The sequence below is a fragment of the Acidovorax sp. sif1233 genome (genome assembly GCF_019218755.1).
Lineage (GTDB): Bacteria > Pseudomonadota > Gammaproteobacteria > Burkholderiales > Burkholderiaceae_C > Acidovorax.
The window spans coordinates 617179-674315 of the sequence record NZ_JAHUWZ010000002.1 but is presented as its reverse complement, the minus strand read 5'-3'; the positions used below and the strand labels follow the sequence as shown (position 1 = coordinate 674315).

The following is a 57137-nucleotide window of genomic DNA, read 5'->3' as shown; positions in this document are numbered from 1 at the left end:
CGACCTGCGCGTGGAGGTCGGCACCCCCCAGGAAGTGGGCCACACCGTGCACGGGCTGCGCCGGCTGATTCCCATCCTGGGCGGCAGCGCCTCTGGCGACGGCTGGCGCGCACGGGTGCTGCCCGGCGGTGCGGACTTCCAGCTCATCGTGAACGACCGGCTGTCCGAGCTGGACGCCCGCTACGTGCTCGAAACCGATGGTGGCGATCTCATCTACGTACAAAACCGGGCCGTGCGCTCCGGACCCGCCGAGCTGATCGCCCGCCTGGTGCGCGGCGAGGCGGTGGACCCGGCGCAAGTCTATTTCCGCTGCAGCCCGAGCTTCGAGACGGCGTCCCCGGCGCTGGCCTGGATCGCCGAGCGCATGTTCGTCGGCACCGGCGCGCGCTACCCGGATGCGGTGGCCATGCGCTTTTTTGAGCTGCGCTAGCGTCCGGCACCCCGGGCAATTTCTGAATTTTTGAATCTTCCCAACGTACAAGAAACCTGGAGACATCCATGAAGACCACTGCCAAGCCCACCTCTTTCATCGCCACGCCACGCCGCGCCCTTCTGGCCGCCGCCATGCTCGCAGGGCTGATGCCCTGGGCCGGCGCCCAGGCGCAGGGGGCAGCCACGTACCCCAGCAAGCCCGTGCGCATCATCGTGGGCTTTCCGGCGGGCACGGGGCCGGACATCGTGGCGCGCCTGCTGGCACAAAAGCTGTCCGAGGGCTGGGGCAACGCGGGCGTGATCGTGGACAACAAGCCCGGCGCGGGCGGGCTGATCGCCGCCAGCGAAGCCGCGCGCGCCGCGCCTGACGGGTACACGCTGATGCTGGGCGAAACGGGCCAGCTCAGCATTGCGCCCAGCAGCTACAACAAGCTGCCCTACGACCCCGCCAAGGACTTCACGGCCGTGAGCCAGGTGGTGACGTCCGACTTCGTGCTGCTGGTCAATCCACAGAAGGTGCCCGCGCGCAACGTCAAGGAGTTCGTGGACTGGACCAAGCAGCAAAAGGGCCTGTTCCTGGCCACCTTCGGGGCCGGCACGCCGGGGCACTTTGGCGCGTTCATGTTCGGCGATGCGGTCAAGCTCAAGCCAGAGCCGGTGCACTACAAGAACACGGCCGATGCGCTGGGCGGGCTGTTCAGCGGCGACGTCCAGGGCGTGTTCGCCAGCGTGGGCCTGGCCGCCCCCAACGTCAAGGCCGGCAAGCTGGCCGCGCTGGGCACCACGGGCGCCACCCGCACCAACACGCTGCCGGACGTGCCCACCATCAAGGAGCAGGGCTACACCAACCTGGAGTTCTCCTCGTGGTTCGGCATCGTGGCACCCGCCAAGACGCCGCCGGAGATCATCGCCAAGCTCAATGCCGACATCGTCAAGGCCGTGCAGTCGCCCGAGGGCCGGGCCAAGATGGAGGAGGCGGGTTTCCGCGTGACGGGCACGAGCCAGCAGGACTTTGCCCGCACCATCGCCGCCGACACGGTCACCTGGGGCAAGGCCGTGGCCGCCACGGGCTTCAAGGCGGATTGATGGGCTGACAGCGCGGCAGAGCGGTTGACGCCGCTCAGGTCCCACCCAGGCCACCTCCAGCACTCCTGCACCTGCGCACGCGGGCGGCCGGCGCCACGGCGCAGCCGCGCCCTGTCAGCGCTGCGCCCTGCATCCCCGGCGCCACACAGCACAAACACCCCACCCACCACCTCAGGAGACATACGCCATGCCTTTTGCCCATGCCTCGCGGGCCCTGCCACCCGCCTCCACGGTCGCGCGCCCATCCCGGCTGCGCCGCCAGGTCGTCCCCGCCGCGCTTGCCATGCCCTTGTTGATGGCGGCCTGCGGCGGCGGCAATGGCAATGCCTCGGCCCAGCCCGCCACCCCGGCGGCGGCCTGCGCTGCGCTACCCAGCCAGGCGGGCCTCGCGGCCACCACGCTCACGGCGAGCTACGTGGCGGCGGACACCAGGCGGCCGGGCGGCGCCAGCACCGGCGCCTTCCTGCCCGGCCACTGCGTGGTCACGGGCAGCATCAACCCCCGCGTGGGAGTCGATGGGAAGAACTACGCCATCGGCTTCCAGCTGAGCCTGCCGGACCAATGGAACGGGCGTTTCCTGTTCATCGGTGGCGGCGGCAATGACGGCATCCTGCGCGACACCTCCCTCAGCTCCAGCATCTCGGGCGGCACGCCGTCGCCGCTGGGGCAGGGCTTCGCGGTGGTCTCCACCGACGCGGGGCACAGCGGCACCTCGGCCAGCTTCGGGGCGGACCCGCAAGCGCGCATCGACCATGCCTACAACTCCTACGACAAGACGGCCGTGGCAGCCAAGTCGCTGATCTCGACCCTGTATGGCCGCAGGCCCGACCATTCGTACTTCTCGGGCTGCTCGGGCGGCGGGCGCCAGGGCATGATGTTCTCGCAGCGGTTCCCGGACTACTTCGACGCCATCACCGCCGGCGCGCCCGCCATGCGCGTGTCGAGCGGCGCCACGGTGGCGGCGATGTGGAACACCATTGAGTTCAACGCCATCGCCCCGCAGGACGCGGCGGGCAAGCGCATCCTGTCGCAGGCCTTCAGCAATGCCGACCTCCAGCTGGTGGCCAACGGCGTGAAGGCGTCGTGCGATGCCGCCGATGGCGTGGCCGACGGCATGGTGAACAACGTCAAGGCCTGCCAGTTCGACCCCGCCGTGCTCCAGTGCCGCGGCGGCAAGCAGGCCGACTGCCTGAGCAGCGCCCAGGTCGGGGCGCTCAAGAGCGTGTTCGCGGGCCCGCGCAACTCGGCCGGCCAGGCGCTGTATGCGGGCCAGCCGTGGGACCCGGGCCTGGCCGCCCCGGGCTGGCGCAGCTGGACGCTGGGCAGCTCCACCACCGCCACGCCGGATGCGCGCTACATCACGCTGATGGTGGACGCTCTGGTCAACGAATTCCTCACCCCGCCGGACCTCACGTTCAACCCGCTGACGTTCAACTTCGACACCGACCCCGCGCGCATGGAGGCCTACTCGGCCATCTACGACACGTACCGCGACGACAAGCTCGCCGCGTTCAAGCAGCGCGGCGGCAAGATGCTGTTCATCCATGGCATGTCCGACCCGATCTTCTCGGCGCTTGACACCCTGGACTACTACGAGCGCCTGGCGTCCCACCACGGAGGTATCGCGGCCACGCAGGGTTTCGCGCGCACGTTCCTGGTGCCCGGCATGAACCACTGCTCGGGCGGCCCGGCCACGGACAATTTCGATTCGATCCAGGCCATGGTGGACTGGGTGGAGAAGGGCGTGGCACCCGAGACCCTTGCCGCCAAGGCACTGCCTGCCAGTACCGACATGCCCAATCGCACACGGCCCTTGTGTGCCTACCCGAAGTTCGCCAAATACAAGGGCTCGGGCAGCGTGGAGGATGCCAGCAGCTTCGTCTGCGCGGCGGAGTAAGCGAGGTCAGGCCACGCTAGGTGCGGGCGGGGGCGGGCAGCTGCAGGCCGACCTCCCGCACCACGCGCACGCAGTCGCGCAGGTGCTGCTCGCCCAGGTAGCGCAGCGTGGCATAGCCGATGCCCGCGGCCACCGCCTGGCCCGCCAGCGGCACGTACTTCGCCGCCTGCTTGGCGGTCAGGCGCACGCCCACGGTCTGAGTGGCCCGGATGACCAGCTCGCGCGTCACCAGCTTGCCGATCAGCACGGAGCCCACGAGGGCCACGGCCTTCTGCACCTGCTCGCGCTTGTGCGGATCGAGCTGGTCGATCTGCTGCGCGGACAGGCCGAACTCGGCGTTGATCTGCGGAAGCAGGCGGGACAGCAGCGCCGCGTCCACGGCCCAGTCGAGCCCTGGCACGGGCAGGGAACTGGCGGCCGCCGCGACCAATGCGCGCCGATGCAGCAATTTGCGGCTGCGCTGCACGGCAGCGGTGAGGGCCGCGTTGCCGGCCGCCATTTGCAAGGAAGTGGGCATGGGCGGGTTGTACCTGATGCGGTGGTGGTTGGCAAAGGGCAACGCCCGTGGCCGCGCAAGGAGATTCTTCAGCGGCCGTTTCAGGTTTTTCCCTTGACGAGGGTGAACGCGGCCAGAAGCAGCATGGCCCCCACGACCGACGCGATCCAGCCAGCGGCTTCCCCTTGTGCATACCAGCCCATCGCCAAACCCAGATAGGTGGCGAGAAACGAGCCCGCCACCCCCAGCAGCGCGGTCAATATCCATCCGAGTTTGTCCTCCCCGGGTTTCAGGGCACGGGCCAGAAGCCCGACCATCAAACCCACCAGCAATGTTCCTAGCAATGTTCCCATGATGTTTCCCCTGCATGCTGCGACGCGATCTGCCCACTCTAAGGAGCGCGCGCGCCGCCAGCTTGTCGGACAACGCGCACTGTGCGCGTCCCATTGCGGGGCGCGCGTTCCCGACACGGGTGAGGGTGGAAAGCGAGGTCCGGCGTCATGAAGGGGTCGGCTGTGGGTCCCGTCCGACACCACGGCGCGGCGGGTACTTGCCGCCTGCGGGACCGGCGGCGCCGTACAGTGAAGCGTCTCCACTGAAAGGAAGACCGATGACAACAAATTTCAAGACCCGTTCCTTCCCCCTGGTGTTTGTGGCGGTGCTCGCGCTGGGGGCGGCATTGGCGGGGCCCACGACCGCCGCGGCCCAAAGTGGCGACGAGGCCTCGCTGTCCCGCGGCGCGGTACCGGACACCACGCCCCAGCAGCGCTACCAGACCGCCATCCGCGAAGCCGGCGGTGGGTTGAAGGTGAGCCTGGAGGAATGCCGGGCCATGCCCTCGGCGGACCGCCGCAGCTGCGAATCCCAGGCACGCGCCACGTACCAGGCAGACATGGCCAAGGCCAAGGCCATGCTGCGCGACCCGTCGATAGGCCCGGTGAATGTGGTGGGGGGACCGATCCGCAGCACCGAGACGGTGTACGAGATCAAACGCTAGCCGCAGGCAGGGCGCCTGCGAGGGGACATCCTGGCCGGGCGAGCGGCGTGGTTGCTATTTGGCCTGCGCGAGGTCGTCGCTGCCCGAGCCCGCGACGCGGCGGGCGCCGTTGAAGCGGCGTGCCCAGTAAGCCACGCCCATGTCTTCCACGCGGATTTCGGCGCCGCTGCGGGGAGCGTGGATGAACTTGTTGTCCCCCACGTAGATGCCCACATGGCTGAAGTTGCGGCGCATGGTGTTGAAGAACACCAGATCCCCGGGCTGAAGTTCCTTCTTGTCAATGACCTGGGTGGCGGCAGCCTGCTGGTCGGCCCGGCGGGGTAGCAGCAGGCCCACGGTCTGCTCGTACATGGCCCGCACGAAGCCGCTGCAGTCGAAGCCGGTTTCCGCGCTGTTTCCGCCCCGCTTGTACGGTACGCCCAGGAATCCCATGGCGTTCACCACGAGCCCGGACGCGCGGTCCGCCACCGTATGGGCCTTGTCGGCCACCCGGTGGCTCACGTCCTCCAGCCGCGTGAGCAGGCCTTTGTCGGTGATGAACCGGTCCATATCGTCGGGGTTTGCCGCTTGCGGCGCAGCCTGGGCAGAGGTTGCGCAGACCAGGAGGAGGGTGCAAAGCCATCGGGACATGGGGGCGAAGGGTACCACGGTATGCTTACTTATCAAAAATAATCACCTGTGCAAGCTGTTGATTTCGTTCAAGTAAATCCCGAGCAGGGATTTGCCGGAGGGAATCCTCGGCTGCGCCGCCGTGGAGGGCCACCATGTCAGGCCTGGCCGGGCGGTGGCTCTGGGGGTATGGTGTTCAACTTTTTCAGGAGCGCCACGAGATGGAATGGACACGGAAAATGCCCCTTTCGCGGGCCGCGCGGGCCTGCCTGGCGGCGCTTTGGGCCGTGGCGGGCGCCCACCATGGCGGTGTTTCCGCCCAGGGCACGCCGCCGGGCGTGTCCGTGGCAACCGTGGCACGGGGGCTGGAACACCCCTGGGCCGTGGCCTTCCTGCCCGAAGGGCAGTTTCTCGTCACCGAGCGGCGGGGCCGGATGCGGGTGGTCAGCGCGGGCGGGCAGGTGGGGCCCGCGCTGGCGGGCGTGCCGGCCGTCGCCGCGGGCGGGCAGGGCGGCTTGCTGGACGTGGTGACCGATGCCGACTTCGCCCGCAACCGCCGTATCTTCTTCTGCTTTTCGGAGCCCGCCCCGGGTGGCGCGTCCGGCAACAGCACGGCGCTGGCACGGGCCACGCTGTCCGCGGATGCGCGCAGCCTGCAGGAGGTCAAGGTCCTCTTCAGCCAGCAGCCCAAGGTGGCCAGCGCCCAGCATTTCGGCTGCCGCATCGTGCAGGCGGCGGACGGCAACCTGTTCCTGGCGCTGGGCGAGCGCTACCAGCGCAAGGACGATGCGCAAAGGCTCGACAACCACCACGGCAAGATCGTGCGCATCACCCCGGACGGTGCGGTGCCGGCCGACAACCCGTTTCGCCAGCGCGCGGGCGCCTTGCCGGAGATCTGGAGCTACGGCCACCGCAATCCCCAGGGCGCCACCCTGGGCCCTGACGGCCAGCTGTGGATGCACGAGCACGGCCCCCAGGGGGGCGATGAGATCAACCTGCCCCGGCCCGGCCGCAACTACGGCTGGCCCGTGATCACCTACGGCGAGAACTACGGGGGCGGCAGGATGGGTGAAGGCACGGCCAAGGCGGGCATGGAGCAGCCGCTGCACTACTGGGTGCCGTCGATTGCGCCCTCGGGCATGGCGTTCCTCACCAGCGCGCGCTACGGCGCGGCGTGGCAGGGCAGCCTGTTCGTGGGGTCTCTCAAGTTCGGCACCCTGCACCGGCTGGAAGTCGCCCCGGGCAAGGTCTTGCGCGAGGAAAAGCTGCTGCAGGGCCAGGGCGAGCGCATCCGCGACGTGCGCCAGGGGCCAGACGGCCTGATCTACCTGCTGACCGACAGCCCGCAGGGCCAGCTGCTGCGCCTGCAGCCCTCCTGATCGGCGGGCGCGCCGGCGGGGCTGCGACAATGCCCCACTTCCAGAGAATCCGGCCGCCCGGAGCGGTCCACACCATGCTGCTTGACGCCACTGAATCCCAACTCGTCCTGGTCGACTACCAGGAGCGCCTGATGCCCGCGATCTTCGAGGGCCCTGCCGTGCTGGCCAATGCCCGCCGCCTGGCCGAGATCGCGCGCATGCTGGAGGTGCCCGTGTGGGGCACGGAGCAGAATCCCTCACGCCTGGGCGCCAATGATGCCGCGCTGCGCGCCCTGTGCCAGAAAACGCTGGCCAAGATGCATTTCAGCGCGGCCGAGGAAGGCCTGGGCGAATGGCTGCGCCCGCCCGCGAAGCCCCAGGGCGGCAACGCGCGCAGCCTGCCCAAGCACCTGCAGAAACCCGCCACCGCACAGGGCGCCGAGCGCGGCACCATCGTCATCGCCGGGTGCGAGGCGCACGTCTGCCTGCTGCAGACCGCGCTGGACCTGATCGACGACGAATTCGAGGTCTGGGTCGTGACCGATGCCTGCGGCTCGCGCACGGAGCGCAACCGCGACGCGGCCTTCGACCGCCTGGCCGGCGCGGGGGCGGAACTGGTGACGACCGAGATGGTGGCGTTTGAATGGCTGGGCAGCTGCGAGCACCCGGCCTTCAAGGATGTGCTCGGTCTGATCAAGTAGCCCGGCATCAGGTCTTTTGGGGCGCTGGCGCTTTCCCTTCATGCGCCGGAAGCTATAAAAAACATAGCAAATCAGCGGCGCCGAAGCCGGGGGCGCGCCAGCCTCCCATGGGCTCAGGTCACAGCCAAGGCTTGAGAAGTGTCACCGCGAGCCCGACCGCCGCGCAGCCACCGAGCAATGGCAGCACGCCGGCCTTGAAGCGGAACAACGCCACCCCCGCTCCCAGGGCAATCACGGCAGAGATCGCATCGAACGCGCCGCCAAAGCCCTGGGGCCACAGCAGGTGGTAGGCAAAGAACAGCGCCAGGTTCAGGATCACGCCCACCACGGCGGCGGTGACGGCGGACAGCGGCGCGGTGAAGCCCAGCCTGCCATGGGTGGCCTCCACCATCGGGCCGCCGGCCAGGATGAAGATGAACGATGGCAGGAAGGTGACGAAGGTCACCACCACGGCCGCAGCCGCCGCGCCCGCGAACAGCGCATCGGGCCCCCACACCTGCTGCAGCCAGCCTCCCACGAAACCGACGAAGGCCACCACCATGATGAGCGGACCCGGAGTGGTCTCGCCCAGCGCCAGGCCATCGATCATCTGCGGGCCATTGAGCCACTGGTAGTGCTCGACCGCGCCTTGGTACACATAGGGCAGCACGGCGTAGGCGCCGCCAAACGTCAGCAGCGCGGCCTTGGTGAAGAACCAGCCCATCTGGGTGAGCGTGCCTTCCCAGCCCTGCGTGGCCACCAGCACCGCCATGGCCGCCAGCCACAGGGCCAGGCCCGCCCCCAGCACCCTGGCCAGGTGGCCGCGCGAGAAGCGGACGTGCGCCGGTGTCGGGGTGTCGTCGTCGATCAGGGCCGGGCCGTAGCCCCTGGCCGCGCCCGCATGCCCGCCCCCCAGGGCGAACACCGCCGGCCAGCGCCGGGCCCCGAAGTGGCCGATGAGGCCCGCCGCCAGGACGATGGCGGGGAAGGGGGCGTGGAACGCAAAAATCGCCACGAAGGACGCAGCCGCGATGCCCCACATCCACCGGTTCCTGAGCGCGCGGGTGCCGATGCGGTGCGCGGCATGCAGCACCAGCGCCGTCACGGCGGGCTTGATGCCATAGAACACGCCCGCCACCGCCGGCACATCGCCAAAACGCAGGTACACCCACGACAGCGCCACCAGAATGAACAGCGAGGGCAGCACGAACAGCGCACCCGCCACGATGCCGCCCCAGGTGCGGTGCATGAGCCAGCCGATGTAGGTCGCCAGCTGCTGGGCCTCGGGGCCGGGCAGCAGCATGCAGTAGTTGAGCGCGTGCAGAAAGCGCTGTTCGCTGATCCAGCGCCGCCGCTCCACCAGTTCGGTGTGCATGATCGCGATCTGTCCGGCGGGCCCGCCAAAGCTGATGAAGCCCAGCTTGAGCCAGAAGCGGAAAGCCTCGGCGAAAGGAACCGGGGCAGGGCTGGTGGCGGCCGTCTCGTCCGGCGGCGGGGCAGGGTGCGCGGAGGTCATGGCATGAAAGTTCTGGGCGGGACGTCTCGATGGGGGTTGCGCGCTGCATGCGCGAATGCATGCAGCGCGCGAGTATCCGCCCAACCCGTGACGGTCCGGGGCCCACCGTTGTTTCCGCGCCGCCATCCGGCGGCGCGCCGTCCCTGCCGCCGAGGGGTTCTTCCTGCGCCCGGACCCCTGCGCACGGTGGATGGGAGGGGGCCTGGAAGGGAGGGCGCGCAGGGCGTGGCGCGGTGTTCCCTGCCGGTTGCGTCAGTTTGCCGCAAGCCCGTCATGAATAATTATGAATTCAAAACCTGCCATCCAGGCGGGCCGGAAGAGATGCCGAGGAGACACCACGATGAGCCGCTACGCCGATTTCTACCGCCAGTCCATTGATCACCGCGACGCCTTCTGGGCCGAGCAGGCCCGGCTGATCGACTGGCAGACCCCGCCCCAGCAGGTGTGCGACTACAGCAACCCGCCGTTTGCCCGGTGGTTCGTGGGCGGCACCACCAACCTGTGCCACAACGCGGTCGACCGCCACCTCGCCACGCGCGCCAGCCAGCCCGCGCTGGTGGCCATCTCCACCGAAACCGGCACAGAGCGCAGCTACAGCTTTGCCGAGCTGCACGCCGAGGTGCAGCGCATGGCGGCCGTGCTGCTGTCGCTGGGCGTGAAGAAGGGCGACCGCGTGCTCATCTACATGCCCATGATCGCCGAGGCGGCGTTCGCCATGCTCGCCTGCGTGCGCATTGGCGCACTGCATTCGGTGGTGTTTGGCGGTTTTGCCTCGGGCTCGCTGGCCTCGCGCATCGAGGACGCCGAACCCGTGGCCGTGGTCAGCGCCGATGCGGGCTCGCGCGGCGGCAAGGTCGTGCCCTACAAGCCGCTGCTGGACGAGGCCATCGCGCTCTCCAGGCACAAGCCCGCCGCCGTGCTCATGGTCAACCGAGGCCTGGCGCCGATGCACCTGCAGCCCGGGCGCGACCACGACTGGGCACCGCTGCGCGAAAAGCACCTGGCCACCGTGGTCCCCTGCGAATGGGTCGAGTCCACGCACCCCAGCTACACGCTCTACACCAGCGGCACCACGGGCAAGCCGAAGGGCGTGCAGCGCGACACCGGTGGCTACACGGTGGCGCTGGCGGCCAGCATGAAGCACATCTTTGACGCGAAGGCGGGGGAGGTGTATTTCGCGACCAGCGACATCGGCTGGGTGGTGGGGCACAGCTACATCATCTACGGCCCGCTCATCGCGGGCATGACCACCATCATGTATGAGGGCCTGCCCACGCGCCCCGACGCGGGCGTGTGGTGGAGCATTGTCGAGAAGTACCAGGTCACCCACATGTTCTCGGCGCCCACGGCGGTGCGGGTGCTCAAGAAGCAGGACCCTGCCTACCTGGCCAGATACAGCGTGAAAAGCCTCAAGGCCCTGTGGCTGGCCGGCGAGCCGCTCGATGAGCCCACGGCCCAGTGGATCAGCGACGCGCTCTCGGTGCCCATCATCGACAACTACTGGCAGACCGAAACCGGCTGGCCCATCCTGACGCTGGCCAATGGCGTGGAACCCCAAACCACGCGCTTCGGCAGCCCGGGCAAGGCGATGTACGGCTATGACGTGAAGCTCATCGACGAAGCCACGGGCCAGGAGTTGGCGGGCGAGAACCAGAAGGGCGTGGTCGCCATCGAGGGCCCGCTGCCCCCCGGCTGCATGCAGACCGTGTGGCGCGACGACGCGCGATTCGTCAACACCTACTGGAAGAGCATCCCTGGCCGGCTGATCTACAGCACCTTCGACTGGGGCATCCGCGATGCCGATGGCTACCACTTCATCCTGGGCCGTACCGACGACGTGATCAACGTCGCGGGCCACCGCCTGGGCACGCGCGAGATCGAGGAGAGCATTGCCGCGCACCCCAACATCGCCGAAGTGGCCGTGGTGGGCGTGGCGGATGCGCTCAAGGGCCAGGTGGCCATGGCCTTTGCCGTGGCCCGCGATGCGAGCGGACTCGACACCGATGCCGCGCGCCTGAAGCTCGAGGGCGAGGTCATGAAGCAGGTGGACAGCCAGTTGGGTGCCGTGGCGAGGCCCTCGCGCGTGTACTTCGTGAGCGTGCTGCCCAAGACGCGCAGCGGCAAGCTGTTGCGGCGGGCATTGCAGGCGGTGGCCGAGCGCAGGGATCCGGGAGACCTGACGACGATGGAGGATCCGGCGGCGCTGCAGCAGGTGCGGGAACTGGTGGGGGAGTGAACGGGCTCGACGGTTCTTCTGGGTTGTTTGGGCTGAGCTTGTCGGAGCCTGCTGGGTTTGTGTGCTGATCTGATCGCGTGCCTGGTTTGAAGGCGGAGGCCGGGGCGACATCCCGGCTTCCGCCCCTGCACCCGAGCCGCCTCCCATCAAGGCGCCGCCCCGCTCCAGCTGGCGCTATGCTCGACCATCGCCACTCCTGCGCTTTCCAAGGACCACCCCATGCGCCTCGCCGTAGAAAACCTCGAAGCCTCCAAGATCCGTGAAGTCGCCAACGCCGGCATGGGCCGGGCCGACGTCCTGGCCTTCTGGTTCGGCGAAAGCGACGAGGTCACGCCCGAGCCCGTGCGCCAGGCGGCCATCGAGTCCCTGCAGCGGGGCGAGACCTTCTACTCCCACAACCTCGGCCTGCCCGAGCTGCGCCAGGCGATAGCCGCCTACGCCAGCGCGCTGCATGGCCCCATCGGTGCGGAACGGATCGCCGTGACCTCGGGGGGCGTGAGCGCGCTGATGGTGGCCATGCAGGCGCTGCTCGATGCGGGGGACGAGGTCGTGGCCGTCACGCCCGTGTGGCCCAACCTCACGGCCCAGCCCGCCGTGCTGGGTGCCCGTGTGCGGTGCGTGCCGCTGCGCGCCGAGGGCGGTGCCTGGACGCTGGACCTGCAGGTGCTGCTCGACGCCATCACGCCGGCCACACGACTGCTCATCGTCAACGCACCCAACAACCCCACGGGCTGGACGCTCACGCGCGCGGAGCAGCAGGCCATCCTGGACCATTGCCGGCGCACCGGCACCTGGGTGCTGGCGGACGAAGTGTACGAACGCCTGTACTACGAGGCGACCCCCCACGGCTGCGCGCCGAGTTTCCTGGACATCGCCGCGCCCGAGGACCGGCTCATCGTGGTGCAGAGCTTTTCCAAGAGCTTCCTGATGACCGGCTGGCGCCTGGGCTGGCTCGTGCTGCCGCCCGCGCTGGTGGACGCCGTGGGCAAGCTGATCGAATTCAACACCTCCTGCGCCAGCGTGTTCACCCAGCGCGCGGGCCTGGCGGCGCTGGAGCATGCGGGCGAGATCACGCCGCCCCCGGTGGCGCGCATGCGCCGCTGCCGCGACACGCTGCTGCCCCGCCTGGCCGCGCTGCCGCAGGTGGAGGTGGCCAGCCCGCTCGGCGGCATGTACGCCTTCTTCCGCCTGCACGGCTTTGACGATTCGCTGGCGGTCGCCCAGCGGCTGGTGAGCGAGGCCGGCCTGGGCCTGGCGCCGGGCAATGCGTTCGCGCCCGAGGCCCAGGGCTGGCTGCGCTGGTGTTTTGCCTCCAGGGACCCCGCGCGGCTGGAGGCGGGCGTGGAGCGCCTGCAGGCCTGGCTGGCGGGGTCCAGCCGGGGTTGATGGGGGGCAGAGTGCACGTGGCAGCAGCGTGCCCGCTGTAGTTTGCTATATTTTTAATAGCTTCATGCGCTTGCCTGAAAAGCGCTTGCGCGGTTTTTACCTGAAACTTCCCTGGGCCTGCCGCTGCCAGCCCGAGGGCAGCTGCCACTGGGCCGCCCAGCCGGTGAAGTCCGCCAGCGGCATGGGCCGCGCGATGCAATAGCCCTGCGCCTGGGTGCAGCCCAGTTGCAGCAGCATCTGTCCCTGCTCGATGGTTTCCACGCCTTCGGCGATCACGCGGTAGCCAAACGAGCGCGCCAGGCCGATCACGCCCTGCACGATGGCCAGATCGCCCGGATCGCCCATCATGCCGTGCACGAAGCTCTGGTCGATCTTGAGCGTGTCCATGGGCAGGCGGCGCAGGTAGGTCAGCGACGAGTAGCCGGTGCCGAAGTCGTCCAGCGACACCACCACCCCCAGCCCACGCAGCGCGGTGAGGGTGTGCGCCACGGCCGCCAGGTCGTACAGCGCGGCGCTTTCGGTGATCTCGATTTCCACCAGGTGCCCGGGCACGCCGGGGTGGCGCGCGATGCACCGGGCCATCCAGTCGGCGAAGTCGGGGCGCTGCAGGTGCTGGGCGGCGATGTTGACGCTCAGCGGCAGGGCCATGCCGCGCGCCTGCAGTTCCTCCAGGATGGAGAGCGCGGCCTCGACCACCCATTCGCCGAACCCGATCTCCAGCTCGGTCCCCTCCAGCAGCGGCAGGAATTCGCCGGGCGGCACCAGGCCGCGCTGCGGGTGCTGCCAGCGCGCGAGGGCTTCGGCGCCCACCACGGCGCCGCTTTTCATGTCCACCTTGGGCTGCAGGTACAGGGTGAACTGGGCATCGGCCAGCGCGTCGCGCAGGTGGCGCCCCTGCGCGCGCAGCAGCTGCAGGGCGCGCTCCTGGGCGGCATCGAACTGGTGGAAGCGGTTGCGCCCGGCCTGCTTGGCAGCGTACATGGCCTGGTCGGCATGGCGCAGCAGGGCATCGGCATCGGCGTCGTCCTGCGGGAACACCGTGTAGCCGATGCTGGCCGTGACCACCACGCGCTCGGCGTCGAGCGTGTAGGGGGCCGAGATGCTTTCCATCACGCGGTGGAGCATGGCTTCGCAGCCGTTGGCCGAGTCCAGCCCGGGCATGAGGATCACGAACTCGTCGCCCCCCAGGCGGGCCACGCAGTCGAGCGGGCGCAGCGCGCGCGTGAGCCGGCCGGCCACCACCACCAGGAGGCGGTCGCCCGCGCCGTGGCCCAGCCGGTCGTTCACGGGCTTGAAGCCGTCCAGGTCCAGGTAGGCCACGCCCAGCTGCGTGCCGTTTGCACGCGCCTGGTCCATGCATTCCTGCAGCTTGCGCGCCAGCAGCACGCGGTTGGGCAGGCCGGTGAGGGCATCGAACAGCGCCAGCCGCTGCAGCAGCACTTCCTGTTCGCGCTGGGGCGTCACGTCGATCGCCACGCCCAGCATGCGTTCGGGGCGGCCCATGGCGTCAAGGCCGACGATCTTGCCCAGGTTGCGCACCCAGCGCACGGCGTCGTCGCCGGCCTCGCTCTGGTTGACGCGCCAGGTGGCGTCAAACGGCGTGCCGGGGTGGGCGGTGTGGCGGGCGACCTCGGTGGTGATGCGGTCGATGTCGTCGGGGGCGATGCCGCTGGTCCACTGCGTGGCGCCGAAGGGGCCGTGCGATGCGGGCAGGCCGCGCATCGCGCGCCAGCGGCTGTCGCCCGTGACGGTGCCGGTCTGCAGGTTCCAGTCCCACAGGCCCAGCGACGCGGCCGAGATGGTGAGCGAGAGCAGCGCCTCGCGTTCGCGCACCTGCTCTTCCTCGCGCTTGCGGTCGGTGATGTCGTGCACCGAGAACAGCCAGCAGGGTTCGCCGTCGAATTCGGTCGCCCGCATGGACTGCAGCACGGTGCGCGGCGGGCCGCCGCGCACGTTCAGCTTCACCTCGTAGCTGTTGAGCTGGCCGGAGCGCGCCACCGCATCCATGAGGCGCTGGCGGTCGTCGGCGGTGAAGATGCCCAGCTCGATGGCGGTGCGGCCGATGGCCTCCTCGCGCGGGATGCCCAGCATCTCCACCCAGGCGGGGTTGATGTCCACGTAGCGCCCGTCCATGCGGCGCGACAGGCCCATGGGGTAGGGCATGAGGTGAAAGATGCGCGAGAAGCGCTCCTCGGACTGGCGCAGGCGCTGCTCGGCGCGCTTGGCCTCGTCGATGTCCTGCATCACGCCGCGCACGCGGGTGACCCGGCCGTTCTCGATGACGGGCTCGCCCCGCGCGCGCACCCAGACCAACCGCCCGTCGGTGTGCAGCACCTCCATCTCCATGCTCCACTCGGCGCGCTCGAGGATGCTCTGGCGGAACCGGTCGCGCAGGGGTTCCCGGTAGGCGGGGGCCACGTGGCGGTCGATGTAGTCGTGCGGCAGCGGGGAGCCGGGCGCCAGGCCATGGATGTCGAAGCACACGTCCGACCAGTAGACCAGGCCCTTGCCGCGCTCGTCCTCCCAGGCGCCCAGACGGGCCAGGCGGCCCGCTTGCTGCAGCAGGCTGTTGAGGGCGCGCAGTTCGTCGCTGGCGCGGTGGGCTTCGGTCATGTCGTGGAAAACGAAGACAAAACAGTTTTCGCCATCCACAAGCACGGAGCGTGCCGACATCAGCCCCGGTATGCGGATTCCGTCGCGCTGGGCCACCAGGGGCAGGCGGTCGACCTTGCCCTCGCGGCGGAAGGTGTCCACCAGCCGTGCGCGCTCCTGCTCGGAGGCCCAGATCTTCAGCTCGGAGGACGTGCGCCCGATCACCTCGTCGCGCGGGCGGCCCAGCACCTCGCAAAAGGCAGGGTTCACGTCGATGTAGCGCCCATCGGAGATGCGCGAGATGCCCGCGGGATCGGGGAGCGTCTGGTAGAAGGTGGTGTACTTGGCCTCCGAGGAGCGCAGAGCGTCCTCCACCTCGCGGTGGGCCGTGATGTCCACGTCCATGCCGATCAGGCTGAGCGGGCGCCCGCCCGCATCGCGGCGGGCCACGGCGCCGCGCGACATCAGCCAGCGCCACTGGCCGCGCGTGTCCATCACGCGGAATTCCGCTTCGTACGTCTCGTCCAGCCCGTCCATGGCCCGCGCCAGCCGGGCGACGTTGCGCTGGGCGTCGGCGGGGTGGCGCAGCGCATACCAGCGCTCCCACAGGCCCTGGGCGTCCGCGTCGTCGCAGCTGATGCCAAACGCCTCGTAGAACCGGCCGTGGCAGCGGAACTGGCGCTGGACCACGTCCCACTCCCACCGGCCTCCGCCCAGGGAGTCCATGGCCAGCTGCAACTGCTGTTCGCGCTGCACCAGGGCTTGCTGGGTGCTGGTGCGCGCCAGCTCCGCGCGGGCCTTGCTGGCCAGCAGCAGGCGGCCCACGCCCAGCATCAGAACGCCCGCGCCATGGTGCCAGGGAAGGCTTGTCGGCCACGGTGCCCCGGCCGGCGGCGCGAGGTTCGCGAGCCAGAGGCAGGCCGATACCACCAGGGGCAGGGTGATGGCCAGGCCCACCAGCGCGATCCATGCCGCCGGGCGCAGGGGCAGGCGCCGGGCCATGCGCCGCCACAGCCATGCCAGCAGCCACGTGGCGCCCAGCACCAGCACGGCGGGCGGGGTGGCGGAGGGGGCCGTCGCGACCACGGCCAGCAGCGCCACCAGGGCGGTGATGGCGGCCGGCAGGCCGCCGAAATAAAGTCCCATGAAGGCGGCCACGGTGGGATAGGCCACCAGTCTCAGCTCGGGCGCATTCCAGTGCAGCGCGGTGAACGACACCGCCGACACCGCGCCGCCCGCCACGCCCAGCAGCCAGAGCGTGCGCCGCGATGGCCGCAGCGCCTCCTGGGGCGGGAGCCACTCCAGCACCAGGAGCAGCGTCATCAGTACCGTGCCGGCCAGGAGCGTGTTGTTACCCATGGCGGAGCGCGCTGCAAAGGCAGGGCCAGGGGGCCGGGACGGCTTCAGCGCAAACCGCTGCCCGCGCCGACCGGCCCGGGTGGTGTGCGGCGGCGCGGTGCCCCGCGCCGTCCAACGCAAGACTCAGATCGCAGCGGCCCGGGGAAAAAACCATTCCCCGAGTTTATGGCTGTTCCGGCGCCGTCCGGCCCGGCCGCAGTGTCCTGATAAGCCCCGTTGACAGCATCGTGCCGCACACGATGACGAGCGCGCAGCCCAGCATCCACGGCGTGATGCGCTCGCCCAGGAAGATCGCGCCATACAGCACCGCGAACACGGGCGCGATGAAGGTCACGGCCAGTGCCCGGCTGGGCCCCGCGCTGGCGATGAGGCGAAAGTACAGGATGTAGGCGATGCCCGTGCACAGCACCGCGATGGCGACGATGCAGCCCCAGGCGCGGGGGCCCGGCATCTGCGCCGGCCACAGCCACAGGGTGGGCACGGCCAGGCCCAGCGCCGCGCCCAGCTGGCTGCCCGTGGCGGTGGCCAGGGGCGGTATGCCCGTGAGGAAACGGCGCGCAAAGCTGGCCGACAGGCCGTAGAAGGATGATGCCAGCAGGCACGCCGCGATCGCCCATTCGGCGCTGTCGCTCTTGAAACCCGTGCCGGCCGGCGCGCGCCACGCGAGCAGCGCCACGCCCACGAAGCCCAGGGCCAGGCCCGCCCAGCGCAGGCGGTTGATGCGGTCACCCAGCCAGAGCCAGGCCACCAGCGCGCCGAACAGGGGCACGGTGGCATTCAGGATCGAGGTCAGGCCCGTGGCGAGGTGCAGCACCGCCCAGGAAAACAGTGCGAACGGAATCGCCGAATTGATGACCCCGGCGAACATGATGGGCCGCCAGTGCCTGCGCAGCGCGGGCCCATGGCCCTGGCGCAGCATGATGGGCCACAGGAACACCGTGGCCAGCGCCACGCGCAGCCCGGCGGTGGGCAGCGGGCCGAACTCGGACGCCCCCAGCCGCATGAAAAGAAACGAGGCGCCCCAGAGCGCCGCCAGCAGGATGAATTCGCCGATCCAGGTGGTGACGGGTTGGGTTCCCGGGCTGTTCGGGCTGTTCATTCATGGCCTTTCTCTGGGGGCAGGGCGCCCGCCGGCACGGGCGGCCGCGGGGGCGCGAAGAGCGCATTCTCCATGGTCAGCAGGGCCGTCTTGCGGTCCAGCCCGCCCGCGTAGCCTGTCAGGCTGCCGTCCGCGCCCAGCACGCGGTGGCAGGGCACCACCACGCTCAGCGGGTTGCGCCCCACGGCCGCGCCCACGGCGCGCACGGCCAGCGGCCGGCCCAGTTGCTGGCTCAGGCGCCCATAGCTGGTGGTGCCGCCGCGGCCGATGGCCAGCAGGGCGCGCCACACCGCCTGCTGGAACGGCGTGCCGCCCGAGAGATCCAGCGGCAGATCGAAGTCCTGCCGCTCGCCCCGCAGGTACTGCTGCAGCTGGCTGGCGGCGGCCTGCAGCACGGGATGGCCGGCCGCCTCGGCCCAGGCGTGCCCGCCGTGGAGAAAACTGGCGGGTTCGTGGCGCTGGCCTTCGAACCAGACGCCGCAGAGGCCGGCGGGCGATGCGGCCAGGCGCACCGGCCCAAGGGCGGTGCTGGCCCGCGCCTGCACGGTGTGGGGGTGGTATTGCATGGGGAATCTCGGTGATTTTGAATAAAACAAGCCGCCAGCGCTTGCTGGATCAGCGCGAAAAGCTATTGTTTTGATAGTGTTTCAGGCGCCGGGATGGCGGGCTCCGCCGTGCCCGCCGCCCAGGCGCGCAGCACCGCATAGCTGCGCCACGGGCGCCACGCCTCGGACGCCGCGCTGGCGGCGCGCGCCGGGTTTTTCTGGCCCTGGACACCCAGCGCCTTGTGCAGCGCCACGTCGGCGGCAGGGAAGGCATCGGGCCAGCGCAGCACGCGCATGGCGATGTACTGCGCCGTCCAGTCGCCAATGCCGGGCAGGGCGCACAGGGCGGCCGTGGTCGCGGCCACATCGGCGCCGGCATGCAGGGCCAGGCCCCCGCTGTCCACGGAGCGGGCCAGCGCCACGATGGCGGCCTGGCGCTGGCGCACGATGCCCAGCTGGCCCAGGGTGTCGCCGTCGGCCACGGCGAGCGTGGCGGCCGTGGGAAACAGCCGGTTCAGCCCGGGCCAGGGCGTGGCGATGGGCTCGCCCAGCCGCTCCACCAGCCGCTGCCCCAGCGTGCGCGCGGCCGCCACGGTGATCTGCTGGCCCAGCACGGCGCGCACGGCCAGCTCGAAGCCGTCGAACGCACCGGGCACGCGCAGGCCGTCGCCGTCCGGGAAGTGCGGGTGCAGCACGGCGTTGATGGCCGCCGGGTCGGCGTCCAGGTCCAGCATGGCGCGCACGCGGCGGATCACGAGCGGCAGCACCGGGTACAGGCTGTCGCTGGTCTGCAGCAGCACCTGGTGGCGGACCACGTCGAAGCGCGCGCTGAACCAGCCGGTGGTCTCCTGCGCCATGCCGGTGCAGGCGGACGGCAGGCGCACGGTGCGGCGCAGCGTGGCCTCGTGGGGCAGCACCCATTCGACGCCGTGGAACTGCCGCCGCTCGAAGAACGCGAGCAGCGCCGCCACGTCGAAGGGCGGGCGCCAGGCCAGGCGCAAGGTGCTGCCGGTGCCGGACGCGTCCGCCTTGAGGGGGCCCGCGCCGCTGCGCCGCAGCTGGGTGGGATTGAGCCCGTAGTGCCCCGCGAACGCCGCATTGAAGCGCCGCACGCTCGCGAAGCCGCTGGCCAGCGCCACCTGCGTGACCGGCATCGGGGTGTCGGTGAGCAGCTGCTTGGCCGTGAGCAGCCGCCGGGTCTGCAGGTACTGCAGGGGCGACACGCCCAGCGCGGCCTCGAAGATGCGGCGCAGGTGGCGGTCGCTCACGCCCAGGCGTTCGGCCAGCCGGGCGACGGTGGCGCCGCTGTCGCCCCGCGTGGGCCGGGCCGGCCAGAGGTCGGGCGCATCCAGCAGCCGCACGGCCTGCTGCACCAGGATGCCGCTGGCATCCTGCACCGACCACACCAGCGCCTGCGGCGCCAGCTCCGGCCGGCAGCGCAGGCAGGGCCTGAAGCCCGCGCTCTCGGCCTGGGCGGCAAGGCTGAAGAAGCGGCAGTTCTCGCGGCGCGGCGTGCGCACGGCGCACACCGGGCGGCAGTAGATGCCGGTGGAGGTCACGCCGGTGAAGAAGCGTCCGTCAAAGCGCGCGTCCCGGGCCAGCACGGCGAGATAGCGGCCCTCGTCCGAGGCCATGTCGGTGTCCGTGGAAGAGGGCAGGTGTGGCGAGGTCATGGCGGGATGATAGGCCCCGGCGGCGCGCGCACTGGCCGTTTTCGGACATGTGCCTCGGCGCCCCCGGGCGGCGTGCGCAAGGAGGCGGAAGGGGCCGCCTACAATGCTGCGGACGTTTCAACCCTCTTCGTGAAAGGCCCCTACGTGCAGCCCACGCCCGCCATTTTCAAAGCCTACGACATCCGCGGCATCGTGCCGTCCACCCTGAATGAAGAAGTGGCCCTGGGCCTGGGCCGGGCCTTTGGCACCGCCGCCCGCGCCGAAGGGCAGACCACGGTGGCCGTGGGGCGCGACGGGCGCCTGTCGGGCCCGGCCATGTCGGCCGCGCTGATCCAGGGGCTGGTGGAGGCGGGCATCGAGGTGATCGACGTGGGCCTGGTGACCACGCCACTGCTCTACTTTGCAGCCAGCACGCTGTGCGCGAGCGGTATCCAGGTCACGGGCAGCCACAACCCCAAGGACTACAACGGCTTCAAGATGGTGCTCAATGGCCGCGCCATCTACGGCGAGGAGATCCAGGGCCTGCGCCGCACCATGGAGCAGGAAAGCTGGCAGCTGCTGCCCGGCGGTTCGGTGCGGCATGTGGACGTGCTGCCGGCCTACACCGCGCGCATCGTGGGCGACATCAAGCTGGCCCGCCCGCTCAAGGTCGTGGTGGACTGCGGCAACGGCATCGCCGGTGCGTCGGCGCCGGACATCTTCCGCGCGCTGGGCTGCGAGGTGATCGAGCTCTTTTCCGAGGTGGACGGCAACTTCCCCAACCACCACCCCGACCCGAGCAAGCCGGAGAACCTGCGCGACCTGATCGAGGCCCTGAAGACCAGCGACGCCGAGCTGGGCCTGGCCTTCGACGGCGATGGCGACCGCTTAGGGATAGTCACCAGGGACGGCACCAACATCTTCCCCGACCGCCAGATGATGCTGTTCGCGCAGGACGTGCTCTCGCGCGTACCCGGCGGCGAGATCATCTTCGACGTGAAGTGCACCCAGCGCCTGGCGCCCGCCATTGCGGCCGCCGGCGGCGTGCCGGTGATGTTCAAGACCGGCCATTCGCTCATCAAGGCCCGCATGAAGGAGACCAACTCCCCGCTGGGCGGCGAGATGAGCGGCCACATCTTCTTCAAGGAGCGCTGGTACGGCTTCGACGACGGCACCTATGCGGGCTGCCGCCTGCTGGAGATCCTGAGCAGGAGCAGCGACCCGAGCGCCGTGCTCAACGCACTGCCCACGAGTTTCTCCACCCCCGAGCTGAACGTGGCCTGCGCCGAGGGTGAGCCGCACCGCCTGACGGCCGAATTGCAGGCCCTGGCCGCCGGCACCTTCGCGGCGCCCGCCACGGTGAGCACCATCGACGGGCTGCGCGTGGACTGGCCGGACGGCTTTGGCCTGATCCGTGCCAGCAACACCACGCCCGTGCTGGTACTGCGCTTCGAAGGCCACACGAGCGAGGCGCTGGCGCGCATCGAATCGGCCATGCTGGCCCTGCTGCACCGCGTGAAGCCTGGTGCGCACGTGGGGGCCGCGAGCCACTGAGCCGGGCGCGATGATGCCCGCACGGCGCATTCGCCCCGCCGAACTTTCCCTGACCCTTTCGCCCATCCGCCGACCGTGAATTCGCACCTGTCCACCCCCCTGCGCATCGCTGCCGCGCAGTCGCCGTCCGTGCCCGGGGACGTGGCGCGCAACGTGCAGACGCACCTGGCCTTCGCGCGGGTGGCGGCGCACCACGGGGTGCAGGTGCTGGTGTTTCCGGAGCTGTCGCTCACGGGCTACGAGCCGGCGGTGCTGGCCGCCCAGGTGCTGGATGCCGACCATGGCGTGCTGGCGCCGCTGCGGCAGGCGGCGCGCGACCACGGCATGGCGCTGGTGGTGGGCGCGCCCGCGGCCCCCGTGGCGCCGGGCGCGCTGCTGCCCGCCATCGGCGCATGGGTGCTGGGCGCCGATGGCAGCGCGGCGCTGTACCGCAAGCGCCATCTGCATGCCAGCGAAGCGTCATTCGCCAGCGCGGGAATGGACGACGCGCAGGTGCACCTGCTCGCCGGCGAACCCACGGGGCTGGCCATCTGCGCCGACATTACCCACCCCGAGCATGCGCGCGCCGCGCACGGGGCGGGCGCGGTGCTCTATGCCGCCAGCGCGCTGATTTCCGAAAAAGGCTACGGGCCCGAGTCGGACCTGCTGCGCGGCTATGCGCGGGACCACGGCATGGCCGTGCTCCTGGCCAACTACAGCGGGGCCTCGGGCGGCTACGCCAGCGCCGGCCGCAGCGCGGTCTGGGAGCCCGGGGGCGGGTGCGTGGCCGCGGCCACGCACGACCGGCCCTGCCTGGTCTGGGCCGCGCGCGGTGACAGCGGCTGGAGCGGCGGCGTGCTGGACCTGCCCCTTCCGGTATGAACGCCGCGCGGGCCCTGTATTCGCTGGTGACCTGGTGCGCGCAGCCGCTGCTGCGCCGCAAGCTGCGCCGCCGCGCGGTGGCCGAGCCCGGCTATGGACATGCGGTGGGCGAGCGGTTTGGCCGCTACCCGGCGCCCATGGACAGCCTCATGCCGCACAGCAGCTCCGACCCGCTCGGCCGCTTTGTCTGGATCCATGCCGTATCCCTGGGCGAAACCCGCGCCGCCGGCATCCTGCTCGGGCAGCTGCGCGAACAGCTGCCGGGCATGCGCCTGCTGCTCACCCACGGCACGGCCACGGGGCGGGCCGAGGGCGAGCGGCTGCTGCACCCCGGTGACGTGCAGGTGTGGCAACCGTGGGATACGCCGGGCGCGGTCGCACGTTTCCTGCGCAAGTTCCGCCCGGCCATCGGCATCCTCATGGAGACGGAGGTCTGGCCCAACCTGGTGGCCGGCTGCCAGCGGCGCGGCGTGCCCCTGGTGCTGGCCAATGCGCGCTTCAACGCCACGTCGCTGCGCAAGGCCCAGCGGCTGGCGCCGCTGGCGCGCCCGGCCTATGGCGGCCTGGCCGCCGTCTGGGCCCAGACCGAGGACGACGCGGCCCGCCTGCGGGCCATCGGCGCCCCGGTGCGCGGCGTGTTTGGCAACCTCAAGTTCGATGTGGTGCCCGACGCCGCCCAGACCGCCCAGGGCCGCGCCTGGCGCGCGCGCGCGAGACGCCCCGTGGTCCTGCTGGCCAGCAGCCGCGAGGGCGAGGAGGCGATGTGGCTGGAAAATTTCAGGCAAAAACAGGCTCCAGCGCTTGCTGGCAAAGCGCCAGCAGCTATCAATGGCGAAGCAGGTAGCGTGCAGTGGCTCATCGTGCCGCGCCACCCGCAGCGTTTTGACGAGGTGCACCAGCTGCTCCAGCGCGCCGGGCTCGGCGTGTCGCGCCGCAGCACCTGGGCGGCCGGGCCCGAGGCGGCCGATGTGTGGCTGGGCGATTCGCTGGGCGAGATGGCGCTGTACTACGGCCTGGCCGACGTGGCCTTGCTGGGGGGCAGCTTTGCGCCGCTGGGCGGCCAGAACCTCATCGAGGCCGCCGCTGGCGGGTGCCCGGTGGTGCTGGGGCCGCACACCTTCAATTTTGCGGAGGCGGCCGAGCTGGCCTGCGCGGCGGGCGCCGCGCAGCGCGTGCCCGACATGGCCGCCGGCATCGCGTGCGCTGCGGCGCTGGCACTGGACGCCGGCCGCCAGCGGGCCGCCAGCGAACGTGCGGGCCGCTTCGCCAGCGACCACCGCGGGGCCGCGCTGGCAACGGCCCGGGCGGTGCGCGCGATCGTGCAGCCCGCCGGGGCTTCCCTGTCTCCCTCTACTTGACGAGCAGGGCGTTGATCGCCTCGACGTCCTGCTGCGTCAGCGTGCCCGCCGCCTGGCGCAGCTTGAGCGTGCCCAGCAGCACGTTGTAGCGGGCCTGGGCCAGGTCGCGCTTGGTCTGGAAGAGCTGGCTCTGGGCGTTCAGCACGTCGATGTTGATGCGCACCCCCACCTGGTAGCCCAGCTTGTTCGCGTCCAGCGCACTCTGGCTGGAGGCCTCGGCCGCTTCCAGGGCCTGCACCTGGCCCTGGCCGGACTGCACGCCAAAGAAGGCAGCGCGCGTGGCCTGGGCCACGTTGCGGCGGGTGGTTTCCAGGTCGGCCGTGGCCTTTTCTTCCAGCGCCAGGGTTTCCCTGATGCGGTTTTGCACCGAGAAGCCGGCGAACAGCGGCAGGTTGAACGCCACGCCCACGCTGGCGCTGTTGGTGCGGTTGTTCACGCCGGGCGACGTGATGGTGCCGTTCGGGTTGCGCGTGATGTTGTATCCCGCCTGCAGGTCCACCGTGGGCAGATGGCCGGTTTCGGCCTTCCTGGTTTCCAGGCGGGCGATGTCCAGCGCGATCGCGGCCTGGCGCACGCCGGGCTGCTGGTCGCGCGCGGTATCCACCCAGGTGGTCACGTTGTCGGGCTGCACGGAGGGCAGCGGCACGGGCAGCGCCAGGGGCTTGGGGGTGGTGCCTGTGATGCCCACGAGCTGGTCCAGCGCCAGGCGCTTCACCCGCAGGTCGTTTTCGGCGGCAATTTCCTGCGCCACCACCAGGTCGTAGCGGGCCTGGGCTTCGCGCGAGTCGGTGACGGTGGTGGTGCCCACCTCGAAGTTGCGCTTGGCGGAGGCAAGCTGTTCCGACACTGCAGCCTTTTGCGCCTGCACGAAGGCCAGGGTGTCCTGCGCCGCGAGCACGTCAAAATAAGCCTGGCTCACACGCACCAGCAGGTCCTGCGTGGCCGCATCCAGCTGCGCCTGGGCGACATCCACGCCACGCTGGCCCTGTTCGAGGGTGATGCGGTTGGCGGGGCGGTACAGCGGCTGCGAGGCCTGCACGCCCAGCGTCTGCGTGGTGCCGGTGTTTTCCACCGGCGGGCGGCTCAGCTCCACATTGGCGCGGCTGAGCCCGGCCGTGAGCCCGGCGCTGGGCAGCAGGCCCGCGCGGGCCTGGTCGGCGCGGCGGGCCGCCGCATCGAGCTGGGCGCGGGCCGATTGCCACGCCGTGTCATAGGTGCGGGCCGATTCCACCAGTTCCAGCAGGCTCTGGGCTTGCGCCGGGGCACACAGTGCCGCGCCGAGCGCCAGGGACAGAAGGGACAGGGAGAGGGGCCGTAGCGGTGTCATGGAGGTCCTTCGGAAAAGAGTCTGCGTGTCGAAAATGGGGCAAAACAGGCGCGGTGGCTGCGGGCGGTCCGGCCGCCGCCGTCGTCAATAGCGGGGCACGGCGGGGTCGCTTTCCTGCGACCAGGCGTCGATGCCGCCGGTGATGTTGGCCACCTGCTCAAAACCGTGGTGCTGCAGGAAGGCCGCCACGCGCAGGCTGCGGGCGCCGTGGTGGCACAGGCAGGCGATGGGGCGGGCGGGGTTCAGCTCGGCCAGACGCCCGGACAGCTCGCCCATGGGGATGGCGGCCAGCTCGAAGCCATCCGCACGCACGCTGGCGGTCTGCAGCTCCCAGGGCTCGCGCACGTCCAGCACCAGGGGCTGGCCGCCTTCGGGGGCGGCGGCGAACCAGGCGGACAGCTGGGCGGGACGGACGTGATCGATCATGCAGGACTCCGAAGGGGACTCAGGATGCAAGGCTCGGGGAGCCGAGGTCAGAACGTGAAGCCGGACGGCTCGGGGAAGTTCACGAGGCGCGGCGCGATGGTGTCCCAGGGCGACACCGTCTCGAAACGGTCGCCGGCGCGGCGGGTCACGGTGAAGCGCATGACGGGTTCGCCGCCGACGATGGCGCCCAGGCGGCCGCCATCGCGCAGGTGCGACAGCAGGGCCGTGGGGACTTCGGCGACCGAGCCGCTGAGCACGATCACGTCGAATGGGCCATCGGGGATGGCATCGCGGGCGCCGTCGCCCTGGCGCACGTCGGCGTTCTGGATGCCCGCGTCGCGCAGGTTCTCGCGGGCCATCTCGGCCAGCTCGGGGTTGATCTCGAGGGACACCACGCGCTCGGCGCGGTGGGCGAGCAGGGCGGCCATGTAGCCGGAGCCCGCGCCGATCTCCAGCACGCGGTCGGTGGGCTTGATTTGCAGGTCCTGCAGGATGCGCGCCTCGACGCGCGGCTGCAGCATGCTGTGGCCCAGGCGCACGGCCTCTTCGGCGTCGTTGCCGAGCAGGGGCACTTCAATGTCCATGAACGCCATGTTGCGGTAGGCCGGAGGCACGAAATCTTCGCGGCGAACGATCGCCAGCAGGTCCAGCACGTCGGCGTCCAGGACGTTCCAGGGACGGATCTGCTGCTCGATCATGTTGTAGCGGGCCTGGGCGACGGGGTCGCTGGTATTGGCGGACGTGTTCAGAGGCATGTTCATGGGATTTCTCCAGGGGAGGCGTGGGTCAGGACAAACCCTCGATTTTAGAGGCCCCGGCCAGGGGGCGGCCGCGGCCCATGCGGCGAAGGGCCCATTGCGCCAGATCGTCCATGTAGCAATACACCACCGGCACCACCACCAGCGTGAGCAGCGAAGAGGTGATCACCCCCCCGATCACCGCCTGGCCCATGGGCGCGCGCTGCTCGGAACCCTCGGACAGCGCGAACGCGAGCGGCACCATGCCGAAGATCATGGCCAGCGTGGTCATGAGGATGGGGCGCAGCCGCACACGCGCGGCCAGTAGCAGGGCGTCCGCCCGGGGCAGGCCGGGCACGGTGCGGCCTTCGTCGTTCACGTGTTCCTCGCGGGCGCGGATCGCGAAGTCCACCAGCAGGATGGCGTTCTTGGTCACGAGGCCCATGAGCATCACCACGCCGATGATGGAGAACATCGACAGCGTGGAGCGGAACATCAGGAGCGCCAGCACCACGCCGATGAGCGTGAGCGGCAGCGAGGTCATGAGCGCCAGCGGCTGCAAAAAGCTCTTGAACTGGCTCGCCAGGATCATGTAGATGAAGATGATGGCCATGGCCAGGGCCGAGATGGCATAGCCGAAGGACTCGGCCATGTTCTTGGTGGAGCCGCCGAACTGGTAGCGGTAGCCGGGAGGGAAGCTCACGCTCTCGAGCGCCTTCTTGATGTCGTTGGACACCTCGCCGGCCGAGCGCTGGGCCACGTTGGCGTTCACGGCCACCTCGCGGGTCAGGTCGCGCCGGTTGATCTGGTTGGCGCCGGTGGATTCGGTCACGCGGGCCACCTGGTTCAGGCGCACGATGCGCGTGGTTCCGTCGGCGGCCGTCAGAGCGAAGGGCAGGCGCTCCAGGTCTGCGGGGGCGGTGCGGGCCTCGGGGGCCAGGCGCACATTCACGTCATACGTCTGGTCGTCCGGCGCGCGCCAGTTGCCCACGGTGGTGCCCGCCACCAGCGTGCGCAGCGAGGCGGCCATGGGGGCCACGGCCAGGCCGAGGTCGGAGGCGGCCTCGCGGCGCACATCGAGGGCGATCACCGGCTTGTCGGGCTTGGCGCTGGTGTCCAGGTCCACCAGGCCCGGGATGTCGCGGATCTTGTCCGTGACGATCCTGGTCAGGCGCTCCAGCTCCTGCAGGTCGGGGCCCTGCAGCGAGAACTCCACCTGCTTCTGGCCGCCCACGGCATCGAGCAGGCCCACGTGGGTCACCGTGATGCCGGGCACCTGCTTCAGGCGCTCGCGCAGCACGTCCGACATCTGGTCCACGCTGCGGCTGCGGTCCTTGCGGTCCACCAGGCGCACGTACAGATTGGCGTACATCTTGCCTTGCGCGCTGCCGGTGTTGATGGTGGCCAGGGTGTAGCGCACTTCCGGCATCTCGCGCAGGATGCCTTCCACCTGCCGGGCCTTGGCCTCGGTCGCTTCCAGCGAGGAGCCCACCGGCGTGTAGAAATTGACGGTGGTTTCGGAGAAGTCGGCCTTGGGCACGAACTCGGTGCCCAGCAGCGGCACCATGAAGATGCTCAGCACGAAGATGGCCAGCGCAATGCCCATGGTGGCCAGCTTGTGCACCAGCGACCAGCGCAGGATGCGCTGGTAGCCTTCGGCCAGCGCATCGGTGGCCCGGTCGAACCAGCCCGTGACGCGGCCGATGGTCTTGTCGTAGAAAGTGACCGGCTCGGTGCGCTGCCCGTGGGCGTGGATGCTCGGGTCGTGCCAGATGCTCGACAGCATGGGGTCGAGCGTGAAGCTCACGAACATCGAGATCATCACCGCCGCGACGATGGTGATGCCGAACTCGTGAAAGAACTTGCCGATGATGCCGCCCATGAAGCCGATGGGCATGAACACCGCCACGATGGACAGCGTGGTGGCCAGCACGGCCAGGCCGATCTCCTGCGTGCCGTCCATCGCCGCGTTGTAGGCAGACTTGCCCATCTGCACGTGCCGCACGATGTTCTCGCGCACCACGATGGCATCGTCGATCAGCAGGCCCACGCACAGGCTCAGCGCCATCAGCGTGATCATGTTGATGGTGAAGCCGAACATGTTCATGAACAGGAAGGTGCCGATCAGCGCGATGGGCAAGGTGAGGCCCGTGATCACCGTGGAGCGCCAGGAGTTCAGGAACAGGAAGACGATGAGCACCGTGAGGATGGCGCCCTCGATCAGCGTCTGGCGCACGTTGTTCACCGCCACGCGGATGGGGCGGGCGCTGTCGCCGATGGTCTCCAGCCGCACGCCGGGCGGCAACTGGCTCTTGAGTTCGGCCACGGCGGCGGTCAGGCCGTCCACCACCTCGATGGTGTTCTCGCCCTGCGACTTCTGCACCGACAGCAGCAGCGTGCGCTGACCGTTGTACAGGGCCAGGCTTTCGACTTCCTGCGCGCCGTCGTTCACGCGGGCCACCTGGTCCAGGCGGACGGGCGCACCGTTCTTGCGGGCGACGATGATCCTGCCAAAGTCCTCGGGGCGCTGCATGCGTGCGTCGATCTGCACCACGCGCTCCTGCGCGAGGGACCGGATGGAGCCCACGGGCAGGTCCTGGTTCTCGTTGCGCACGGCGCTGGCCACCTGGTCGGGCGTCACGCCGAAGGCTTCGAGCGCCTGCGGGTTCAGGTAGATGTTGATTTCGCGCTTGGTGGCGCCCACCAGGTTCACGGCGCCCACGCCGCGCACGTTCTCCAGGCGCTTCTTCAGCGTCTGCTCGGCCCAGGTGGTCAGCTCCACGGCACTGCGGGCCGTGGCGCCCGCCGTGTCGTCCGGCAGCACGGCCAGCGACCACACGGCCCGGCTGGCGGGATCGAAGCGCAGCACGCGCGGCTCCTTGACCTCGGTGCGCAGCAGGGGGCGCACGGTGGCCACCTTCTCGCGCACGTCCTCGGCGGCCTTGCGGCCGTCGATGTGCAGCTGGAACTCGATGATGACGACGGCCGTGCCCTCATAGCTGCGCGAGGTGAGGGCGTTGATGCCGGCGATCGAGTTGACGCCTTCCTCGATCTTCTTGGTGACTTCGCTTTCGACGATTTCCGGCGACGCACCGGGATAGTCCACGGTGACCACCACCACCGGGAAGTCGATGTTGGGGAATTGATCGACCTTCAGGCGCTGGTACGAGAACAGGCCCAGCACCACGATGGCGAGCATCACCATGGTGGCGAACACGGGGTTCTTGAGGCTGACTTTGGTGAACCACATGGCGGTGCGGCGCGGTCAGGGGGCGGTGCGGGGCACGGAGGCCGGGGCGGCGGGCGCGGCAGCCGCCACGGCGGTGCCCTCGCGCAGCTGTCCGATGCGGCCGGCGATCACGGGCGTGCCCTCGGCCACGCCCTCGATGGCGACCCAGGTCTGGCCGCTCAGCACCGACCGCGCACCGGTCTTGACCTCCACGTAGGCCACGCGGCCGTCCTTGAGCGTCTGCAGGTAGGGCGCTGGCTTGTCGGTGCGCACGGCATCCAGCGGCACGGCCAGCACCTCGGCGCGGCCGGTGTCGAGCGTGCCCTGCACGAACAGGCCCTGGCGCAGCGGCGTTTCGCCCCGGGCCTGCTCCACCCGCAGGTAGACGGGCACCGTGCGGCTGCCGGCCTGTGCGCTGGGGTTGATGCGCGCCACGGTGGCGGGCACGGGCACGGCCGAGCCTTCCATGGTGAGCAGGGCCTTCTGGCCCACGCGCACGGCCAGCGAATCGGCGGGGCTCAGCAGCGCCTCCAGCTCCAGGCGGGAGAGGTCCACCACCTCGATGATGCGGGCGTCCACGGCCACGCGCTCGCCGGGCTGGGCCAGGCGCTGGGCCACCAGCCCGGTGATCGGGCTCTTGAGCACGGTGTCGTCGAGCGCCTTGCGCGCCACGTCGGCGGCCGAGACGGCGGCCTGGTGGCTCGACTGCGCCGCCTCCAGGCTGGCCTGCGAGGTGACCAGCGCCGTGGGCGAAATGAAACCCTGGTCCACCAGCGCGCGGTTGTTGGCGTATTGCCGCTGGTTGATGTCCACCTGGGACTTGGCGGCATCGGCCTGCTGCTGCGCCTGGCGCAGCCGTGCGCGGGCTTCGGTGGGGTCGATGCGGGCGATTTCCTGGCCGGCCCTGACGCTGTCGCCCTCGCGCAGGATGAGGCCCTGCAGTTCCCCGCCCACGCGGGCCTTGACCATGGCCGACTCGACCGCCCGCAGCGAACCCGACACCGGCACTTCCAGCGTGAGGCTCTGGCGCCGCACGGTGACGATCTCGTCCGCGGCCAGCTGCAGCGGCGCCTGCGCCTTCTGGGCGCTGGCCTCGCTCAGCGCCTTCTGCTGCGCCTGGCGGGCCGCCATGGCGCGCCACGCGCCGCCGCCCAGCAACACAACGACGATGGCTGCCGCCACCCAGGGAATCCAGCGTTTCATGGTCAGGCGCCGCGCACGGGCGGAGAAGAAGAAGGGGAGGAGGAGGGAGGGGCGCACGGGGGTGCATCGGGCCGCACGAGCAGCCCATGCAGCACGTTGTCGATCTGCGCCTGGATGAACAGCTCGGGCTGCAGGCCCAGGCCGTCGGGGATGCAGACCGCCAGCGAGTGTTTCCACATCATCAGGAAGATCATGGGGGCCAGCACCACGTGCACGATGTAGTCGAGCGCCACCGGCCGGAACTCGCCGCGCTCGATGCCGCGCTGGATGATGCGGCGGATCAGCCCCTGGCCCGGCTGGATCACTTCCTGCTGGTAGAACTGCATGATCTCGGGGAAGTTCTGGGCTTCGCTGAACATCAGCTTGGTGATGCCCGAGGCCTTGGTAGAGCCGATGCGCTCCCACCACACCTCGTAGCAATAGCGCAGCAGCTCGGCGGTGGTGCCTTCGAAGGTCTCCAGCTCCTGCGTCCACTCCTCGAAGCGGCCGGCGATGTTGTGCCGCACCACGGCCTTGAAGAGTTCTTCCTTGCTGGGGAAATACAGGAACAGCGTGCCCTTGGAAACCCCGGCACGCGCCGCCACCTCATCCACACGGGTCGCGGCGAAGCCCTTCTCGACAAAAAGGTCCAGCGCCGCTTCCAGCAGCTCGCCAGGACGGGCTTCCTTGCGGCGCTCGCGCTTGGTGCCCGGGGGGGCGGAAGAGGGGTTGGGCGTGGGGGACAAGGGAAATTCTGTTAATGACTGACCGGTTAGTAATGTAGCAAGCACCTGCCGGAGCGTCAATTCATAATCGCAAAGCACAACCAAAGGACCACCATGACCTTGCAAACCATCACTCTGGGCGGCGGATGCTTCTGGTGCACCGAGGCCGTGTTCGACCGCGTGCGGGGCATCACCGACGTGGAGAGCGGCTATACCAACGGCCACACGCTGAACCCCAGCTACGAGCAGATCTGCCGGGGCGACACCGGGCATGCCGAGGTGGTGCGCCTGACGTTCGACGCCGACGAGATCAGCCTGGAGGAGATCCTGGAGATCTTCTTCCATACCCACGACCCGACCACCCTCAACCGCCAGGGCAACGACGTGGGCACGCAGTACCGCAGCGGCATCTACTACGACAACCCCGCGCACGGCGACATCGCCCACGGCATGATCCGCCAGATGTCGCAGGACAAGCTGTTCGGCGCGCCCATCACCACCGAGGTGAAGCCGCTGGCCAACTACAGCGCGGCCGAGGCCTACCACCAGGACTACTTCGCGAACAACCCGAACCAGGGCTACTGCGCCTTCGTGGTGGGCCCCAAGGTGGACAAGTTCCGCAAGACCTTCGCCCGCTATCTCAAGCCGGCGTGACGGCGCGGCCGTGACGCAGGCCGCGGCGGTGGTCACCGGGCCGCCGCCGGGGCCCGCGCACCCACACGCACCCGCACGACGCCACCCAGCAGCCCGCCCAGCACCCGCTGGCGCCGCGTGCTGGGCCGGTGGGCCAGCAGCGTGCTGCGGATCATGGCGGGCGTGATGAACTCGGCGGGCTCGAAGCCATGGCCCGCCAGCAGGGCCCGCAGCTCGGCATCGCGCAGGAAACACCGCCAGGGTTCGCCCATGCGGCCGAAACGCCGCGCCATCAGGCCCAGCGCCAGCTTGCGGCCCCATTGCAGCGCTCCCGGGCGGCGCACGTAGTCAAACACCAGCACGCTCCCCGGCGCCGCCCCGGCACCGATGCGCGCGAGCGTGGCCTGCACGGCCGAGGGGGCGAGGTACATCGTCACGCCCAGCCAGGAGAACACCGTGCGCTGGCCCGCGTCCAGGCCCTGGGCCGCCAGCTGCTCCATGAAATCCTGGCGCTCGAAGTCCACCGGCACATAGGCAGCCCCCGGGGGCATGCACAAGCCCGCCGAAGCGGCCAGGCCCCGCTTCCATGCCTGGGTGGACGGGTGGTCCACCTCGAACACGCGCGCCAGGCCGCGCGGCCATTCACCGCGCAAGGCAAAGGTGTCCAGGCCCGCGCCCAGCACCACGTACTGGGTGGCCCCGGCGGCCACGGCCTCGCGCAGCGTGTCTTCGGCAATCCGGCTGCGCACCGCCAGCGCGCCGCGCATGGCCTGCGAAAAGCTCCCCGCGTCCCTCGCAAGGCCTTGGGGGCCATCGCCCTCAAGCGCCTGCCGCACCTGCGCGGCCCCGGCGGGGCCCAGGATGTCCAGCGCCAGCGGGTCGGCGAAGATCTCGCCGCCCTCGATCAACTGGTGCCGGGCGCGTGCGATGCCGCACAGCAGGGCGGTATGGCTGGGCCGGGCCGATGCCAGCAGCGGCTGCTGCGGGGTGGAGGGGGCAGGTGCGGCGGAGCGGGGTGTGGGTGTCATGGTGCCGGTGATTCTGGCGCGCGCCGGCGGTGCCGTCTTGAACGTTTTCGCCAGGCGCGGCGTGCCGCAGGCCTGGCGTCTGTTGGTCCAGCGTTGGGATCCGGGGCGGACCTGTTTACGATGCGTGCCTGTGCGAATCCGGTTCCAGCTCCCTTTTGCCACCGTGGTCCTGCCGCCTGCGCCGCTGGCGGGGTGCATCCGCGCGTACATCACCAAGGACACCACGCGCCGTGCGCACGGCACGGCGCAAGGCCCGCAGCTCAACCGCTATCCGGCCTCGGTGTACTGCGGCATCGCCTGGTACCTGGAGGGCAGCTCCGAGCAGCTCGGCCCCGGCCAGCAGGCGGTGCGGGCGCTGCCGGCCACGCTGCTGCTGGGGCCCCAGACCCGGCCGCTGGTGACCCGCAACCCCGGGCCGGTGCGCACCTTTGGCGTGGTCTTCCATCCGCAGGCATTCCACCGGCTCACGGGCCTGGACATCAGCACCCTGGTGGACGGACTGCTGCCCGTGCAGGACGTTCTGTCGCCCGCCTGGCTCGCGCTGTGCGACGGCGTGCGCGCGGCCGCCAGCGATGCGCAGCGGATGGCGCTGCTGGAGGACTTCGTGGCCAGCCAGGAACCTGCGCATGCCGAGGCCCCTGCGGCGGGCGCCGCCGCGGCCGTGCGCTGGATGCGCGAATTGCAGGCCCACGCTGCCGCCCGGGGCCTGGGGGGCAGCCTGCGCAGCCTGGAGCGCCACATGCGGACCTGGGCCGGCCAGTCGCTGCGGCGCCTTGGCTGGCTGTCGCGGGCGGAAACCGCGCTCACGCGGGCCCGGCTGGAGAGCGAACAGTCGGGGCACGCGCCACGCTGGCACGACGTGGCGCTGGGCGCGGGCTATGCCGACCAGGCCCACCTGTGCCGCGAGACGCAGCGCGTCACGGGCCAAAGCCCCTCCGAGCTGGCCCGGCGCGTGCAGGCCGAGGACGAAAGCTACTGGCTTTACCGCCTCTGGTCCTGAGGCCTCGCGCCCCGGGACGGTGCTGGCGCGGCGGCCAGAAGGCACTGAAGGGGCGGGATGGCCCGGGCCCACGGGCGGTGATTGCCGCCGCGGGGTGCCGGCTGCCTGCATAATGCAAGCTGATTGCGTTACAGGCGCCGCCGCCCCGCACCCGCCATGCCCACACCCCGCCGCTCCCCCGCCACAGTGCCCGCCGCCACCTGGACCTTGCCCGCCGGCATGCGCGCCACCCGTGCCACGCGGGCACTGGCGGCGCTGTACGCGGCGCGCCCCGAGGCTGCGTTGTCCGAGGCAGAGGTGGAAGCCGCGCTGGCTGGCGCTGGCGCCCCCGTCAACAAGGTCACCGTCTACCGCATGCTCGACCGGTTTGCCGCCGCGGGCCTGCTGCACAAGCAGGTGGATGCCGCCCGCGTCACGCGCTACGCGCTCGCGCCGCAGGGCGACGACGGCGCGGCGCCGCGCTTTGAATGCGATGACTGCCACCGCCAGTTCCGCCTGTCGCAGGGCTCGGCCAAGGTGCGGACCGCGCTCAGGCAGGTGCTGCAGGCACTGGCCACGGCGGGGCATGAGAGCCTGGCGGTGGACATCGCGGTGCGCGGCCGCTGCGCGGGCTGCGCGCACCCTGCCGAGGGCGCCGCCGCATGATCCGCACCCGGGGCCTTTCCTATGCCTACCCCGGCGGCGACGCGCCGCTGCGCTTCCCCGATGTGGATCTGCGCCAGGGCGGCACGCTGCTGCTGCGGGGGCGCTCGGGCACCGGCAAGTCCACCTGGCTGTCGCTCATCGCCGGCCTGCGGGGTGCCAGCGGCGGCGATCTGTTCGTGGCGGGCACCCAGCTGGGTACGCAGCGGGGCGCCGAGATTGACGCCTGGCGCGCGCGCAGCATCGGCTTTCTGCCGCAGAAGCTGTACCTCTCCAGCGCGCTCACGGTGGCCGACAACCTGGCGCTGGTCTACTTTGCCGCCGGGCTGCCGCGCGACGATGCCGCCATCACCCGTGCCTTGGCGCAGGTGGGCGTGGCCGAACTCGCCACGCGCCGGCCGCACCAGCTCTCGGGCGGGCAGGCGCAGCGCGTCGCGCTGGCGCGGGCCGTGCTGCTGTCGCCCGAGCTGCTGCTGGCCGACGAGCCCACGGCCAGCCTGGACGACGAGGCCGCCGCCGATGCGCTGGACTTGCTGCGGCAAAGCGCCGCCGCCTGCGATGCCAGCCTGGTGATTGCCACGCACGACCAGCGCGTGGTGCAGGCCCTGGCCAGCGCGCAGATGCTGGATTTGAACGAAATTGGCCCCGGGCGCTTGCAGGACAAGCGCGAAAAGCTATGAATTCAGTAGCAATCAAGCTGGCCCGCCTGTCCTGGCGCTACCTGTGGTCGCGCCCCCTGGCGGCCGTGCTCAACCTGCTGGTGCTCACGCTGGGCCTGGCGGCCATCACGCTGGTGCTGCTGGTGGCCACGCAGCTGGACAAGGCGTTCGAGCGCGACCTCGCGGGCATCGACCTCGTGGTGGGCGCCAAGGGCAGCCCGCTGCAGCTCATCCTGGCGGGGGTGTTCCACATCGACGTGCCCACGGGCAACATTCCGCTGCAGGAGGTGCAGGCGCTGCAGAAGAACCCGCTGGTGGCGCAGGTCATCCCGCTCAGCCTGGGCGACAGCTACCAGGGCTTTCGCATCGTGGGCACCACGCCCGACTACGTGGCGCACTACGAGGCCGCGCTGGCCGAAGGCGCGCTGTGGCGCCAGCCCATGGATGCGGTGCTGGGCGCCACCGTGGCGCGCGGCATTGTCAGGGCCGGCCATGGCGGTGCGCAGCTGGTGGGCGCCACCTTTGTGGGCAGCCACGGGCTGGGCGGGGGAGGGCACGCGCACGGCGACCACCCCTACCGCGTGAGCGGCGTGCTGGCGCCTTGCGGCTGCGTGCTCGACCGGCTCATCCTCACCAGCACCGAATCCGTCTGGATGGTGCACGAGAGCGCCATGGCCACCGATGACGAGGACCTGGAACTGCTGAAGGACGACCGCGAGGTCACCGTGGCCCTGGTGCGCTACCGCACGCCGCTCGCCGCCGTCACGCTGCCGCGCCGGATCAATGCCGACACGGGCATGCAGGCGGCCGCGCCCGCCATCGAGGTCACGCGCCTGCTGCGCCTGCTGGGCGTGGGCGCCGATGTGCTGCGCGCCTTTGGCGGCGTGCTGCTGGCCGTGGCGGCCCTCAGCGTGTTCATCGCGCTGTGGAACGCGGTGCGCGAACGCCGCGCCGACCTGGCCATGCTGCGCATGCTGGGCGCGCCGCCGGGCCGCGTGGCCGGGCTGGTGCTGTGGGAGGCCCTGTGGCTGGCCGCCATGGCCTGCGCCCTGGGCCTGCTGCTGGGCCACGGCCTGGCCCACGCGCTGGGCTGGGCACTGCAGGCACAGGGCCTGCTGCCCGTCAGCGGCCTGGTGTGGCTGCCCGCGGAGGCCGGCGTGCCGCTGCTGGCCGCCGGCGTGGCGGCCCTGGCGGCGTTGCTGCCAGCGATGCAGGCCTACCGCACCGAGGTCGCGGACCTGCTGAGCCAACCCTGAATTTCCATTTCCGACCCACCGATTCGAAAGGTTCACCATGAAGAAGCTCTTCACCGCCCTGGCCCTGGCGCCCCTGCTGCTGGCGGGCGCGCTGGCGCATGCCCAGGGCGCGCATTCCGACAAGGAAACCAAGGCCGATGCCGAGCGCCACCGCGCCATGGCCGCCGCGCACGAGGCCGCCGCCAAGTGCCTGGAGGCCGGCAAGGGCCACGACACCTGCCAGAAGGAACTCCAGGCCGCGTGCAAGGGTCTGGGCATTGGCAAATACTGCGGCATGCGCCACATGCACTAAAGCTCCCCCCTGAGGCGCTGCGCGCCTTCCCCCCTGAGGGGGGACGCCCCGGTGGCCCTGCGGAGCCGGTTCCACGGGGGCACTGGCATGGGGGCGCGCCGGTTTTGTCGGGCGCAGCCGCAAATAAGGTCGGGTGGAGTCAAGTGGTTCCTCGACGGCGTTGATGCGGTCATGGAACAGTTGGCCCTGTGCGCACGGGGCGTTCACGGAAGGGGATTTTTATGCACCATCGTTTGTTGCCTCGGTTTGTGCCCGGGCGCTCTGTCGCTCTGCCTTTGGCGCTGGCGTTGGGTGTCGGCATCTCCGGCACCGCCCTGGCACAGGGCCAGCCTTCCGCGGCGCCTGCGCTCAGTTCGCCCTTGCCGGCGGGGGCTGGGGGTGCGCCGGTGGCGGGTGTGCCGTCGGGCTCCGGTGCGGGCTACCACAGCCCGAACAGTCCCGTCGCGCCGCTGCCGCAGCGCAATGACGTGATCCCCTGGTCGGTGCTGACCGACCTGACCAAGAAAACGACCAAGGACGGCATCCTGCCCGTGTTCAACGACGCGCAAAAGGGCATGGACAAGACCACGCAGCGCATCCAGGGCTTCATGATGCCGCTGGACGCCAAGGCCACGCAGACGCACTTCCTGCTCACCTCGGTGCCGCTGACCTGCTCGTTCTGCCTGCCCGGCGGGCCCGAGAGCATGGTCGAGGTCAAGGCCAAGACGCCCGTGCGCTATTCGCTGGAGCCCGTGGTGGTCGAAGGCAGGTTCACCGTGCTCCACAACGACCAGTACGGCCTGTACTACCGCGTGGTCGAGGCCGTGCCGGTGAAATAATCGCAGGTTGCCGGCGCTTTGCCTGTCCGCGCCGCCCCGCCCCCTATTTTTTTTACCGTGACCTCCACCTTCCGCCCCCGACCAGCCACGCGGCCGCATGCCCTGCGCGGCGCGGGGCAGGGTGCGCGCGGGCGAGGGCGGGGGAGCCGCCGCCTGCCGTCGCAGGTGGTACAGCTGGCGCTGGCCTGGCTGCTGCTGGCCCTGGTGGCCGTGCCCACGCTCGGGCGCCTGCACCAGGTGGTGCACGGCGGCGCGCTGGACCGGGTGCATGCGGGGCAGTCGCTGTCTTCCGCCGCATCCGCGGCGTCCGTTGCACCAGGGGCCGCCGCTTCGGCGAGCGGCGACGGGCACGGCCACGGCCTGCTGCTGCCGCTGCTCCTGGGCCACCACGCTCCCGTCGATTGCCTCGTGCTCGACCAGCTCGCGCTGGGCGATGCCCTGCACAGCGCCCCCCTGGCGCTGCCCCATGCGGTGCCCGCGCAAGCACCGTCCGCCGACCCCGCGGGGCGCGGCGCCGTCGCGCATGTCGCGCTGTTCCAGGCGCGCGGCCCGCCCGGCCGGGCCTGAAGCACCACGCCCCGGGCCTTTTCCACGCGCCGGCCGCCCCCGCCTCTGCCGCAGGGCCGCGAACGCCGCCGGAGCAGGTTCCCCCACGGCGCACCCCGTGCTTCGTTTACATCAAAACTCCTGATTTCATAGCTGCCAGCGCTTGACCATCAAGCGCTGGAGGCATTTTTTATTCATGGCTTCCCGCCCCGTGGCGTGAAGCCGCGCGCTGCACGCCTGGCCTGGCCGGCGCGGCGCGCCCCCCTGTTGCAAGCACCACCATGATCCACACCTCCTTAGCCCCTTGCGCGCCAGCGCGGCGCGCCCGTCCAGCCCTCCACCCCGTGGCCCTGGCCGCCATGCTGGCGCTGTCGGGCGCGGGCAGCGCCCACGCGCAGGCCGCGCCCGCCACCGAGGCAGCGCCCAGCCTGCCGTCCGTCACCGTGTCGGCCAGCGGCCTGCAACTGGGCGCCAGCGACATGACCACGCCCGTCACCGTGCTGGAGGGCGACGAGCTCGTGCGCCGCCGCGAGGCCACGCTGGGCGAGACGCTCAACAGCGAACCCGGCATCACCAGCAGCCACTTCGGCGCCGGTGCCAGCCGCCCCATCATCCGCGGCATGGACGGCCCGCGCGTCAAGGTGCTGAGCGACGGCGCCGAGCTGCACGACGCCTCCACCATCAGCCCCGACCACGCCGTGGTCTCCGAGCCCTTGCTCGCCACGCAGATCGAGGTGCTGCGCGGCCCCTCGGCCCTGGTCTACGGCAACGGCGCCGTGGGCGGCGTGGTCAACGTGCTGGACGGCAAGATCCCCACCGCCATCCCGCAAAAGGGCTACGAAGGCAGCGCCGAGCTGCGCGCCAACACCGGCGCGGGCGAAGGGGCGGGGGCCTTCTCGCTGACCGGCGGCGCGCGCAACCTGGCCGTGCACGTGGAAGGCGTCTCGCGCGACGCGGGCGACTACCGCGTGGGCAAGGGCTGGGCCCCCGAGGGCGAGCCCGCCCGCAAGGTGCTGGGCAGCTTCAACCGCACGAACACCGGCAGCGTCGGCCTGTCGTGGGTGGGTGAGCAGGGCTACCTGGGCGCCGCCTACACGCGCCAGAGCGCCAAGTACGGCCTGCCGGGCCACAACCACAGCTTCGAGGGCTGCCACACCCATGGAGACCACCTGCACTGCGGCGCCCACGCGGGTGAAGGGGAAGACGGCCACGACCACGGCGCCGAAGAGCATGGCGACGTGCCCGTGGTGGACCTGCGCAGCGAGCGCTTCGACATCCGGGGCGAGCTGCGCAACCCCTTTGCCGGCTTCTCGGCCCTGCGCCTGCGCGCCGGGGTCACCGACTATGTGCACGACGAGGTCGAGGACGGCGCCATCAGCACCACCTTCAAGAACAAGGCCTACGACACGCGCATCGAACTGCAGCACGAGCCATTGGCCGGGTTCAAGGGCGTGGTCGGCCTGCAGACCTCGCAGCGCAAGTTCAGCGCCGAGGGCGAAGAGGCCTATGTGCAGCCCACGGTCACCCGCAAGCTGGGTTTCTTCGCGCTGGAGGAATACCGCGTGGGGGACTGGCGCTTCGAAGCCGCCCTGCGCCACGACCGCCAGACCGCCGAGGCCCAGGCCAGCGGCATCGAGCGCAGCCACAACGGCACGTCGGCATCGCTGGGCGCGGTGTGGAAATTCACGCCCGGCTACCAGGTGGGCACCTCGTTCACCCGCGCCAGCCGCGCGCCGTCGGCCGAAGAGCTGTACGCCCAGGGCCTGCACATGGCCACCAGCACCTATGAGCGCGGCAACGCCGACCTGCGCTCCGAGATCTCGCAGAACATCGATGTGAGCCTGAGGAAGACCAGCGGCGACACCACCTTTGGCGTGAGCATCTTCCGCAACCGCATCAACAACTACATCTACGGCCGCACGCTCGATGCGGTGGACGGGCTGCAACTGCTGCAGTACAGCCAGGCCGACGCCACCTTCACCGGCATCGAAGGCCAGGTGCGCCAGCGCCTGAACCGCAACCTGGGTATCACCCTGTTCGGCGACACCGTGCGCGCCCGGCTCAACGACGGCGGCGGCCTGCTGCCCCGCATCCCCGCCACGCGCGCGGGCATCCGCCTGGACGCCCACTGGAACGCCTGGGAAGGTCAGGTCGAATGGGTGCAGGTGGCCCGCCAGAACCGCGTGGCGGAGTTCGAAACCGCGACGCCGGGCTACGGCATGCTGAACCTCGGGGTGAGCTACAACGGCCAGTTCAGCAGCGGCACGCCGTGGCAGGTGTATCTGAAGGCGAACAACCTGACGGACCGCCTGGCGTATGCACACACCAGCTTCATCAAAAACGCAGCGCCGCTGATGGGGCGCAACGTGACGGTAGGGGTGAAGGTGGCTTTCTAAAAGCTGGCCGCATTGCGCGGCCTGCCCAGCCCCATTCACTCACTCGCTCACGTACTTCCAAGCGCACTCTGACTGCCGCCGATCCCTCAGCGGTTGGGCAGCGCGTGCGCGCGCTCGTACTCGTGCCCGTACCCCAAATCGTCCGTTGACGAAACCCGCCATGAACCCAACCCGTTTTTCCCCTTCTCCATCGCGCAGCCGTGCTGCGCTCAACCGCAAGCCCGTTGCCAAGCTCACTGCTGCCGCACTGGCGGCGGCACTGGTGCCGTGGGCCCATGCACAGACATCACAGGAACCTGCCGCAGCTTCCGCATCAGAAGCAATCACCCAGCCCGCACGCGCTCTTCCGACAGTGGACGTGCTGGGCACGACCGCCGCCGCCACGCGCACGCCCGGCGAACGCGCTGCCGTCACGCTCCAGCCAGGCGCACTCCCCGCAACGGTGCAGCAACTCAACCAGGACGACATTGCCAACACCAATGTTGGCCGCGATATTTCCAACATCTTTCGCCGCGTGCCCGGCGTGCTGGCCAACAACATCGACCAGGGCGAAACCGGCAACGGATTTCGCATGCGCGGGTTTGCCACCCAGGGCACGCACGGCGCCGATACCGCCGTGTATGTTGACGGTGTGCCGCAGAACATTCCGTCCAGCCAGGGTGGGGCAGGGCACGGCCCGGTGTTTCTGGAATGGCTCCACGCCGACCTGATCGACGGCGTGGACGTCATCAAAGGTCCTATCTCTGCCTTGTATGGCGACCAGAACCGCGCAGGCGCTGTTGACATCCGCACCCGCAACGGCGGCAGTGCCACGCCGTCTAGCCTCAGTATCAGCGCCGAGCGCCATGGCCTGCGCCGCAGTACCCTGGTGCTGTCCAGCACCGTTCCCACCAGCTTTTCCACCATCGACTCGCTGTGGATGGCCGATGTGTACCACAACGATGGCTACCGCTATGCGTCCCGCACCGGCCGCGACACGTTGTTCTGGAAGCTGTCTACCCAGCACCAAGGCGCCCGCTACAGCCTGCGCGTGATGCGCTACATGGCCGACTTTGATGCGCCTGGGTATCTGCTGCTGCCCGCGCTGGAAGCTGGGCTGGACCCACGCTCCACCCAATCGAACAACGCCGGCTTCGGGAATGCGCGGCGTACCAGCCTGGTGTTCAACCGCGCCCCGGCCGAAGGTGAGGCGGGATGGTATGCCACGGCCTATGCGGAAAGCCTTAATCGCAAACGCGGCATCACGGCCAACGCCACCCACCATACGGTGGGCGTGGACGACCGGGACATCTTTGGCGCGCGCGTGCTGCACAACACCACGTTTGGCAACGCCGCCATTGCCTTCGGCGCCGAGCTGCGCAAGGACCGTGGCGACGCCTACCGCCAGATCTACGTCAACCGCGCACCATCGGCCAGCTACGTCAATGCGCAAGACCTGGACCTGCTGACCTACGGGCTGTTTGCGCAGGGCCAGTGGCGCGTGACCGATACCCTCAAACTGAGCGCCGGTGCGCGCTACGACCGGTTTGACTACGACATCGCCAACCTCAAGCTGCCCGCGGCCAGCACCGGCTACGACAAGGGCGTGTTCACGCCCAAGCTGGGCGCGTCGTGGTCGCTCACACCGCAGGTGGAGTTGTTTGCCAACGTGGCCGAAGGCATGCGGTCGCCTTCGGCCGAGCAGATCAGCAGCAGCGGCGCCACCGGCCCGCTGGGTGCGACAGGCGGTGTCATCAGCCAGATCGCGCCTAGCAAGGTGCGTTCGTTCGACTTGGGCTTTACCGCATCGCCTGCCAGCGGCTGGACAGTGTCGGGCGTGGGGTACGCCATTCAGAATTCCGACGAAATCGTGGGTCAGGCCGATGGCTCTTTCAAATCGGTGGGCGAGACCACGCGCAAAGGGCTGGAGCTGGAAGCCCGCTGGCGCGCCAGCAGCGCCACCAGCGTGTACGCCAGCATCGGCAAGATCCTGGAGGCCAAGGTGGACAACCCGGCACCCAATACCGGTGCAAAGCTCACGGTGCCTGCCACGCAACTCAAGGCCGGGGCCCAGCACAAGCTGCGGCTGGGCGAAGGCCAGCTCACACTCAATGCAGATGCCTACCTGATCGCGGACATGCCGTACTACGTAGGCACGCCTGCCACGCAAGAGCGCACCATACCTCTGTACACGCGCTATGACCTGCGCGCCACGTACGACTGGAAGCAGACGCAGCTGTCGCTGTACGCCACCTTCCAGCCCCACCGCTACGGCACCGAAATCGCCTACGGCAGTGCCGCAGGGCTGATGATGTCGCCCCTTCCCCGCAGCACGTTTGGCGCCACACTGCGCTACTTCTTCTGATGGAAGCCGCGGCCATTCTTGAGACCCGCGCCCTCACCATCCGACGGGGCGACCAGGTCTCGCTGCAGGCGCTCAACCTAGCGGTCACGGCGGGCAGCGTGTATGCGCTGCTGGGCGGCAACGGCGCGGGCAAAACCACCACGCTGAACGCGCTGCTGGGTTTTGTTCCCGCCGCGTCGGGCCAGGCACTGGTCAACGGGGTGGACGCCTCGCTGCAGCCGCAGCAGGCACGCGCTCACCTGGCGTATCTGCCCGAGAACGTGGCGCTGTACCCCTACCTGTCGGGGGTGGAGAACCTGCGCTACTTCTGCAAGCTGTCAGACATTGCACTCGACAGCGCGCAAGCGCACGACCTGCTCACAGCGTCGGGCCTGGCACCCGATGCACAGGGCCGCCGGGTTGGCGGGTATTCCAAGGGCATGCGGCAAAAGGTAGGCCTGGCGATTGCCAAAGCGCGCCGTGCCCGTGCCATGCTGCTGGACGAGCCCACCTCCGGGCTGGACCCTGCTGCTGCCAACGAGTTTGCGCGAAGCGTGCTCCAGGCCAAACAGGGCGGTATGGCCGTGCTGATGGCCACACACGACCTGTTCAATGCCATGCAGGTGGCTGACCGCATCGGCATCCTTCGCGAAGGGCGCCTGGTGGCGGAGTTTGCCGCGCACGACATCGCCCACAACGAGCTGGAGCGCATCTACCTGCAGCATGCGCGCGGCGTGGTGGAGGACACCGCACCATGATCGCATCCATCGCCGCCAAGGAGATGCGCGCGTTGCTGCGCGACGGGCGCTTGTCGGGACTCGGGCTGGTGCTGGTACTGCTGTTGGCGGCCGTGCTGGTGTCGGCCGTGCACCAGCGCCAGGTGGCAGAACAGGAGCGCCATCAGGTCGAGGCCGCCGCGCGTGCGCAGTGGGATCACCAGGGCGACCGCAACCCCCACCGTGCAGCGCACTTCGGGCTGTATGCGTTCAAGCCTCAACTGCCACTGGCCAGCGTAGACCCTGGCATCCATGCGCGCACCGGTCAGGCGCTGTGGCTGGAGCCGCACAAGCGCAACATGGCGCTGCACGCACCCGCCGCTGACGCCGCCCCGTCCATGGGCCTGGGCGACTTCACCCCGGCGTTTGTGCTGCTGGCGCTGGTGCCATTGCTGCTCGCCGTGCTGGGCCATGGCTCTGTCACGCAAGAACGGGAGCAGGGCACCCTGCGCATGCTGCATGCGTGTGGAATGCGCGGCGTGCCGCTGGTACTGGGCAAGTGGCTGGGGCTGTGTGCCAGCGTGGCCCTGGTGCTGGCACCCGCTGCGCTGGTTGCAGGCTGGCTGCTGGCTGCACGGCAGGGTGCGGCTGAGGCCGCAATGCTGCTGGCGGCGCTCGGTGCGTACTACGCCACCTGGGCGGCCGTCACGGTCGGGGTGTCGTCCAGGTGTCGCACTTCGCGCGGCGCGCTGCTGGTGTTGCTGGCGCTGTGGGTGGGCTGGGTGTTCATCGTGCCGCGCCTGGCGGCGTCCACGGTCGAGGCGCTGGCGCCACTGCCCACGGGCGAGGCGTTCTGGGCCGGTATCCAGCGCGACATTGACCAGGGCCTGCCGGGGGAGGGCAGCGCCGCCCAGCGCATGAAGGCGTTTGACGCACAACTGCTGGCCGACAACGGCGTGGCGCGCCTGGAAGACCTGCCCTTTGGCGCCAATGCCAAGCGCCGCCTGTTCAGGGATGCGTATGCCACCAAGGTGTACGCACTCCATTTCGGCCAGTTGTGGGACACGCAGGCACAGCAGCAATACCTGCTGCGATGGCTGACCGCCGTATCGCCCTACGCCCCGATGCGGGCCGTGACCAGCGCACTGGCGGGCACCGACCTGGCCCACCAGCAGCACTTTGAAGAAGCCGCCGAGCAATACCGCGAGCGCTTCACCGCCCTGGTGGACGAATGGGACCTGCAAGCTACCCAGGGGGTCACTTCGTTCGAGAGCCGCTACGCAGGCAACGCGCTGTGGCAGGCGATTCCGGAATGGACTTACACACCACCCGGCATCGGCTTTGCGCTGCGCCACAGCGCCGCTGACTGGGCTGCCCTGGCGGCCTGGCTGCTGGCGGCCCTGACGGCACTCTGCCTGGGCGCCAGGAGGCTGAACCCTTGACGGCCCTTGTCACCACTACAACCACAACCCGTCGCATGCCATATCCACGCCTCATCCATTGGCAGGCCGAGGGCCTGCGCTTGTACCGCCAACCCGTGGCGTGGTGGGCGCTGGCTGCGCTTTTGCTGGTGCTGTTGGCCTCTGCCACCGTGGCGGGCCTGGACGCCCGAGCCTGGCGCCAAGCCGCAGCGCAGGACGAAACCGCATTCGCCGACAAACTGCACGCCCAGCAACTGCGCCTGCAGGCCAGCCCCGCACCCAGCGCGGCCAGTGCCACCGCCACCTACCAGCTGGGCCGCAGCGATCTGGGCGTCACCCGCATGCCGGTAGAGGCAGGCCTGGCGCTGGGCGTGCAGCGGCTGCAGGTCTTGCCGTCGCGCACCAAGGCGTCGCTGGACACCCGGCATGTCGATTCGCGCGACCCGGGTCCGCTGCGCAACCCTTTGCTCACGGACACCGGTTTGCCCGGCCTGCCAGCCATGGTGGCGCTGCTGCTGCCGCTGGTGGCCCTGGTGCTGTGCGCCGGGCTGCTGCAGGAAGAGCGTGAGCAGGGCCGGCTGGGCCTGCTGCGGGTGCAGTCGCACTACGGCATCGGCCCCATCCTGCTCGCCGCTCTGGGCTGCAGGCTGCTGGCGCTGTGGATGGTTGCGGTGGCAGCCACCATGCCGGCGCTGCTGCTGGACCCTGGTGCCACCGCTGCGGTCGCCTTGCAGTGGGCTGCCGCGCTGGGCGCGTTCTGCGCGTTGTGGGTGGCACTGGGCGGCATCTTGTCGTGCCTGCCCATCAGCGGCGCCACCAGCATACTGGCTGCGCTGGGACTGTGGCTGGCGTTGACGTTTGCCGTGCCCGCGGGTCTGGTGTTGCTGGCGCAAAAAGCCGCGCCCCTGCCATCGCGCCTGTCAGCCGTGGTGGCCCTGCGCGACGCACAGCACCAGGCCGAGGACAACGAGCAGGCGCTGGCCGAAGCCTGGTACGACGAACACCCGCACATCCCCGCGCAACAGCCCGCTGCATGGCCCGCCAGCTTTGTAGTGCGCGTGCTGGACCAGGACGAAACGCTGCAGCCCTTGGTGGAACAGTTCCGCCAAAGCCGTGTACGGCAAGCCCAACAGGTGTCGGCATGGTCATGGCTGTCACCCGGCCTGGCGCTGGCGCTATATGGCGAATGGCTCGCCGGCACAGATGTGGACAGCCACACGCGCTACCAGCAGCAGGTGGACGCATTTGAGCAGCGGTGGAGAGCGTTCTTGGTGCCGCGCGTGATGAGCAAACAGGGAATGCGGGTCGAAGAACTGCGGCAGCTGCCTCGGTTTGAAGAACCACATGGCCACCCTGGCTAGATGTGAGGATTCAATAGGTTGTATCCGGTGTTCATCCGGATTGGGTTTGAGAGACTGGAAGTCGCCAAACACCCAGTCGACTCAGGACACCCAACCGAATGAACATCCATAAGCGCGCCCGACTTACGTTTGCCCGTCGCCTGGAGATGGTCCAGCAGATGACGCTGCAGGGCCTGAGCGCTGCACAAGCCGCTGCTGTACAAGGTGTCCGACCGCCCACAGCCAGTTCAGCAGCGGTGCGCCGTGGCAGTCGCACCCTCAAGGCCGACAACCGGACGGGTTGGCTGGCCTACGCACCTACATCCTTTGTCAAGACTGCCGTGCCGTTGGTAAGGCGCAATCTGACGGTGGGCGTGAACGTGGCGTTCTGACGGGCGATGCCGTCGTGATGTGCACGAGCGTCCGCAGGGGGAGGGCGTTGCTGGCTTGCACCCTATCGCTGCACCAAACCACCGAAACAACGGGGCCGCAAGTGCCATAAACCCGTGCCATACTTGATCTTACGTGGTTGATTTTGCTATCCGTTGGATGTATTTGCCCCCCTTTTTGCAACAGCCCTGCATGCCCACCACTCCCACGCCGTCCGCAAAGCTGCTGCAACTGTTACCCGAGGCGGTGGTGCAAACCGATGCGCTGTGGGAGATCACTTATCTGAATCCGGCGTGGCACAAGCTCACCGGCCATTCGGTGGCGGTGGCGCTTGGCAGGTCTTTGCTTGAATTCGTGCATCCTGACGACATCGGCACCATGCGCTCGGGCATGCCGGTGTTCCGCTTGCGCTTTGCCGACGCGGACTATCGCTGGGTGCGTCTGCAGCTCCACCCGGAGACGGATGCGGCGGATCGGGTGATCAGCCGCCAGGGTGTCCTGATCGAGATCACCGAGGTCACCGAGCAGGTGCTGGTGGAAATTCGCCAGCGCTTTCTGCGCTTGCTGGAAACCATTGATGGAGTGGTTTGGGAAGCTGAAATCGGCGTGGGCAATACCTTTCTGAGCCCGCAGGTCGAACGCTTGTTCGGCTACTCCGTGGAGGAGTGGCGGGCCGACCCCGGCTTCTGGCGGGCGCATGTGCATCCCGATGATCTGGCGCAGGCCCTGCTGATCGACGATGCCGCCTACAACGCCACGCACAGCCATGCCTACGAGATGAGCTACCGGCTGATTGCCAAGTCTGGCAAGGTGGTATGGGTGCGCGATCTGTGCCGTGCAGTGGTCGAGCCGGGGCGGCCGAACCGCATGATCGGCCTGATGATCGACGTCACCCAGCAGAAGAACACCGAACTCGAGTTGTTGCGCTCCGAAAACCGCTATTCGCTGGCGACGCGCGGATCCAATGACGGCATCTGGTATTGGGACTTGCGAACGGATGCCCTGCATGTGTCCGGGCGTTTTCTCCAGATCGTCGGGCTGGGTAGCGCCGATATTGTGCATAGCGGAGGCTGGCGCTTTCTCGAGCAGCTCATCGATCCCGAGGATCGCGGGCGCGTGCAGGAGGCCTACCGCAGGCAACTATCGGGGAACAGCCCGAACTTTTCGGTGGATTTCCGCGCGTTCCACGGGGCGGGGCGGCTGGTGTGGGTCAATTGGCGCGGGCTCGCCGAGTTCGAAGACGGCGTTGCGGTGCGCATGGCGGGCTCCTTGAGCGATCTGGCCGAACGTGGCAGTTCCTACGATGCGCTGACCAACTTGCCCGGCCGGCCATTGTTCCGCGATCGCCTCGCTCATCTCATCGCGCTGCACCAAAACGAGGTGGCGAACGGTGGTGGCATGCCGACACGCGATGGAGCCACGATGTTCGCCGTGCTGCTGCTGGATCTCAACAGTTTCAAGGCCGTCAATGACAGCTACGGGCACCACGTGGGCGACCAGCTATTGCAACAGGTGGCACGGCGGCTCGAATCCTGCGTGCGGACGGGGGATCTGGTCGCCCGCATGGGTGGCGACGAGTTCAATGTGCTGCTGGAGTCCATTGATCCCGCTGAAGCCAGCCAACGCGCGGAGCAGATTGCCGCCGCCCTGGAAGTGCCTTACGTGATTGGCAGGCACACCGTGATCAGTGGTGCGAGTATCGGATTGGCCAGCAGCGCATCCACGCTGGCGACGGTCGACGACTACCTGCGCGCTGCAGACACCGCCATGTACCGGGCCAAAAGTCAGTCATTGGGCGTGTGCGTGTTTCCATAAAGCGTGTCGGGGACAATTGCCTGCGAGGCTGTCGCATGGCTTGCCTTCCTCATCCCCTTCTGGTTTTCGGTGGTTTCGCTGGGGTGCTTCCAGTGTGGAACCAGGGGGGGTTACTGCTGGTCGATGTGCTGCCTCCGATGGAGGCCGGCAATCGAACATGTTTTTGGACTTCTGCGCCTGTTCATCAAGCGCTGGCAGCTATCGTAAATATAGCAATCGATGACATCCCGGCCTCGCGTTGACCGTGGCAGGCCTTGACGGATGGGGCACGCTTGGCGCCAGCCAACCCAAGGGGCCTTGCCTTGATCAGGACGAAAAACGGGCTCTCCAGAGCTTGGCGCGCTGGCACCTGAACACCGGCACTTCAGCGACGAATTCAAAGATGCCGGTCAGAAGACCGGTCACGATGCTCAGGGCAGAGGCGGGTCAAGCGGGATACGCCGGGCCCGGATCCAGGGCGCAACCGCGCGGCCCGCACGGGTAACATGCTGAGGCGCCGGGGCTGGCATGGGCGGCGCTTGGCGCAGTCAAGGGGGACCCAGTGCCCGGGACGGCGCAACGTGCTCACCAACCGTGGAAACCAAAATGTTCAAAAAGATCGTCTGGAAGTGGCTGGGATCGCTTGCTTGTTTGCTGGGCGCTGCGGGGGCGGCTCAAGCGCAGTCCACCACCTACGTGGCCACCGCGGCGGGCAACTACACGGGTTTCACAAACTTCACGGTGTGCGGCACGCCACCGTGCCAGAACTTCACCACGGCGATGAACACGTCTGGCTCGTTCACGACCACCGCGCCGCTGGCCGCCAACCTGGCGTCTGCACAGTTGGGCGCCTTGGTCTCGGCCTTCAGTTTTTCAGATGGCCTCACCACGTACACCCATGCAGACCCGAACGTCCGGGTCTGGAACTTCCGCGTCACGACCGATGCGAGCGGCGCGATCACGGGTGTGAACATTCTGATCCAGCGCTGGATTTCTGGCACGGCTCCCCACGGCATCGGTGACCGGTTTTCCTTCTTTGAGACCAGCACCACATCAGCAAGGCACAACATGTTCTGCAGCGGGATCGCCGTTTCCACCGCAGGCGTGGCAGATTCATGCGGCTTCGCCGGCAGCGATACCAGCACCTCTTCTGCAATCCCTGTTTCGCTGGTGTGGTCTGCCGCGGTGGCGGCTTCTTCCATACCAACCCTTTCCGAGTGGGCGTTGATGGCCATGGCGGTGTGGATGGCCATGGTGGCCTTGCAGCGGCTGCAGCGCCGTGACGGCAAGCGCCACGGGCAGCGCTGACGTCACCGGCCTGCCAGCTCAAGCCTGCCGCCCGCGCACGCCGCACCATCCCGCCAACCCCTTGCGCGAGGTGCCCGGTTGCTGGATTTCATCTTCGTGCTGCCCACGTTCGTCCGGGCCTGCGGATCCTGGGTCCGCCGCTGCCTGCGGGCCGATTCAGGCCACCGCCGAAGGTGCCCGGCAGGCCTTCTTTTCTTTCGGAACGCAGATGAACCGCGAAGCACTTCATGGGCTGCTGGTGAACACGCTGGGGCTGGTGCCCCAGCCGTTGGCGAACGCCGTGTCGTGCACCTACTTTCACCAGAAGGTGGAGTGGCATCCGGCGCGCAGCACCCGGGTGTTCCGCGTCCTCTTCGATGCCGGCGGGGAGCCCGACCGCATCCAGCTGTGCGCGTCCTCCGACAACAACAACACGGTGCTGATAGGCCGCCCGTTCAGCGCCCGGGCTTTGACGGAACTGGCGGTTCAGGAAATAAGGCGGATCGAGGCGCGGACGGCCTAGAGAAGGGACAGGGCGCGGCGGGCAGCACAGGCCCTTGTGCGGGCTGGCGGGGTTTCACCCACCGTGGGCCGCGCCCGCCCGCGCCGCGCTCCGCACGCTTTCGACTTGCTTTCACCCGGCCTCCGTAGAAGCACAGTGGCCGGCCCCCCGGCGGGAGGGCATGATCGCGGGATGAAACTGCTGTTGGTGGAGGACGATTTTGACCTGGCCGGCGCCCTGAGCCGCAGCCTGGTGGCGCGCGGCTTCGAGGTGCTGTGCTGCGCGGATGGCAAGGAGGCCCTGGCCGCGGCGCGGCGCACGGCCTTCGACGTGATCACGCTCGACCTGTCGCTGCCGGGCCTGGACGGCCTGGAGGTGCTGCGGCGCCTGCGCGACGGCGGCAGCACCACGCCCGTGCTGGCGCTGACGGCCCGCGCCGCGGTGACCGACCGCGTGGCCGGGCTGGAGGCCGGGGCCGACGACTACCTGGCCAAGCCCTTCGACCTGGACGAGCTGGTGGCGCGCCTGCGGGCCCTGACGCGGCGGGTGGGGCGCGACGGGCAGCTGCGCTGCGGGGCGCTCTACCGCGACCCGGCCAGCGGCGTGTTCTACAACGAGGCGCTGCCGCTGGACCTGTCGCAGCGCGAAGCCGAGCTGCTGCGGCTCCTGATGTCGCGCATCGACCGCGTGGTGAGCAAGGAAGAGCTGCGCACGCAGGTGTTCGCCGACACGGGCGAGCAGGTGCAGGCCGACGCGGTGGAGGTGGTGGTGCACCGCCTGCGCAAGAAATTGGTGGGCACCAATGCCGAGATCGTGACCCTGCGCGGCGTGGGCTACCTGCTGTGCGACGCCGACAGCATGGCCGCGCAAAAGGGCGACAAATCGGACAAGGGCGGGGTACCCCGGTGAGTGTGCGCACGTGGTGGCGGCCGTGGCGCCCCCGGGGCGGTTCGCTGCACCGGCTGCTGCTGGTGTGGCTGCTGGTTCCACTGTGGGCGCTGGTGGCGCTGATCACCCTGGTGCAGGTGGCACAGCAGGTGCGGCACGATGCCGCCGCGCAGGACGAGGCACTGCGCGCGGCGCTGGCGGACTGGCCCGTGGCGCCGCCCGACACACTGCCCACGGCGCATGGCTCCACGCCGGTCTGGTATCGCGAAAGCAACCTGGATGGCGAGCGCCTGGCCGGCAGCGCCGCCCTGCCGCGCGTGCCCCCCGCCGAAGCCGCGCGGGGCCCGGGCAATGTGCATTTCTACCTGGCGCAGGCGGGGGACCAGCTGGTGCGGGTGGCGGTCACGCTGCATCCGCCCCCGGCGGCGCAAGGAGGGCAGGGCGCCGCCCCCGTGGTGGTGCGCCAGGTGGCCCGTCCCTGGAGCGAACGCGCGCCCCGGCTGCCCAGCCTGGCCGTCGGCGGGGCGGGCGTGGGCGGGATGTACCTGCTGGCGCTGGCCATGACGGCCATGGTGGTGGTGGTGGCGCGCGTGGCATCGGGCTGGCTGCTCCATGCCGATGTGTCGCTCACCCGGCCGGGCGCCGGGAACCCGGGCCACGGTGACGAAGGCCCCTCGGAGCTGGCGCCCGCCGTGCGGCACTTTGGCGAGCTGCAGCAAAGCCAGAGCCGCTGGATCGACGAGCAGCGGCGCTTTCTGGCCGATGCCACGCACCAGCTGCGCACCCCCATGGCGGTGCTGCGAACGCAGCTGCAGTCGGCCATTTCCGGCGACGTGCTGGTCGCCGATGCGCTGCACCAGATGTTGCACACGGTGGACCGGGCCTCCGGCCTGGCCAACCAGCTGCTGAGCCTGAGCAAGGTGGAGCAGCTCAAGCGTGTGGGCGAGCTGCCCAGCGTGGACCTGAACGCCATCGCGCGCGAGGCCGTCATGGAGCTGGCGCCGCTGATCGCCGCCAAGCGCCTGGATTTCGCGCTCGAGGGCCCCGAGGCGCTGTGGGCCCCCGGCGACGCCGCCCTGCTGGGCGAGCTCATGCGCAACCTGCTGGCCAACGCCATCCACCACACGCCCGCGCACGGGCGGCTGGGCGTGCTGCTGCGCGACAGCACTGGCCACAAGGAGGTGCTGGTGTGGGACGAAGGCCCGGGCATCGACGACGCCGTGCGCCAGCGGCTGTTCCAGCCGTTTTCCGCCGGCAAGGGCGGCGTGGGCCTGGGGCTGTCGATCTGCCGCCAGATCGCCGAGGCCATGGGCGCCGAGGTCACGCTGTTCAACCGCCTCGACCAGGGCCAGGTCATCGGCGTGGACGCCCTGCTGGCCTGGGGCTGAGCGCATGCCGTCCCCCCATGCCGGCTTTCGGTTTTTTTCACCCACCAGTCCCGGACCTGGCATCGCATCCCGGCAAAGTGCTCGCGCGGCTCCAGCAGGACTTTGAACAGGCTTTCGGACACCTTCACGCATGCCCACCATGACGAACCCCGATTCCCACGGCATTGAATTCCAGGGCGTGAGCAAGCGCTATGGCCCCGGCAGCCATGACCCGCTGGCCGTGGACCACATCAGCTTCACCGTGCCGCGCGGCACGCTCACCACCATCCTGGGCCCTTCGGGCTGCGGCAAGACGACCACGCTGCGCATGATCGCCGGGCTCGAGTCCCCGACCTCGGGGCGCATCCTCATCGAAGGCCAGGATGTGACCGCCCTGGGCCCCGCGCAGCGCAATGTGAGCCTGGTGTTCCAGAGCTATGCGCTGTTTCCTCACATGAACGTCATCGACAACGTGTGCTATGGCCTCGCCATGTCGGACATGAAGAAGGGGCCGGCCCGCGAGAAGGCGCGCGCCATGCTGGACACCGTGGGCCTGCACGGCCTGGACCTGCGCAGGCCCCACGAGCTCTCGGGCGGGCAGCAGCAGCGCGTGGCGCTGGCCCGGGCGCTGGCGCTGGAGCCGGCGGTGCTGCTGTTCGACGAGCCGCTGTCCAACCTGGACGCACGCCTGCGGCGCTCCATGCGCGAGGAAATCCGCACGCTGCAGCAGCGCCTGCGGCTGACGGTGGCCTACGTCACCCACGACCAGAGCGAGGCCCTGGCGGTCAGCGACCAGATCGTGGTGATGAACAAGGGCGCCATCGCCCAGCGCGGCGCGCCCAGCGAGCTGTACGAGCAGCCCGCGTCCGAGTTCGTGGCTGGCTTCATGGGCGAGGCCATGCTGTTCGAGGGCCGCAACCACGCCGGCGGCCCGGCGGGCGCCAGCCATGCCGAGTTCGGCCCGCTGCGCGTGCCGTCTCCCGCCTCGCTGGCCTCTGGCCCGGTGAAGATCGCGGTGCGGCCCGAGGCCTGGGTCATCGGGCCCGCCACCGCCACCGGCGTGGCCGCGCGGCTGACCAAGCGCACCTACCTGGGCAGCATCATGGAGTACACCTTCGCCAGCGCGCTGGGCGAGATTTTCGTGGTCTCGCCCCTGGTGAAGTCGCCCTTGGACGTGGGCGCCCCCGTGAGCCTGACCCTGGCGGACCACGGGGTGTCCGTGGTGGCGGGGTGAGCGCACGATGGAGCACTGCGCCGTAGCGATTTTCGATCTGGACAACTGCCTGCTCGACGCACGGGCCGTGGGGCCGCTGTTCGAGCCCGCGTTCGAGGCCATTCGGCAGGCCAACCAGGGGGCGCTGGCCCCCGCCATGCTGGAGCAGGCCCTGTACCAATGCTGGTTCACGGCGTTTGACCTGGTGGCCGAGCGCTACCGATTCACCCCGGCCATGCGCGCGGCGGGCTGGCGGCAGTTCAGCCAATTGCAGGTGCGCGCCCCGCTGCACGGCTACCCCGACATCGGCCTGCTGCCGCGCATTCCCCTGCGGCGCTACCTGGTCACCAGCGGCTTTCGGCGCCTGCAGGACAGCAAGATCGACGCCCTGGGCATCCGGCCCTGGTTTGAACAGGTGTTCATCGACGCGGTGGACGAGCGCCCGGCGAGCGATGGCGCACCGCACGGCAAGCAGCCGATTTTCGAACAGATCCTGGCGCGCGAAGGCTGCGCACCCCGGCACGCGCTGGTGATCGGCGACAACCCCTTGTCCGAACTCGCGGCCGGGCGCGCGCTGGGGGCCACCACCGTGCAGACCGTGCGGCCCGGCGTGCGGCCCTGGGAGCTGGCCGACCACCAGGTGCAGGGGCTGGAGGGCGTGCTGCAGCTGCTGTCGCCGCCCGGCCCGCCGCACACGGGCGAAGGGCCGGCAAGGGCCTGAGCGCGGGCGCGGGCCCCTGGCCTTGTCAGCCGTGCTTGCGCACCAGCCGGGCCACCGTGCCCCAGGTGCGCGTGGTGGCCGGCAGGCCGAGCTGCTGCTCGGCAAAGACGTTCGGGTTTCCCATGGTCTTGCCGACAAGGTGGTTGTACGACAGGGCCTCGGAGCCGGTGTAGAGCAGCACGCGCACGTCCTCGCGGGCATTGCGGGTGGGCAGCGGGGGCAGCAGCTTCGCGCCGTCGTGCAGGAAGGTCACGTAGAAGTCGTAGATGGGCGGCGCCTTGGCCATGCCCTCGAACGGATCGCGCGCCAGCAGCGTGTGCAGATAGGCCATGCTGCGCAGAAACACGGGTTCATCGAATCCATGCCCGCCGCGCAGCGACCGCTGCACCGTGCGGACAATCCCCTGCGCGGGCCGCACGCCGCGCGCGCTGAAGGCGACCGTGCCATTGGTCTGGAACGAGGCGGCCTCATCAGCGCCAGCTTGCAAGAACGCGCTTTCCAGCGCCATGCGCGACGGTGCATGGCCATGGCCGAGGTTCAGGTTGCGGAAGAAGGCGGCGAACTTCATGGACGCAGGGGGCAGGGCGGTGTTCCAGAATACAGGAGGGCGCCAGGCCCGGCGGGCGGGTCCGCGCAGACGGACGCTGCCTTGCACGCGCATTGAATCAGTCCAAAATGCCATCTGGCGCCATATCCGCCTGCGCCGCCAGCTATCGAAAATATAGCACCCCGGAGCCAGGGCCCCGCCGGCCAGGCGCACAATACGCGCCCACCTGTCCGCCGTTGGTTTCTGATCTTGAACTCCGCCGTCTTCACCTCGCTGATCCCCGTCATCCTGTTCATCGCCCTCGGCTTCTACGTGGGGCAGCGCGGCTGGATACGGGCGGCCGCGGTGAAGGACCTGGCCAACCTGGTGTTCATGGTGCTCACGCCCGCGCTGCTGTTCCGCACCATGAGCACGGTGCGCATCCAGGACCTCGACTTCGGCCCCGTGGGCATCTACTTCGTGGCCTTTGGCATCGTGTATGCGGCCACGCTGGCGCTGCAGGGCTTCAACACCCTGGCGGCGGCGCGGGCCCTGGCCAACACCTTCAGCAACACGCTCATGATCGGCGTGCCGCTGGTGGGCCTGGTGTTTGGCGACGCGGGCCTGGTCACGCTGTTCACGCTGATCTCGGTGCACTCGCTGATCCTGCTGACCGCCGCCACCGTGGTGTTCGAACTCGCGGCGGCGCGCGAGCATGCGGCCGCGGACGGCGGCGGTGGCGGGGCGCACCAGCCCCTGTGGCGCATGGTGCTGCAGGCCATGCGCAACGGCATCGTGCACCCCGTGCCGCTGCCCATCATCGCGGGCCTGCTGTTCGCGCAGACCGGGCTGGTGGTGCCGCAGGTGGTGGACAAGCCCCTGCTGCTGCTCGGTCAGGCCCTGGGGCCCATCGCGCTGCTGCTGGTGGGCGTGACGCTCGCCTTCACCAGGGTGGGACGCCATTTCAGGGCCGCGATGCGCATCGCCCTGGTCAAGTGCGTGGCGCACCCCCTCGTGCTGGCAGCGCTGGGCTGGGCGCTGGGCCTGTCGGGCCTGCCGCTGGCCGTGATGATCGTGGCGGCCTCGCTGCCCGTGGGCGCCAACGTGTTTCTGTTCGCGCAGCGCTATGGCGTGGCCGAGGACGAGGTGACGGCGAGCGTGGCGGTGTCCACCGCGCTGGGCCTGGTGACGATGCCGGTGGTGATCCTGGCGGTGACGCGCTGGGTGGTGGCAGCGCCGTAGACGCGGCCTGCGAAGGCGATCGGGCGCGGTGGCTCAGGCGTCCCCGGGGACGTGGCAGGCCACGCAGAGCTTGTTGCCGTCGGGATCCCGGAAATACGCGCCGTAGTAGTGGGCGTGGTACTGCGGGCGCAGGCCCGGCGGGCCGTCGCAATGGCCGCCGTGGGCCAAGGCCGCGGCGTGCACGGCATCCACCTGCGCGCGGCTGCGGGCGGCAAAAGCCGTCATCTGGCCATTGCCCGGCGCGTGCGCGCCTTCAAAGGCGATGCCGATGAGAAAGAGGGGGCGGGGGTCGGGGCTGCTCTGCCAGCCGGCCCAGGGGCGGGATGGGTCTACAAAGCGCTGCGCGACGCCCAGGGCGGCCATCAGCGGCTGGTAGAAGGCCAGGGCGCGGTCGAAATCCGTCACGCCCACGAAGATGTGCGAAAACATGCTGCTCCTTGTCGGTGCTGGTGCCGCCGGGCAGGAAACGTTCAGGGCGCCAGGCGCTCCCGCACCCACTCCCCCGCATCCATCCGATACCGCAGCCGGTCATGCAGGCGGCTCTTGCGCCCCTGCCAGAACTCCCACTGGTCCGGCTTCAGGCGGTACCCGCCCCAGTGCGGCGGGCGGGGTGGTTTCAGCAAGAACTGCGCGCCGTACCTGGTGGCATTGGCCACCAGCACGCCCCGGCCGGAGATCACCTGGCTTTGCGGGCTGGCCCAGGCCCCGATGCGCGAGTCGAGCGGACGGCTGTTGAAATACGCGTCGCTTTCTTCGTCGCTGACTTTCTCCACAATGCCTTCGATGCGCACCACGCGT

Annotated in this window: 50 protein-coding genes and 1 pseudogene (2 of these 51 only partly in view); 33 read left to right on the top strand and 18 right to left on the bottom strand. The window is 69.6% G+C overall.

Annotated elements, in window-relative coordinates; genetic code table 11:
- The 3 genes from KW843_RS10515 to KW843_RS10505 all read left to right on the top strand — a co-directional run.
- A protein-coding gene (locus tag KW843_RS10515; protein WP_218295066.1) for a DUF3237 domain-containing protein crosses the window boundary here: on the top strand, window positions 1-430 show its 3' portion. 47 nt of this gene lie to the left of the window's left edge; 430 of the gene's 477 nt are visible here — the last part of the coding sequence; its start codon lies beyond the left edge, outside the window; it ends in the stop codon at window positions 428-430.
- A 68-nt stretch (window positions 431-498) separates the two neighbouring features.
- Window positions 499-1518, top strand: a complete 1020-nt coding sequence (locus KW843_RS10510; RefSeq protein ID WP_218295065.1) for a tripartite tricarboxylate transporter substrate binding protein — start codon at window positions 499-501, stop codon at window positions 1516-1518.
- Window positions 1519-1705: 187 nt separating this feature from the next.
- On the top strand, window positions 1706-3415 hold the full coding sequence (locus tag KW843_RS10505) for a tannase/feruloyl esterase family alpha/beta hydrolase (protein WP_218295064.1): 1710 nt from the start codon (window positions 1706-1708) through the stop codon (window positions 3413-3415).
- Between the two features lie 16 nt (window positions 3416-3431).
- Here the strand turns inward: KW843_RS10505 and KW843_RS10500 are convergent, their stop codons facing one another.
- Entirely contained in the window at window positions 3432-3932 is a 501-nt protein-coding gene (locus KW843_RS10500; protein WP_218295063.1) for a hypothetical protein, read from the bottom strand.
- Window positions 3933-4012: 80 nt separating this feature from the next.
- Window positions 4013-4264, bottom strand: a complete 252-nt coding sequence (locus tag KW843_RS10495; protein ID WP_218295062.1) for a GlsB/YeaQ/YmgE family stress response membrane protein — start codon at window positions 4262-4264, stop codon at window positions 4013-4015.
- A 257-nt stretch (window positions 4265-4521) separates the two neighbouring features.
- On the opposite strand from KW843_RS10495, the gene KW843_RS10490 reads away from it, so the two are divergent.
- Complete coding sequence (locus KW843_RS10490; RefSeq protein WP_218295061.1) at window positions 4522-4908, top strand: hypothetical protein; 387 nt, start codon at window positions 4522-4524, stop codon at window positions 4906-4908.
- A gap of 54 nt (window positions 4909-4962) precedes the next feature.
- On the opposite strand, the gene KW843_RS10485 is transcribed toward KW843_RS10490, so the two are convergent.
- The gene (locus KW843_RS10485) at window positions 4963-5538 is read right to left on the bottom strand and encodes a C40 family peptidase (protein WP_218295060.1); all 576 of its coding nucleotides are present in this window, start codon (window positions 5536-5538) and stop codon (window positions 4963-4965) included.
- Window positions 5539-5756: 218 nt separating this feature from the next.
- On the opposite strand from KW843_RS10485, the gene KW843_RS10480 reads away from it, so the two are divergent.
- Window positions 5757-6896 carry a PQQ-dependent sugar dehydrogenase gene (locus KW843_RS10480; protein ID WP_218295059.1) on the top strand — a complete coding sequence of 380 codons (1140 nt, stop codon included), beginning with the start codon at window positions 5757-5759 and terminating at the stop codon, window positions 6894-6896.
- 74 nt (window positions 6897-6970) lie between these two features.
- A complete protein-coding gene (locus KW843_RS10475; protein WP_218295058.1) occupies window positions 6971-7576 on the top strand; it encodes an isochorismatase family protein in 606 nt (201 codons plus the stop codon).
- A gap of 118 nt (window positions 7577-7694) precedes the next feature.
- On the opposite strand, the gene chrA is transcribed toward KW843_RS10475, so the two are convergent.
- Window positions 7695-9071, bottom strand: coding sequence for a chromate efflux transporter (gene chrA, locus KW843_RS10470; protein ID WP_218295057.1), 1377 nt, complete (start codon window positions 9069-9071; stop codon window positions 7695-7697).
- Between the two features lie 340 nt (window positions 9072-9411).
- Between chrA and KW843_RS10465 the strand changes: the two genes are divergently transcribed.
- Complete coding sequence (locus KW843_RS10465) at window positions 9412-11307, top strand: propionate--CoA ligase (protein WP_218295056.1); 1896 nt, start codon at window positions 9412-9414, stop codon at window positions 11305-11307.
- 219 nt (window positions 11308-11526) lie between these two features.
- Complete coding sequence (locus KW843_RS10460; RefSeq protein ID WP_218295055.1) at window positions 11527-12693, top strand: pyridoxal phosphate-dependent aminotransferase; 1167 nt, start codon at window positions 11527-11529, stop codon at window positions 12691-12693.
- 96 nt (window positions 12694-12789) lie between these two features.
- Here KW843_RS10460 and KW843_RS10455 read toward each other — a convergent pair whose 3' ends face one another.
- The 4 genes from KW843_RS10455 to KW843_RS10440 all read right to left on the bottom strand — a co-directional run bounded on the left by KW843_RS10455 (window position 12790) and on the right by KW843_RS10440 (window position 19961).
- Window positions 12790-16644 carry an EAL domain-containing protein gene (locus tag KW843_RS10455; RefSeq protein ID WP_218295054.1) on the bottom strand — a complete coding sequence of 1285 codons (3855 nt, stop codon included), beginning with the start codon at window positions 16642-16644 and terminating at the stop codon, window positions 12790-12792.
- Window positions 16645-16807: 163 nt separating this feature from the next.
- Window positions 16808-17743, bottom strand: coding sequence for a DMT family transporter (locus KW843_RS10450; RefSeq protein ID WP_218295053.1), 936 nt, complete (start codon window positions 17741-17743; stop codon window positions 16808-16810).
- Window positions 17740-18309 carry a methylated-DNA--[protein]-cysteine S-methyltransferase gene (locus KW843_RS10445; protein WP_218295052.1) on the bottom strand — a complete coding sequence of 190 codons (570 nt, stop codon included), beginning with the start codon at window positions 18307-18309 and terminating at the stop codon, window positions 17740-17742. The genes KW843_RS10450 and KW843_RS10445 overlap by 4 nt, the downstream gene beginning before the upstream one ends.
- Before the next feature lie 62 nt (window positions 18310-18371).
- Window positions 18372-19961: a DNA-3-methyladenine glycosylase 2 family protein gene (locus KW843_RS10440; RefSeq protein ID WP_218295051.1), complete on the bottom strand. Its 1590-nt coding sequence runs from the start codon at window positions 19959-19961 to the stop codon at window positions 18372-18374.
- A 144-nt stretch (window positions 19962-20105) separates the two neighbouring features.
- Here KW843_RS10440 and KW843_RS10435 point away from each other — a divergent pair, with 144 nt between their 5' ends.
- The 3 genes from KW843_RS10435 (at window position 20106) to KW843_RS10425 (ending at window position 23713) form a co-directional block, all read left to right on the top strand.
- On the top strand, window positions 20106-21494 hold the full coding sequence (locus KW843_RS10435; protein ID WP_218295322.1) for a phosphomannomutase/phosphoglucomutase: 1389 nt from the start codon (window positions 20106-20108) through the stop codon (window positions 21492-21494).
- 75 nt (window positions 21495-21569) lie between these two features.
- Window positions 21570-22355 carry a carbon-nitrogen hydrolase family protein gene (locus KW843_RS10430; protein ID WP_218295050.1) on the top strand — a complete coding sequence of 262 codons (786 nt, stop codon included), beginning with the start codon at window positions 21570-21572 and terminating at the stop codon, window positions 22353-22355.
- Window positions 22352-23713: a 3-deoxy-D-manno-octulosonic acid transferase gene (locus KW843_RS10425; protein WP_218295049.1), complete on the top strand. Its 1362-nt coding sequence runs from the start codon at window positions 22352-22354 to the stop codon at window positions 23711-23713. Before KW843_RS10430 ends, KW843_RS10425 begins: the two co-directional genes overlap by 4 nt.
- On the opposite strand, the gene KW843_RS10420 is transcribed toward KW843_RS10425, so the two are convergent.
- The 6 genes from KW843_RS10420 to KW843_RS10395 all read right to left on the bottom strand — a co-directional run bounded on the left by KW843_RS10420 (window position 23706) and on the right by KW843_RS10395 (window position 31360).
- Entirely contained in the window at window positions 23706-25040 is a 1335-nt protein-coding gene (locus KW843_RS10420) for a TolC family outer membrane protein (protein ID WP_218295048.1), read from the bottom strand. The two genes, KW843_RS10425 and KW843_RS10420, sit on opposite strands and share 8 nt — an antisense overlap.
- Before the next feature lie 84 nt (window positions 25041-25124).
- Window positions 25125-25466, bottom strand: coding sequence for a rhodanese-like domain-containing protein (locus tag KW843_RS10415; RefSeq protein ID WP_218295047.1), 342 nt, complete (start codon window positions 25464-25466; stop codon window positions 25125-25127).
- Window positions 25467-25513: 47 nt separating this feature from the next.
- Window positions 25514-26227, bottom strand: coding sequence for a protein-L-isoaspartate O-methyltransferase (locus tag KW843_RS10410; protein WP_218295046.1), 714 nt, complete (start codon window positions 26225-26227; stop codon window positions 25514-25516).
- Window positions 26228-26252: 25 nt separating this feature from the next.
- On the bottom strand, window positions 26253-29453 hold the full coding sequence (locus tag KW843_RS10405; RefSeq protein ID WP_218295045.1) for an efflux RND transporter permease subunit: 3201 nt from the start codon (window positions 29451-29453) through the stop codon (window positions 26253-26255).
- 15 nt (window positions 29454-29468) lie between these two features.
- Window positions 29469-30635, bottom strand: a complete 1167-nt coding sequence (locus tag KW843_RS10400; RefSeq protein ID WP_218295044.1) for an efflux RND transporter periplasmic adaptor subunit — start codon at window positions 30633-30635, stop codon at window positions 29469-29471.
- Window positions 30636-30637: 2 nt separating this feature from the next.
- The gene (locus KW843_RS10395; RefSeq protein WP_218295043.1) at window positions 30638-31360 is read right to left on the bottom strand and encodes a TetR/AcrR family transcriptional regulator; all 723 of its coding nucleotides are present in this window, start codon (window positions 31358-31360) and stop codon (window positions 30638-30640) included.
- Between the two features lie 93 nt (window positions 31361-31453).
- On the opposite strand from KW843_RS10395, the gene msrA reads away from it, so the two are divergent.
- A complete protein-coding gene (gene msrA / locus KW843_RS10390; protein ID WP_218295042.1) occupies window positions 31454-31993 on the top strand; it encodes a peptide-methionine (S)-S-oxide reductase MsrA in 540 nt (179 codons plus the stop codon).
- A gap of 32 nt (window positions 31994-32025) precedes the next feature.
- Here the strand turns inward: msrA and KW843_RS10385 are convergent, their stop codons facing one another.
- A complete protein-coding gene (locus tag KW843_RS10385) occupies window positions 32026-33000 on the bottom strand; it encodes an SAM-dependent methyltransferase (RefSeq protein WP_218295041.1) in 975 nt (324 codons plus the stop codon).
- Between the two features lie 163 nt (window positions 33001-33163).
- Between KW843_RS10385 and KW843_RS10380 the strand changes: the two genes are divergently transcribed.
- The 20 genes and pseudogenes from KW843_RS10380 to KW843_RS10285 all read left to right on the top strand — a co-directional run bounded on the left by KW843_RS10380 (window position 33164) and on the right by KW843_RS10285 (window position 54571).
- Window positions 33164-34000 (top strand): helix-turn-helix domain-containing protein, encoded by an 837-nt coding sequence (locus tag KW843_RS10380; protein WP_218295040.1) that lies wholly within the window; start codon window positions 33164-33166, stop codon window positions 33998-34000.
- A gap of 219 nt (window positions 34001-34219) precedes the next feature.
- Entirely contained in the window at window positions 34220-34645 is a 426-nt protein-coding gene (locus KW843_RS10375; RefSeq protein ID WP_218295321.1) for a Fur family transcriptional regulator, read from the top strand.
- On the top strand, window positions 34642-35322 hold the full coding sequence (locus KW843_RS10370) for an ABC transporter ATP-binding protein (protein WP_218295039.1): 681 nt from the start codon (window positions 34642-34644) through the stop codon (window positions 35320-35322). Before KW843_RS10375 ends, KW843_RS10370 begins: the two co-directional genes overlap by 4 nt.
- Window positions 35319-36557 (top strand): ABC transporter permease, encoded by a 1239-nt coding sequence (locus KW843_RS10365; RefSeq protein WP_218295038.1) that lies wholly within the window; start codon window positions 35319-35321, stop codon window positions 36555-36557. The genes KW843_RS10370 and KW843_RS10365 overlap by 4 nt, the downstream gene beginning before the upstream one ends.
- 37 nt (window positions 36558-36594) lie before the next feature.
- Window positions 36595-36849 carry a hypothetical protein gene (locus KW843_RS10360; RefSeq protein ID WP_218295037.1) on the top strand — a complete coding sequence of 85 codons (255 nt, stop codon included), beginning with the start codon at window positions 36595-36597 and terminating at the stop codon, window positions 36847-36849.
- Window positions 36850-37070: 221 nt separating this feature from the next.
- Window positions 37071-37667: a DUF3299 domain-containing protein gene (locus tag KW843_RS10355; RefSeq protein ID WP_218295036.1), complete on the top strand. Its 597-nt coding sequence runs from the start codon at window positions 37071-37073 to the stop codon at window positions 37665-37667.
- Between the two features lie 57 nt (window positions 37668-37724).
- Window positions 37725-38234 carry a hypothetical protein gene (locus tag KW843_RS10350; protein ID WP_370628481.1) on the top strand — a complete coding sequence of 170 codons (510 nt, stop codon included), beginning with the start codon at window positions 37725-37727 and terminating at the stop codon, window positions 38232-38234.
- Between the two features lie 260 nt (window positions 38235-38494).
- A complete protein-coding gene (locus tag KW843_RS10345) occupies window positions 38495-40609 on the top strand; it encodes a TonB-dependent receptor domain-containing protein (protein WP_218295035.1) in 2115 nt (704 codons plus the stop codon).
- Between the two features lie 160 nt (window positions 40610-40769).
- Entirely contained in the window at window positions 40770-42953 is a 2184-nt protein-coding gene (locus tag KW843_RS10340; protein WP_218295034.1) for a TonB-dependent receptor, read from the top strand.
- Complete coding sequence (locus tag KW843_RS10335) at window positions 42953-43690, top strand: ABC transporter ATP-binding protein (RefSeq protein ID WP_218295033.1); 738 nt, start codon at window positions 42953-42955, stop codon at window positions 43688-43690. The genes KW843_RS10340 and KW843_RS10335 overlap by 1 nt, the downstream gene beginning before the upstream one ends.
- Window positions 43687-45090, top strand: a complete 1404-nt coding sequence (locus KW843_RS10330) for a DUF3526 domain-containing protein (protein WP_218295032.1) — start codon at window positions 43687-43689, stop codon at window positions 45088-45090. Before KW843_RS10335 ends, KW843_RS10330 begins: the two co-directional genes overlap by 4 nt.
- Before the next feature lie 35 nt (window positions 45091-45125).
- On the top strand, window positions 45126-46430 hold the full coding sequence (locus KW843_RS10325; RefSeq protein ID WP_218295031.1) for a DUF3526 domain-containing protein: 1305 nt from the start codon (window positions 45126-45128) through the stop codon (window positions 46428-46430).
- A gap of 98 nt (window positions 46431-46528) precedes the next feature.
- Window positions 46529-46651 (top strand): annotated as a pseudogene (locus KW843_RS10320) (IS481 family transposase); the annotation flags it as partial.
- 340 nt (window positions 46652-46991) lie between these two features.
- A complete protein-coding gene (locus KW843_RS10315; RefSeq protein WP_218295030.1) occupies window positions 46992-48614 on the top strand; it encodes a sensor domain-containing diguanylate cyclase in 1623 nt (540 codons plus the stop codon).
- A 573-nt stretch (window positions 48615-49187) separates the two neighbouring features.
- Entirely contained in the window at window positions 49188-49901 is a 714-nt protein-coding gene (locus tag KW843_RS26995) for an IPTL-CTERM sorting domain-containing protein (protein WP_218295029.1), read from the top strand.
- A 208-nt stretch (window positions 49902-50109) separates the two neighbouring features.
- Entirely contained in the window at window positions 50110-50403 is a 294-nt protein-coding gene (locus tag KW843_RS10305) for a hypothetical protein (RefSeq protein ID WP_218295028.1), read from the top strand.
- Window positions 50404-50574: 171 nt separating this feature from the next.
- Entirely contained in the window at window positions 50575-51291 is a 717-nt protein-coding gene (locus KW843_RS10300; RefSeq protein WP_218295027.1) for a response regulator transcription factor, read from the top strand.
- Window positions 51288-52658, top strand: coding sequence for an ATP-binding protein (locus KW843_RS10295; protein ID WP_369642453.1), 1371 nt, complete (start codon window positions 51288-51290; stop codon window positions 52656-52658). The genes KW843_RS10300 and KW843_RS10295 overlap by 4 nt, the downstream gene beginning before the upstream one ends.
- Window positions 52659-52797: 139 nt before the next feature.
- Window positions 52798-53871, top strand: coding sequence for an ABC transporter ATP-binding protein (locus KW843_RS10290; RefSeq protein ID WP_218295026.1), 1074 nt, complete (start codon window positions 52798-52800; stop codon window positions 53869-53871).
- A gap of 7 nt (window positions 53872-53878) precedes the next feature.
- On the top strand, window positions 53879-54571 hold the full coding sequence (locus tag KW843_RS10285; protein ID WP_218295025.1) for an HAD family hydrolase: 693 nt from the start codon (window positions 53879-53881) through the stop codon (window positions 54569-54571).
- A 25-nt stretch (window positions 54572-54596) separates the two neighbouring features.
- Here KW843_RS10285 and KW843_RS10280 read toward each other — a convergent pair whose 3' ends face one another.
- Window positions 54597-55139: a DUF1697 domain-containing protein gene (locus tag KW843_RS10280; protein ID WP_218295024.1), complete on the bottom strand. Its 543-nt coding sequence runs from the start codon at window positions 55137-55139 to the stop codon at window positions 54597-54599.
- Between the two features lie 228 nt (window positions 55140-55367).
- Here KW843_RS10280 and KW843_RS10275 point away from each other — a divergent pair, with 228 nt between their 5' ends.
- Window positions 55368-56339: an AEC family transporter gene (locus KW843_RS10275; RefSeq protein WP_218295023.1), complete on the top strand. Its 972-nt coding sequence runs from the start codon at window positions 55368-55370 to the stop codon at window positions 56337-56339.
- Between the two features lie 33 nt (window positions 56340-56372).
- Here KW843_RS10275 and KW843_RS10270 read toward each other — a convergent pair whose 3' ends face one another.
- Both KW843_RS10270 and pdxH read right to left on the bottom strand, forming a co-directional pair.
- A complete protein-coding gene (locus tag KW843_RS10270) occupies window positions 56373-56768 on the bottom strand; it encodes a VOC family protein (protein ID WP_218295022.1) in 396 nt (131 codons plus the stop codon).
- Window positions 56769-56809: 41 nt separating this feature from the next.
- On the bottom strand, window positions 56810-57137 hold the 3' portion of the coding sequence (gene pdxH / locus KW843_RS10265; RefSeq protein WP_218295021.1) for a pyridoxamine 5'-phosphate oxidase. Its footprint extends 311 nt past the window's final position; only the last 328 of its 639 coding nucleotides appear in the window; its start codon lies off the right edge, out of view; its stop codon occupies window positions 56810-56812.

What these genes read in the sequence shown, in the direction of transcription:
- KW843_RS10510 (WP_218295065.1), top strand. Translation starts at nt 499, where the DNA reads ATGAAGACCACTGCCAAGCCCACCTCTTTCATCGCCACGCCACGCCGC.
- KW843_RS10505 (WP_218295064.1), top strand. Translation starts at nt 1,706, where the DNA reads ATGCCTTTTGCCCATGCCTCGCGGGCCCTGCCACCCGCCTCCACGGTC.
- KW843_RS10500 (WP_218295063.1), bottom strand. Translation starts at nt 3,932, where the DNA reads ATGCCCACTTCCTTGCAAATGGCGGCCGGCAACGCGGCCCTCACCGCT.
- KW843_RS10495 (WP_218295062.1), bottom strand. Translation starts at nt 4,264, where the DNA reads ATGGGAACATTGCTAGGAACATTGCTGGTGGGTTTGATGGTCGGGCTT.
- KW843_RS10490 (WP_218295061.1), top strand. Translation starts at nt 4,522, where the DNA reads ATGACAACAAATTTCAAGACCCGTTCCTTCCCCCTGGTGTTTGTGGCG.
- KW843_RS10485 (WP_218295060.1), bottom strand. Translation starts at nt 5,538, where the DNA reads ATGTCCCGATGGCTTTGCACCCTCCTCCTGGTCTGCGCAACCTCTGCC.
- KW843_RS10480 (WP_218295059.1), top strand. Translation starts at nt 5,757, where the DNA reads ATGCCCCTTTCGCGGGCCGCGCGGGCCTGCCTGGCGGCGCTTTGGGCC.
- KW843_RS10475 (WP_218295058.1), top strand. Translation starts at nt 6,971, where the DNA reads ATGCTGCTTGACGCCACTGAATCCCAACTCGTCCTGGTCGACTACCAG.
- chrA (WP_218295057.1), bottom strand. Translation starts at nt 9,071, where the DNA reads ATGACCTCCGCGCACCCTGCCCCGCCGCCGGACGAGACGGCCGCCACC.
- KW843_RS10465 (WP_218295056.1), top strand. Translation starts at nt 9,412, where the DNA reads ATGAGCCGCTACGCCGATTTCTACCGCCAGTCCATTGATCACCGCGAC.
- KW843_RS10460 (WP_218295055.1), top strand. Translation starts at nt 11,527, where the DNA reads ATGCGCCTCGCCGTAGAAAACCTCGAAGCCTCCAAGATCCGTGAAGTC.
- KW843_RS10455 (WP_218295054.1), bottom strand. Translation starts at nt 16,644, where the DNA reads ATGGGTAACAACACGCTCCTGGCCGGCACGGTACTGATGACGCTGCTC.
- KW843_RS10450 (WP_218295053.1), bottom strand. Translation starts at nt 17,743, where the DNA reads ATGAACAGCCCGAACAGCCCGGGAACCCAACCCGTCACCACCTGGATC.
- KW843_RS10445 (WP_218295052.1), bottom strand. Translation starts at nt 18,309, where the DNA reads ATGCAATACCACCCCCACACCGTGCAGGCGCGGGCCAGCACCGCCCTT.
- KW843_RS10440 (WP_218295051.1), bottom strand. Translation starts at nt 19,961, where the DNA reads ATGACCTCGCCACACCTGCCCTCTTCCACGGACACCGACATGGCCTCG.
- KW843_RS10425 (WP_218295049.1), top strand. Translation starts at nt 22,352, where the DNA reads ATGAACGCCGCGCGGGCCCTGTATTCGCTGGTGACCTGGTGCGCGCAG.
- KW843_RS10420 (WP_218295048.1), bottom strand. Translation starts at nt 25,040, where the DNA reads ATGACACCGCTACGGCCCCTCTCCCTGTCCCTTCTGTCCCTGGCGCTC.
- KW843_RS10415 (WP_218295047.1), bottom strand. Translation starts at nt 25,466, where the DNA reads ATGATCGATCACGTCCGTCCCGCCCAGCTGTCCGCCTGGTTCGCCGCC.
- KW843_RS10410 (WP_218295046.1), bottom strand. Translation starts at nt 26,227, where the DNA reads ATGAACATGCCTCTGAACACGTCCGCCAATACCAGCGACCCCGTCGCC.
- KW843_RS10405 (WP_218295045.1), bottom strand. Translation starts at nt 29,453, where the DNA reads ATGTGGTTCACCAAAGTCAGCCTCAAGAACCCCGTGTTCGCCACCATG.
- KW843_RS10400 (WP_218295044.1), bottom strand. Translation starts at nt 30,635, where the DNA reads ATGAAACGCTGGATTCCCTGGGTGGCGGCAGCCATCGTCGTTGTGTTG.
- msrA (WP_218295042.1), top strand. Translation starts at nt 31,454, where the DNA reads ATGACCTTGCAAACCATCACTCTGGGCGGCGGATGCTTCTGGTGCACC.
- KW843_RS10385 (WP_218295041.1), bottom strand. Translation starts at nt 33,000, where the DNA reads ATGACACCCACACCCCGCTCCGCCGCACCTGCCCCCTCCACCCCGCAG.
- KW843_RS10375 (WP_218295321.1), top strand. Translation starts at nt 34,220, where the DNA reads ATGCGCGCCACCCGTGCCACGCGGGCACTGGCGGCGCTGTACGCGGCG.
- KW843_RS10370 (WP_218295039.1), top strand. Translation starts at nt 34,642, where the DNA reads ATGATCCGCACCCGGGGCCTTTCCTATGCCTACCCCGGCGGCGACGCG.
- KW843_RS10365 (WP_218295038.1), top strand. Translation starts at nt 35,319, where the DNA reads ATGAATTCAGTAGCAATCAAGCTGGCCCGCCTGTCCTGGCGCTACCTG.
- KW843_RS10360 (WP_218295037.1), top strand. Translation starts at nt 36,595, where the DNA reads ATGAAGAAGCTCTTCACCGCCCTGGCCCTGGCGCCCCTGCTGCTGGCG.
- KW843_RS10355 (WP_218295036.1), top strand. Translation starts at nt 37,071, where the DNA reads ATGCACCATCGTTTGTTGCCTCGGTTTGTGCCCGGGCGCTCTGTCGCT.
- KW843_RS10345 (WP_218295035.1), top strand. Translation starts at nt 38,495, where the DNA reads ATGATCCACACCTCCTTAGCCCCTTGCGCGCCAGCGCGGCGCGCCCGT.
- KW843_RS10340 (WP_218295034.1), top strand. Translation starts at nt 40,770, where the DNA reads ATGAACCCAACCCGTTTTTCCCCTTCTCCATCGCGCAGCCGTGCTGCG.
- KW843_RS10335 (WP_218295033.1), top strand. Translation starts at nt 42,953, where the DNA reads ATGGAAGCCGCGGCCATTCTTGAGACCCGCGCCCTCACCATCCGACGG.
- KW843_RS10330 (WP_218295032.1), top strand. Translation starts at nt 43,687, where the DNA reads ATGATCGCATCCATCGCCGCCAAGGAGATGCGCGCGTTGCTGCGCGAC.
- KW843_RS10325 (WP_218295031.1), top strand. Translation starts at nt 45,126, where the DNA reads ATGCCATATCCACGCCTCATCCATTGGCAGGCCGAGGGCCTGCGCTTG.
- KW843_RS10315 (WP_218295030.1), top strand. Translation starts at nt 46,992, where the DNA reads ATGCCCACCACTCCCACGCCGTCCGCAAAGCTGCTGCAACTGTTACCC.
- KW843_RS10305 (WP_218295028.1), top strand. Translation starts at nt 50,110, where the DNA reads ATGAACCGCGAAGCACTTCATGGGCTGCTGGTGAACACGCTGGGGCTG.
- KW843_RS10300 (WP_218295027.1), top strand. Translation starts at nt 50,575, where the DNA reads ATGAAACTGCTGTTGGTGGAGGACGATTTTGACCTGGCCGGCGCCCTG.
- KW843_RS10290 (WP_218295026.1), top strand. Translation starts at nt 52,798, where the DNA reads ATGACGAACCCCGATTCCCACGGCATTGAATTCCAGGGCGTGAGCAAG.
- KW843_RS10285 (WP_218295025.1), top strand. Translation starts at nt 53,879, where the DNA reads ATGGAGCACTGCGCCGTAGCGATTTTCGATCTGGACAACTGCCTGCTC.
- KW843_RS10280 (WP_218295024.1), bottom strand. Translation starts at nt 55,139, where the DNA reads ATGAAGTTCGCCGCCTTCTTCCGCAACCTGAACCTCGGCCATGGCCAT.
- KW843_RS10270 (WP_218295022.1), bottom strand. Translation starts at nt 56,768, where the DNA reads ATGTTTTCGCACATCTTCGTGGGCGTGACGGATTTCGACCGCGCCCTG.